The organism is Enterobacter sp. 120016 (assembly GCF_018383635.1).
In the GTDB taxonomy this organism is placed as follows: Bacteria; Pseudomonadota; Gammaproteobacteria; order Enterobacterales; family Enterobacteriaceae; genus Enterobacter; species Enterobacter asburiae_D.
The window spans coordinates 1-48,835 of the sequence record NZ_JAHAWC010000024.1; the positions used below are offsets into that span (position 1 = coordinate 1).

Consider the following 48,835-nt stretch of genomic DNA (forward strand, 5'->3'; position numbering starts at 1 on the left):
ACTCCATAAACGGGTTCTTATGCCTTAGTTGTAAGTGTCTACCATGTCCCCGAACAAGTGTTCACTATGTCCCCGGACCGTACAGTGGGAGAGGGGTGGGGTGAGGGCATCAGGCCGCACTATAGTAAGCAAGACTCTCCGCCAGCAAATCCACAAACGCCTCCCGGTCGATGTCCACCATCACCGTGGTATTCGGTTTATTGCCCGTCAGCGAGTAATAATCCACCACCGTCATTCCCTGGGTGTATTTTCCCTGCGTCTCGACGCCAACCCATCTGTCCACCGTGGTAAACATCTCAGGCTTCAGTAGCCAGGCGATGGTGCACGGATCGTGCAGGGGCGCGCCGTGGAAGCCCCACTTCTCGGCTTTGTGATACTCCATAAAGAAGTCGAGCAGTTCGGCCACGGTTGTCGCAACAGGGTTGCCCACCGAGCGAAAACGCTCAATATCGTCCGCCATAATCTGCGCGCGGTGGGTAACGTCCAGTCCCGCCATCACAATCGGTAAGCCGGACTGGAAGACAATCTCAGCGGCTTCCGGGTCGACAAAGATGTTGAACTCCGCCGCTGGCGTCCAGTTACCGAGCCCCATGGCGCCACCCATAATCACAATACGGGCAATTTTATTATGCAGCTCAGGATGGCTGTTCAGCAGCAGCGCAACGTTGGTTTGCGGTCCGGTTGCCACCAGCGTTACCGGTTCTTCGCTTTCGCGCAGCACCTTCGCCATCAGCTCGACGGCGGTACAGTTTTGCGGCGCGAAGCCCGGCTCCGGCAGTGCCGGACCGTCCAGCCCGCTTTCGCCATGAACGTTGTCGGCAATAATCAGCTCGCGCATCAGCGGCTTCACGGCCCCGCCGGCGACAGGAATATCGGTGCGTTTGAGCAGCGTGAGCATGCGCAGCACGTTGCGCAGGGTTTTTTCAGGGGTCTGGTTTCCGGCGGACGAGGTGACGGCTTTCACGTCGAGTTCAGGGGAGGCAAGTGCAAGGACGAGTGCGATCGCGTCATCATGACCCGGATCGCAATCGAGAATAATAGGCTGTGCCATAGCGTTCTCCATACGTAGCGTTATTTTGTGACAAGGTTAACGCTGCAATGTGACGCCGACGAGAGGAAGTGAGTGAAAGCGTGAAGCAGTGCGCAATCCGCAGATTGCGCACCGAGAAGATTAGTGCAGGATTTTCGCAAGGAAGTCTTTGGCGCGGTCGGATTTCGGGTTAGCGAAGAACTCTTCTTTCGGTGAGTCTTCAACAATTTTCCCTTCGTCCATAAAGATCACGCGGTTCGCCACTTTACGGGCGAAGCCCATTTCGTGGGTCACCACCATCATGGTCATCCCTTCGTGCGCCAGCTCGACCATCACGTCCAGCACTTCGTTGATCATTTCTGGATCGAGCGCCGACGTTGGTTCATCAAACAGCATCGCCACCGGATCCATACACAGCGCGCGGGCGATCGCCACGCGCTGCTGTTGGCCGCCAGAAAGCTGTGCCGGGAACTTATCGGCATGTGCCGAGAGCCCAACGCGTTCCAGGAGTTTCAGACCTTTCTCGCGCGACGCTTTTTTATCACGCTTAAGCACTTTTACCTGTGCCAGCGTCAGGTTCTCAATAATGGAGAGGTGAGGGAACAGCTCAAAATGCTGGAACACCATGCCAACGTGAGAGCGAAGCTGGGCGAGGTTAGTTTTCTTGTCGTTGACTTTGGTACCGTTGACGACGATCTCACCCTGCTGCACCGGCTCCAGTCCGTTGACGGTTTTGATCAGCGTTGATTTACCGGAGCCGGACGGCCCGCACACCACCACCACGTCGCCTTTTTTGACTTCAGTGGAGCAGTCGGTCAGCACCTGAAAGTGCCCATACCATTTAGAAACATTTTTCAGGGAAATCATTATACCGTCCTTTTCTTCAGCCAGCTGACCAACAGCGACGCGCTTAAACTAATCACAAAATAGACCGCACCCGCAAAGAGCACCATCTCGACCTGCGTACCATCACGTTCACCGATGGTTGACGCGGTACGGAAGAAGTCTGCCAGACTCAGCACATAGACCAGTGAGGTATCCTGGAACAGCACAATACCCTGGGTCAGCAGGAGCGGAACCATGGCGCGAAACGCCTGCGGCAGAATAATGAGCTGCATGGACTGCCAGTGCGTCATTCCCAGCGCCAGCGCGGCGCTGGATTGCCCGCGGGAGATACTCTGAATGCCCGCGCGGATAATCTCCGAGTAGTAAGCGGCCTCAAACATCGAGAACGCCACCATGGCGGAGATCAGACGGATATCGGTTTTCGGCGATAGCCCCAGCACGTTCTGCAGGAAGCCGGGCACAATCAGGTAAAACCACAGCAGCACCATCACCAGCGGGATGGAGCGGAACACGTTAACGTAGGCGGTTGCAAACCAGGCGAACGGCTTAAAGCTCGACAGGCGCATGACGGCCAGCAGGGTACCCCAGACGATACCAATGATGATGGCGATAACGGTGATTTTTAAGGTAATCACCAGGCCATCAAGCAGGTAAGGCATGGATGGAACGATAGAACTCCAGTCAAATTCGTACATTATTTGCCCCCCAGATTACCCGGCAGGCGGATTTTGCGTTCAACCAGGTTCATCACAAGCATGATGAAAGCGTTAATCAGAACATATGCGAGCGTGATCGCGGTGAAGGATTCCCACGCGTGTGCGGAGTAATCCAGCAGCTTGCCCGCCTGCGCGGCCATGTCGACCAGGCCGATAGTCGAGGCGATGGCCGAGTTTTTCACCAGGTTCATCATCTCAGAGGTCATCGGTGGAACGATAACGCGGTAGGCGTTAGGCAGCAGCACATAGCGGTAGGTTTGTGGCAGGGTCAACCCCATCGCCAGGCCCGCATTTTTTTGTCCACGGGGTAATGACTGAATGGCGGCACGCACCTGCTCGCAAACGCGCGCAGCGGTAAACAGCCCCAGACACATCATGGAGGAGACAAAGAACTGTACGTTCGGATCCAGTTCCGACTTGAACCACATGCCAATATTTTCCGGCAGCAGTTCCGGGATGACCAGATACCAGGTAAAGAATTGCACGATCAGCGGAACGTTACGGAACAGTTCCACATACAGGGTGCCAAGTGTTGAAAGAAAGCGGTTTGGGACGGTGCGCAGAATACCGAACAAAGAACCGACAAGAAACGCGATGATCCACGCCGTTATCGATAATGCCACGGTGACCTGAAAGCCGCTCCACAGCCAGCCAAGATAGGTTGTGTTGCCGAACGGGGCTTGTTGCAGGAATATGCCCCAGTTCCAGTCTATTGACATAATAAACTCCAGAAAAAAAAGGGTAGCAGCGCTACCCTCGAAGATTGGTGAGAAGCTCATTTTTCGCGCTGAGTGGGGAACGACCACTCAACGTATAGTCTGTCCATGCTTCCCGACAATCGAGAGGGCAGGAGATCCCGCCCCTGTTGTTCTAATTAGTTAAGAGCCTTGTCATTTGGAGATTTGAACAGCGCTTTCATGTCTTCAGACAGTTCAAAATTCATGTTCAGGTTTTTTGGTGGAATCGGGTTCTTGAACCACTTGTCGAACCATTTTTCGGCTTCGCCGGAGGTCTGCACCTGAGCGATGGTGTCATCGATCAGCTTTTTGAACTGCGGATCGTCTTTACGCAGCATACAGCCGTAGGCTTCTTTAGACTGCGCGGTACCGACGATATCCCAGTTGTCTGGTTTTTTCGCTTTCGCACGTTCGCCCGCCAGCAGGGCGTCATCCATCATAAACGCGACGGCACGACCGCTTTCCAGGGTACGGAAGGAGTCGCCATGGTCTTTCGCGCTGATGATGCGCATATCCATTTTCTTCTCGTCGTTCAGCTTGTGCAGCAGCACTTCTGAAGTGGTACCGGAGGTCACAACAACCGCTTTGCCTTTCAGGTCAGCGAAGTCTTTGATCTCACCGCCTTTCTTCGTCAGCAGACGGGTGCCCACGACAAAGATGGTGTCAGAGAAGGCAGCCTGTTTTTGACGCTCGAGGTTGTTGGTGGTGGAGCCACACTCGAAGTCAAAGGTACCGTTTTGCAGCAGTGGAATACGGTTCTGTGAAGTGATTGGGATCAGCTTCACCTGCAGGTCAGGTTTGTTCAACTTTTTCTTCACGGCTTCAACGATGGCGTTGGAGTAATCCTGTGAATAGCCCACGACTTTTTGCGTGTTGTCGTAGTAAGAGAACGGGACAGAAGATTCACGGTGGCCGACCACGATGACGCCGTTTTTGGCAATCTTGTCGAGAGTGCTGCCTGCTGCCGGCGCATCTTCAGCGTGAACCACGCCAGCAGACATTCCCATAACCAGCATTGCTGTGGCCAGTTTACGTAATTGCATACCCAACTCCTTTTTTATCAGCGCCAGAGACGCTTTGATACCCATTGTGATGTTGTTATATCTCGCGCAATGCGAGTGCAGTGTTATGCAAGCTTGTTAACATTTAGTCTGGCTTAATGTAAAGATTTTGCTGCGTTATTGTTTATTTTTGCGAAGCGCGCCGCACCATTCAGAGGCAAATATCTCCCGTTGCACCATTTCGGTGCTACCGATGATCTACGCTGGTGCGACAAAGTTGCACGTTAAGCCAAACTGCGTTTACCTGAATAAACAAAGCAATAGGCGTGCCAGAATGGGCATTTAGAGGGAATTGTCGGGTGGCGGCTACGCCTTACCCGACCTACGGGAACGGAAATGTAAAATGTAGGCCGGGTAAGGCGTAGCCGCCACCCGGCAGGAAGAGGTGAGATTATCGACGACGCTGACGCAGGCTCATCAGCACCGCGCCAAAGCCGAACAGCACGGTCAAAATCCACAGCGGCCAGTTGCCGGTACGAGCGTATGGCGTCAGCCCCGTGGTTGGCGTGACTTTAGTGGTCAGTACCTCACGGGTAAACTGCGGGATCATCGCCTGAATTTCACCCTGTGGACCAATCACAGCGGTGATGCCGTTGTTGGTGCTGCGCAGCAGCGGACGCGCCAGCTCCAGGGAGCGCATACGTGCCATCTGGAAGTGCTGCCACGGGCCGATTGACTTACCAAACCAGGCGTCGTTGGAGATGGTCAGCAGATAGTCAGTATCCGGGCGGAAGTTATCACGCACCTGCTCCCCGAGAATGATTTCGTAGCAGATGGCCGCCGTCAGGGCAAAGCCGTGCGCGTGCAGCTGAGGCTGAACGTACGGTCCGCGGCTGAAAGAGGACATCGGCAGGTCAAAGAACGGGGCCAGCGGGCGCAGAATTGACTCCAGTGGGACAAATTCACCAAACGGCACCAGGTGGTTCTTATTGTACCGGTCAGTGGAGTGGTAGCTGTACTCGCTGTCTTTCCCGAGCGTAATGATGCTGTTGTAGGTGTCGTAGCGGTTCTGCTGATTCAGACGCGCATCGACAATCCCGGTGATCAGCGTGCTGCCGCGCGCCAGCAGCAGGTCGTTCATCATGTTGAGGAACGGCTGTTGGTTAATTTCCAGATCGGGGATTGCAGACTCCGGCCAGATAATCAGCTGGGATTTACCCATCACCTCTTCGGTGGCGTTGGCGTAGATCTTCAGCGTATTCAGCAGCTCTTTCTCATCCCACTTCATGGACTGCGGGATATTCCCCTGCACCATGGAAACCTGCATGGCGCGATCGGGCTCAGGCGTGAACCACTGGATATAGCGCAGCGGGAAGGGCAGGGCGAACAGCACCAGCGCCACGGCCAGCGGTTTCCAGCAGCGCTGGACCAGCGCCAGGACCAGCAGGCCGCTCACCACCATCAACAGGAAGTTGATGGCTTCAACACCCATTACCGGCGCCAGGCCTTTCAGCGGGCCGTCAATCTGGCTGTAGCCGAACTGCAGCCACGGGAAGCCCGTCAGCACCCAGCCGCGCAGGAACTCGGTTATCTGCCAGACCACCGGCGCGGCAATAGCGACGCGCAGCCAGGTGGTTTTTGGCCACAGGCGAGAAAGGATGCCGGCGAACAGACCGGTATAGAGCGAGAGATACGCGGCGAGCAATACCACCAGGAAGACGTTTACCGGGCCAGGCATACCGCCAAACTGGGCTATGCTGACATAAACCCAGTTGATGCCTGAGCCAAACAGACCCAGCCCCCAGAAGTAACCGATGGCAGCAGCCTGTACCGGACGACGATTCAGGGTCAGGCCCTGAAGCCCCATCAGGGAGAGAATGGCCGCAGGCCAGATATCGTAAGGAGAGAAAGCCAGCGTACCGCTGGCTCCAAGTAACAGCGCCAGCAGCAAACGGACGCGCTGGCGTTCAAGCAGTGGGGCAAATGCCATTTACATTAATCTTCCAGTTTTGGCACCGGTGAGTCGTCCGGCGTTCTGACGTGAACCTGTATAATACGTCGGCTGTCGGCCATTGCCACTTTGAACTGGTAACCGTCGATGTCAACGGTCTCACCGCGCGCCGGGAGGTGGCCAAAGGCCTGCATCACCAGCCCACCAATGGTATCGACCTCTTCATCGCTGAAGTGGGTACCGAAGGCGTCGTTGAAGTCCTCAATCGAGGCCAGCGCCCGCACGGTCCAGGTGTGGCGGCTAAGCTGACGGAAGTCGATATCTTCTTCTTCGTCGTACTCGTCTTCTATTTCGCCCACGATCAGCTCAAGAATATCCTCGATCGTGACCAGACCGGAAACGCCACCAAATTCATCAATAACAATCGCCATGTGGTAACGCTGAGAGCGAAACTCTTTCAGCATCCGATCCACACGTTTACTTTCCGGCACAACCACGGCCTGGCGTAACACTTTTTCCATGCTGAAGGCTTCGGCATCGCTGCGCATAAACGGCAGCAGATCTTTCGCCATCAAAATCCCTTCGATGTGATCTTTGTCTTCGCTGATGACCGGGAAACGCGAGTGGGCGGATTCGATGATCACATCGAGGCACTCGTCCAGCGTCTGGTTACGTTTCAGGGTGATCATCTGCGAGCGGGGGATCATGATATCGCGAACGCGCTGGTCGGCGATGTCCATAACCCCTTCGAGCATTTCGCGCGTATCTTCGTCGATAAGGTCGTTTTGCCCGGAATCACGAATCAGCTCCAGCAGTTCATCACGGTTTTTGGGTTCGCCGTGGAAAAGCTGGTTCAGAATGAGGGAGAAAAATCCCTTTTTACTGGTTGTCGTGTCGCTACTGTGTGAATTGTCGTCGCTCATGGCGTTTGTTAAGGGTTCTCTTGTTAGTTCAACGTTTACCGCCACGCGATGTCCTTTCGTGGCGGCATGTGAGTCAGTCAGGTGACGGACTATTCTTTCTCGGCAATGTACGGATCCTCATAGCCCAGAGCAAGCATTATCTCTGTCTCGAGGGACTCCATCTCTTCCGCTTCGTCATCTTCAATGTGATCGTAGCCGAGCAGATGCAGGCTGCCGTGTACCACCATATGCGCCCAGTGGGCCTCAAGCGGCTTTTGCTGCTCTTTGGCTTCCTGCTCAACCACCTGACGGCAGATGATCAGATCGCCCAGCAGCGGCATCTCAATGCCCGGGGGGGCTTCGAACGGGAAAGAGAGCACGTTGGTCGGCTTATCTTTCCCGCGATAGGTCAGGTTAAGCTCATGGCTTTCCGCTTCATCCACCAGGCGAATCGTCACTTCTGATTCTTCCTGAAACTGAGGAATAACGGCATCCAGCCATTTCTGAAACTGTGCCTCATCTGGCATGCCGGAATTGTCTTCACAGGCCAGCTGTAAATCGAGGATCACCTGACTCATTTCTGTTCTTGCTCCTGCGCTTCGCGCTTACGTTCTGCGGCCAGTTCGGCCTTACGCTTCTGATCCGCCTCTTCCCAGGCTTCATAGGCGTTAACGATACGCGCGACCACCGGGTGGCGTACCACGTCTTCACTGTGGAAGAAGTTAAAGCTGATTTCGTCGACTTCGGCCAGCACTTCGATGGCGTGGCGCAGGCCGGATTTGGTGCTGCGCGGCAGGTCGATCTGGGTGACGTCACCGGTAATGACCGCTTTCGAGTTAAAGCCGATACGCGTCAGGAACATCTTCATCTGTTCGATGGTGGTGTTCTGGCTCTCATCAAGAATGATAAACGCATCGTTCAGCGTACGACCGCGCATGTAGGCGAGCGGGGCAACTTCGATAACGTTACGCTCAATGAGCTTCTCGACCTTCTCAAAGCCCAGCATTTCGAACAGCGCATCGTATAAAGGACGCAGATACGGGTCGACCTTCTGGCTCAGATCGCCTGGCAGGAAGCCCAGCTTTTCGCCCGCTTCAACGGCCGGACGGGTCAGCAGAATTCGACGGATATCCTGGCGTTCCAGCGCATCTACCGCAGCGGCAACGGCCAGATAGGTTTTACCCGTACCCGCAGGGCCCACGCCGAAGGTGATGTCGTGGTCGAGAATATTGGCGATGTACTGCGCCTGGTTTGGCGTACGCGGCTTAATGACGCCACGTTTGGTCTTGATGTTAATGGCCTTGCCGTAGTCCGGCACGCTTTCCGCGCTCTGCTCAAGCACGCGCGCCTCTTTAATGGCGAGGTGGATCTGTTCCGGCTCGATATCCTGCGTTTCGCCGCGCATTGGGGCGGTATCAACATACAGGCTACGCAGAATATCCGCAGCGGCGTTGACGCAGATAGGGCGTCCGGTAAGTTTGAAATGATTATCGCGACGATTGATTTCGATACCCAGACGTCGCTCCAGTTGTTTGATGTTGTCATCAAACGGCCCGCACAGGCTCAGCAGGCGAGCGTTGTCTGCTGGCTCAAGGCTAATTTCACGCGTATCTATATTCAAACTGTTCCTCTTTAATTGGTTAACTGACCCATTGCGATAGGGCGTAATAAAACGGTCATTACCGAAATTATTCACGCCACAGAATAAAGGCGCAAGCGTTGCGGAAGATATTGGGGACAATGAGAGGAAATACAAGGCCTGCCGGAAAGGTAGGCCAGGAGGATTAAGGCTGGTAAATCCCAACGCCAGAATCGTTTTGTTTACGGGTGCGAGAGATCACGGATTCCGGTGACTCGGCAATACGCAGGCCCATTTCATCCTCGGTGCGTACCAGCTTCGCGCGCAGCGAGTTGGTCAGCACGTCGACGATCTCGACGTCCACGAATTTACCGATCATGTCCGGGGTGCCTTCAAAGTTCACCACGCGGTTGTTTTCGGTACGGCCGGAGAGTTCCATAATGCTCTTGCGCGAGGTACCTTCCACCAGAATACGCTGGACGGTGCCGAGCATACGGCGGCTCCACGCGTTGGCCTGCTGGTTAATACGCTCCTGCAGAATATACAGACGCTGCTTTTTCTCTTCTTCCGGCACATCGTCAACCATATCGGCCGCAGGTGTCCCAGGACGCGCAGAGAAGATGAAGCTGTAGCTGACGTCAAAATTCACTTCACCGATGAGCTTCATGGTGCGCTCGAAGTCATCAGCGGTTTCGCCAGGGAAGCCGACGATAAAATCGGAGCTGATCTGGATATCCGGACGCGCTTCACGCAGCTTACGAATGGTGGATTTGTACTCCAGCACCGTATGCGGGCGGCCCATCAGGTTCAGCACGCGGTCAGAGCCACACTGAATCGGCAGGTGCAGGAAGCTCACCAGCTCTGGCGTATCGCGATACACGTCAATGATGTCGTCGGTAAACTCCATCGGATGGCTGGTGGTAAAGCGAATGCGGTCGATGCCGTCAATCGCGGCCACCAGACGCAGCAGCTCGGCAAAGCTGCCGGTGGTGCCGTCGTAGTTCTCCCCGCGCCAGGCGTTAACGTTCTGGCCCAGCAGGTTCACTTCGCGAACGCCCTGCGCGGCAAGCTGGGCGATTTCAAACAGAATATCGTCTGCAGGACGGCTGACTTCTTCCCCGCGGGTGTAGGGCACTACGCAGTAAGTGCAGTATTTGTTGCAGCCTTCCATGATGGAGACGAAGGCGGTTGGGCCATCGGCGCGCGGCTCCGGCAGACGGTCAAACTTTTCGATCTCCGGGAAGCTGACGTCAACGACCGGGCTGCGGTTGCCGCGAACCTGATTGATCATCTCTGGCAGGCGGTGCAGGGTCTGAGGACCAAAGACAATATCCACATACGGGGCTCTCTGGCGGATCAGCTTGCCTTCCTGCGACGCAACGCAGCCACCCACGCCGATGATCAGGTCCGGATTTTTTCGCTTGAGAAGCTTCCAGCGGCCTAACACGTGAAAGACTTTTTCCTGCGCTTTTTCACGAATCGAACAGGTGTTCAGCAGCAGCACGTCCGCTTCTTTCACATTTTCTGTCAGCTGGTATCCGTGGGTTGAATCCAGCAGATCGGCCATCTTGGATGAATCGTATTCGTTCATCTGACAGCCCCAGGTTTTTATATGGAGTTTTTTAGTCATCGACTTGCTCAGCTCAGGATTGCAAGCCGCGTATTGTAATGCTTTGGTGGGGTTGTGACCAGTATGAAGGTTATGTGTCTCAGGACCGCAAAAATCCGGTAAACTTAAGGGATTCTCCAATAAGGAAAATTGACCATGACACTCCTACACACCGAAGTTGCCGTTGTCGGCGGCGGTATGGTCGGCGGCGCGCTGGCGCTGGGGCTGGCGCAGCAGGGATTTGAGGTAACGGTAATTGAACAGGCTGCTCCGCCGGCCTTCGATCCCGCCAGCAAACCGGATGTGCGCATTTCCGCGATCAGCGCGGCGTCCGTCGATCTGCTGCGCGGGCTGGGCGTCTGGGAGGCGGTGCTGGCGATGCGCGCCCATCCTTACAGTCGTCTTGAAACCTGGGAGTGGGAAAATGCCCACGTCGCGTTTGATGCCGCTGAGCTGAAGCTGCCGCGCCTGGGTTATATGGTGGAAAACAACGTGCTCCAGCTGGCGCTCTGGCAGGCGCTGGAGACGCATCCAAAGGTGACGCTGCGTGTTCCGGCGTCGCTTAAGGCACTGCATCCTCACGAGAGCGGCTATTTACTGACGCTCGACAGCGGCGATGAACTGGCCGTGAAGCTGGTCGTTGGGGCGGACGGCGCTAACTCGCAGGTCAGACAGATGGCGGGTATCGGGGTTCATGCCTGGCAGTATGAGCAGTCCTGCATGCTGATTACCGTCAAGTGCGAGAATGCGCCGGGAGAAAGCACCTGGCAGCACTTTACGCCGAACGGTCCGCACGCATTTTTACCGCTGTTTGATAACTGGGCGTCGCTGGTGTGGTATGACAAACCGGCGCGCATTCGCCAGCTGCAGGGGCTTTCAATGGAACAATTGCAGCGGGAAATCCGCCTGCACTTCCCGAGCCGTCTGGGCAACGTTACGCCGGTCGCTGCCGGGGCGTTTCCGCTCACGCGCCGTCACGCTTTGCAGTATGCCCGTGAAGGGCTGGCGCTGGTGGGCGATGCGGCACACACCATTCATCCGCTGGCCGGGCAGGGTGTTAACCTGGGGTATCGTGATGTCGATGCGTTACTGGATGTGCTGGGCAGCGCCCGCGGGCACGCGGAAAACTGGGCCAGTCATCAGGTCCTGAAGCGTTACCAGACGCGGCGCATGGCGGACAATTTCATCATGCAGTCGGGGATGGATCTGTTCTATGCAGGGTTCAGCAATGACTTAGCCCCGGTGCGCATTCTGCGTAATATTGGATTGATGGCAGCGGAGCGTGCCGGTGGTCTGAAGCGCCAGGCGCTTAAATACGCTCTCGGACTCTAATCCTTTTTCCCTCTCCCCGTGGGAGAGGGTCAGGGCATCAGGCCGCACAATTCTGAGCAACAAAAACAAAAAAGCCCGCAGAGCAGGCTTTTTTGTTACTTAAGTGGCTGGGGTGCAGGGATTCGAACCCCGGAATGCTGGTATCAGAAACCAGAGCCTTACCGCTTGGCGACACCCCAATTGCGTTAAACAAACTGCTTAACGACTTTTTAAATTGGCTGGGGTACGAGGATTCGAACCTCGGAATGCTGGTATCAGAAACCAGAGCCTTACCGCTTGGCGATACCCCAACAATTTTTTCTAGTCTATCGAATAATTCGACAGATTACTAATTTGGTGGCTACGACGGGATTCGAACCTGTGACCCCATCATTATGAGTGATGTGCTCTAACCAACTGAGCTACGTAGCCAGTACTGCAATCTTCGATGGCTGGGGTACCTGGATTCGAACCAGGGAATGCCGGTATCAAAAACCGGTGCCTTACCGCTTGGCGATACCCCAATACCGCGGAGAACCGCAAAATCGAAGAAATATGGCTGGGGTACCTGGATTCGAACCAGGGAATGCCGGTATCAAAAACCGGTGCCTTACCGCTTGGCGATACCCCATCCGTGCAACGCTTACCTGGGAATGGTGCGGGAGGCGAGACTTGAACTCGCACACCTTGCGGCGCCAGAACCTAAATCTGGTGCGTCTACCAATTTCGCCACTCCCGCAAAAAAGATGGTGGCTACGACGGGATTCGAACCTGTGACCCCATCATTATGAGTGATGTGCTCTAACCAACTGAGCTACGTAGCCATCTTTTTTCGCGTTACCTTATCGGCGTTGCGGGGCGCATTATGCGTATAGACCCTTGCAGCGTCAACACCTTTTTCAACGAAAATAGCCGGAATGTGACTGTTTGGTTAGGTTGCGAACAGCGTGACCGAATATTCGGCAATTATTGGTTATTTATCAGATTTAGACGGTGAAATACGAGGCAAAAAAATCAGGCCCCTGAGGGGCCCGATTGCGATCTGAGTGATTATTTGTAGGCTGACTGGTGAACGCCTACCGCGCGTCCTGATGGATCGTTCATGGATTTGAAAGATTCATCCCATTCAATCGCTTTGGCAGAAGAGCAGGCGACGGACGGGCCACCCGGTACGCACTCCGCAGCACTCGGTACCGGGAACAGCTCTTCAAAAATTTCACGGTACAGATAGGCCTCTTTCGAACCTGGCGTGTTGTACGGGAAGCGGAAGCTTGCGGTTTCCAGCTGTTGGTCAGAAACCTGTTTCGCCGCGACCTCTTTCAGGGTGTCGATCCAGCTATAACCTACGCCATCAGAGAACTGCTCTTTCTGACGCCATGCCACGCTCGCCGGCAGGTAGGATTCAAAACATTCGCGCAGGATATGTTTTTCCATTTTGCCGTTGCCGCACATCTTATCCTGCGGGTTGATGCGCATCGCAACGTCGAGGAATTTTTTATCCAGGAACGGCACGCGCGCTTCCACGCCCCATGCGGACATCGCTTTGTTGGCACGCGCACAGTCAAACATATGCAGCGCCTGCAGTTTACGCACGGTCTCTTCGTGCAGCTCTTTGGCGTTCGGCGCCTTGTGGAAGTACAGGTAGCCGCCAAACACTTCGTCAGAACCTTCGCCGGAGAGCACCATCTTGATGCCCATCGCTTTGATCTTACGCGACATCAGGTACATCGGGGTCGAGGCGCGGATAGTGGTCACGTCATAGGTTTCAATGTGATAGATCACATCGCGGATCGCATCCAGACCTTCCTGCACGGTGAAATGAATCTCATGGTGCACGGTGCCGAGGTGATTTGCCACTTCCTGCGCGGCTTTCAGATCCGGTGCGCCTTCCAGGCCAACGGCAAAAGAGTGCAGCTGTGGCCACCAGGCTTCTGAGCGCTCCTGATCTTCCACGCGACGGGCCGCGAATTTCTTGGTGATCGCGGAGATCACGGAGGAGTCCAGACCGCCGGAGAGCAGCACGCCGTACGGCACGTCGGACATCAGGTGGCTTTTCACGGAATCTTCCAGCGCCTGACGCAGCTCGGCTTTATCCGTGACGTTGTCTTTTACCGCGTCGAAATCGAACCAGTCACGCTGATAATACTGACGGATCTCGCCGTCTTTGCTCCACAGGTAGCTGCCCGCCGGGAATTCTTTGATGGTGCGGCAGACCGGTACCAGGGCTTTCATTTCAGAGGCCACATAGAAGTTGCCGTGCTCATCGTGGCCCATGTACAGCGGGATAATGCCGATATGGTCACGGCCAATCAGGTAAGCGTCTTTTTCGCTGTCGTACAGGGCGAAGGCGAACATGCCCTGCAGGTCGTCCAGGAACTCGGGCCCTTTCTCCTGATACAGCGCCAGGATCACTTCACAGTCAGAACCGGTCTGGAACGCGTAGCGGTCGCCGTATTCGGCGCGCAGCGCCTGGTGGTTGTAGATCTCACCGTTGACAGCCAGCGCGTGCGTTTTTTTCTCGTTATACAGCGGCTGAGCACCGGCGTTGACGTCAACAATAGACAGACGTTCGTGAGCCAGAATCGCTTTATCACTGGCGTAAACACCTGACCAGTCTGGTCCGCGATGGCGCATCAGGCGGGACAGTTCGAGGGCCTTTTTACGCAGTTCGCCCGCGTCAGTTTTAATATCCAGTACGCCAAAAATTGAACACATAACCTTCTCCGTTAACCCTGTTGCTTTGTAATGTTGCTTGCTTATGAAAATGCCGCAAAGGGGCAGGGCGCGCAAGCGTTTTACGGGTGAAAACGGAAATAGTGCAATGGTGATTGTGGAATAGTGAAAAAAGAGTACGTCATGAAGTCTTTTATTGATGGTTATTCAATAAAACGTGCTTTTTGTTAGATGGGGTTTTGTTTGTATAGGCCTTAAATGAAAAACCACGCCCTGAGGCGTGGTTCGGTATCAGATAATGTCAATTTCATCGACGGAGGGGTAAATCCAGCTTGGCCGGAACGGCATCGAATCAATGTCATCAAGTTGAGAGACGCCGGAGAGGACCAGTATCGTCTCCAGACCCGCCTGGAAACCGGCCAGAATATCGGTGCGCAGGTTGTCGCCGACAATAACGGTTTCTTCAGAGTGGGCCTGCATTTTGTTCAGCGCGGCACGAATGATCCATGGGCTAGGTTTCCCGACTACAAACGGCTTACGACCGGAGATTTTCTCGATACCGGCGCAGAGCGCGCCGCAGGCCGGATAAAAACCACGGCCGTGCGTATCCGGGTTGGTGGCGATAAAGCGCGCGCCGCTGGCGACAAAGTATGCAGCTTTATGCATCATCTCCCAGTTAAAGGAGCGCGTTTCGCCGACAATCACAAAGTCCGGATTAACATCGGTGATGGTAAAACCCGCTTTGTACAGCTCGTGGATCAGCGCGCCTTCACCCACCACGTAGGCTTTTTTCCCTTCCTGACGCTTCAGAAAATCCGCCGTGGCCATCGCCGAGGTATAAAACACGCTGTCCGGGACGTCGACACCCGCCGTGGCAAAGCGGTTTGCCAGATCCTGACCTGTTTGGGAAGGGTAGTTCGTGAGCAGAACCAGTGGCATTCCTTTGTCGATGATGCGGTGAAGAAACTCCGCAGCACCCGGCACGGCAACGTTGTCGTGCATCAGCACGCCGTCAATATCACAAATTACATTCTTAATGGTCATGGACAGTCCGACATCAAAAAAAGAAGGCGTTACTATAAGGTCCGATCAGCTTTCCAGCAAATGCTGCAGCAGAATTCCGTTGAGCATGGCGCGTTTGACCAGCGCGAACGCGCCAATCGCCGAGCGATGGTCAAGCTTTGAACGAACCACCGGGAGATTCTGGCGGAATGCTTTCAGCGCCTGGGTGTTAATACAGCCTTCAATGGCGGGGAGCAGCACCTTTTCCGCTTCCACAATTTCACCGGCGATCACCACTTTTTGTGGGTTAAACAGGTTGATGGCGATGGCGATGGTTTTCCCCAGGTGGCGTCCTACCTGCTCGATTACTTCGCAGGCCAGCGCGTCGCCCTTATTGGCGGCTTTGCAGATGGTGCCTATCTTGCAATCGTCCAGCGTGACGCGGCTTTGGTAACCCTGTTCAAGGAGATGGCGAACGCGCTGCTCGATGGCTGTGTTGGCGGCAATGGTTTCAAGACAACCGAAGTTGCCGCAGTGGCAGCGCTCCCCGAGGGGCTCAACCTGAATATGGCCAATCTCGCCGACGTTACCGTTGCGACCAATAAAAATTCGGCCGTTAGAGATAATACCCGCGCCCGTTCCGCGGTGAACGCGCACCAGAATAGAGTCTTCACAGTCCTGGCTCGCACCAAAGTAGTGCTCTGCCAGCGCCAGCGAGCGAATGTCGTGACCCACAAAGCAGGTCACTTTAAAACGCTTTTCCAGCGCGTCGACCAGCCCCCAGTTTTCAACCTGAATGTGCGGCATATAGCGGATCACGCCGCTTTCCGGGTCGACCAGACCGGGCAGAATTACGGAGATGGCGATGAGTTCGCGGATCTTGCGCTGACAGCTTTCAATAAACTGCGCGATGGTATTGAGCAGCGCATGCTCCAGCGTCTCCTGGGTGCGCTCCGGAAGAGGGTAGTGTTCTTCCGCAATGGCTTTACTGCTCAGATCGTACAGGGTGAGCGTGGTGTCATGGCGGCCCAGACGGACGCCAATGGCCTGAAAATTGCGGGTTTCGGTGATAATGGAGATCGCGCGGCGGCCCCCGGTGGAGGCCTGCTGATCGACTTCTTTGATCAGACCGCGCTCAATGAGCTGACGGGTAATTTTTGTCACGCTGGCGGGAGCAAGCTGGCTTTGTTCGGCTATCTGAATTCGCGAGATTGGTCCGTGCTGGTCAATCAGGCGGTACACCGCCGCACTGTTAAGTTGTTTAACGAGATCGACATTACCGATTTGAGCTTGTCCGCCAGGTGTCATACTTTTACTTACTCAGTGACGACCTCGTTACCATTAACGATGGTCTTAATAATTTTATAATCGTGTGTGAATGCCGTCAGGTTTGCAACCATACCTGGTGCAATTCCGCCGAGCTGTTTATCCACGCCCATTGCGCGAGCCGGATAAAGGGTTGCCATACGCAGGACCTCATCAAGCGCAATCCCGCAATGTTCAACCAGGTTACGCACCCCTTCAATCATGGTCAAAGAGGAACCGCTCAGCGTACCGTTTTCATCCACACACAGTCCATTGCGGTAGTATATTGTTTTACCGGCAAAAATGAACTGCTCAATATTTGCACCTGCCGGTGCGGTGGCATCCGTCACCAGACAAAGCTTGTCACCTTTCAGCCGCTTAGCGTTGCGGATGTTGGTGTAATCGACATGCATGCCGTCAGCAATAATGCCGCAGTAGACGTCTGGCTCATCCAGAATCGCCCCGACCAGACCCGGTTCACGGCCTGTGATATACGGCATGGCGTTGTAAAGGTGCGTTGCGAAGGTAATGCCCGCGCGGAAACCGGCTTTCGCTTCTTTCAGCGTCGCGTTTGAGTGGCCTGCTGAAACGATAATCCCGGCACCAGCCAGTTTGCTGATGACATCCGTACCCGTCATTTCAGGCGCCAGCGTCACTTTGGTGATCACATCGGCGTTCGCACACATGTAGTCAACCAGCTCCGCATCAGGTTTACGCACGTAATCCGGGTTATGCGTTCCTTTCTTGACCATATTCAGCCATGGCCCTTCAAGGTGCAGACCCAGCGCCTGATTAGGGTGTTTGGCCAGGTATTCGCGCATCACGCGGATACCCTGCTTCATGAGATCATCACTGCTGGTGATGAGCGTTGGCAAATAGCTGGTGCAGCCCGATTTCTCGTTGGCTTTCTGCATGATCTCCAGCGTTTCGACCGTCACCGCATCCGCGGTGTCATTGAACTGCACACCGCCGCAGCCGTTGAGCTGAACGTCGATGAAACCGGGGGAGATTACTGCTCCATTGAGTGAGCGCTGTTCAATCTCCGGCGGCAGTTCTGCCAGCGGGCAAACACGTTCAATCAGGCCATCAGCGATAACAATCGCATGGTCATCCAGAATTTCATGGCCGGTATAAATCCGACCGTGGGTTAAAGCGTACATAACGACCCCCGGTTAAAAAAAGCGGCCGCCTCTTGATGAAGAGGCGGTTATTCAATTACAGACCTTTGATGTTCTCAGCTTCTAACTCGTTGAAGTATTTCAGCGTTTTTACCTTCAGCTCCATCGTGGACGGTTCGTCGCAGACGATGACTGATTTAGGATGCAGCTGCAGGCAGCTGATGGTCCACATATGGTTAACGTTGCCTTCAACGGCAGCCTGGAGCGCTTGCGCTTTCACGCCGCCCAGCACCAGAATCATCACTTCTTCGGCATCCAGCAGGGTGCCTACGCCAACGGTCAGGGCGTATTTTGGAACCTGGTTAACATCGCCGTCAAAGAAGCGGGAGTTTGCCACGCGGGTGTCATGGGTCAGCGTTTTAATACGGGTGCGAGAAGCCAGAGATGACGCCGGTTCGTTGAACGCGATATGACCATCATTACCTACACCACCCATGAACAGGTGGATCTTACCGTAAGAACGGATTTTTTCTTCATACTGACGGCATTCTGCGTCAATATCAGGCGCGTTTCCATTCAGCAGGTTAATATTTTCAGATGGAATATCAACGTGATCAAAGAAATTGCGGTGCATAAAGCTGTGGTAGCTTTCCGGGTGGTCTTTCGGTAAGCCAACATATTCATCCATATTGAAGGTCACAACATGTTTGAAGCTAACCTGGCCTGCTTTATGCATCTCAACCAGCGCCTTATAGGCGGTCAGCGGCGTGCCGCCTGTCGGAAGTCCAAGAACGAAAGGACGATCGGCGGTCGGTTTGAACGCGTTAATACGATTAACGATATGGCGAGCGGCCCATTTACCAACTTGTTCAGCAGTTGCCAGGGGAATCAGTCTCATTGTTCACCTCAAGAGTTAAAGTAGAAGAGTGGGCGGATGGCTATCGGAACCTGATACTTAAGCGTAACCTGGAAACTTTCAGGCCGGATCAATCCGTCTTGATTTTTTGAATGATAAAATAAGTTTTCGCTGTTAGCCAGTATGAGGGAGGGTAAATAACGATATTTGGTGACAAAAATCACAAAAAGTACGCGTTTAATTTGCGATACGAATTAATTTTTCACACACTCACAATGCCAGTGAAGCATCAACGGTATCTATCGTTCGTGACACAATAAAAAACAGAGCTGAGAACATGCCTTAAACGGGGTCTCATAGGGGGAAGAAAGTGAGTATTCTAGGTTATTTACAAAAGGTTGGTCGCGCACTGATGGTGCCGGTCGCCACGCTGCCTGCCGCAGCCATCCTGATGGGTGTCGGCTACTGGATCGACCCCAACGGCTGGGGTAATACCAGCGCGCTGGCGGCGTTCTTTATCAAGTCAGGTTCCGCCATTATCGACAACATGTCCGTGTTGTTCGCGATTGGTGTGGCTTACGGTATGTCCAAAGACAAAGACGGCGCCGCTGCGCTGACCGGTTTTGTCGGTTTCCTCGTGTTAACCACCCTCTGCTCGCCTGCAGCGGTGGCCATGATCCAAAAAATTCCGGCGGACCAGGTTCCGGCGGCATTCGGTAAGATCAGCAACCAGTTTGTCGGTATCCTTGTGGGTATCATCTCCGCTGAACTGTATAACCGCTTCAGCAGCGTGGAGCTGCCAAAAGCGCTCTCCTTCTTTAGCGGTCGCCGCCTGGTCCCCATCCTGACCTCGTTTGTGATGATCGTTGTCGCGTTCATCATGATGTACGTCTGGCCGATGATCTTCGACGGTCTGGTGAACTTCGGTGAGCACATCCAGAAGCTGGGTTCTGTCGGTGCGGGCGTGTACGCGTTCTTCAACCGTCTGCTGATCCCGGTCGGTCTGCACCATGCGCTGAACTCCGTATTCTGGTTCGACGTGGCCGGTATTAACGATATCCCTAACTTCCTGGGTGGCGCACAGTCCATCGAAGCAGGAAAAGCGGTTGTCGGTATCACCGGTCGTTACCAGGCTGGCTTCTTCCCGATCATGATGTTTGGTCTGCCGGGTGCTGCGCTGGCTATCTACCACTGCGCGCGTCCAGAGAATAAAGCGAAAGTGCTGGGTATCATGATGGCGGGGGCGTTCGCGGCCTTCTTCACCGGTATCACCGAGCCGCTGGAGTTCTCCTTCATGTTCGTGGCGCCGGTTCTGTATGTGATCCACGCCGTGCTGACCGGTATCTCCGTGTTCATCGCTGCCAGCATGCACTGGATTGCCGGTTTCGGCTTCAGCGCCGGTCTGGTGGATATGGTGCTGTCGTCCCGTAACCCGCTGGCGACCCACTGGTGGATGCTGATCCCGCAAGGTCTGGTGTTCTTCGCGATTTACTACATGGTGTTCCGTTTCACTATCACCAAATTCAACCTGATGACGCCGGGTCGCGAACTGGCTGTGGCCGGTAGCGAAGCGGATGGTCAGGATATGAACGTGAGCGGTGCTCAGGATCAGGACGTATCAGGTCTGGCGCGTCAGTACATCGCCGCTGTCGGCGGTTCTGACAACCTGACCGGTATCGACGCCTGTATCACTCGCCTGCGTCTGAACGTTAAAGACTCTTCCCTGGTGAACGAAGCGCTGGCCAAACGTCTGGGTGCTTCCGGCGTTATCCGCCTGAACAAAACCAGCGTGCAGATTATCGTTGGCTTCGTGGCAGAGAAAATTGCTAACGCCATGAAAACCACCGGTCCGGTAGCCGCAGCAGAAGCTTCTGCCGCACCTGCCGCCGCGCCAGCGGCTACAAAACCGCAGGCGGTACCCAACGCCAAAACGGTAGCCGCGCTGGTTTCACCGGTAACCGGTGAAGTCGTTGCAATTGAGCAGGTGCCTGACGAAGCGTTCGCCAGCAAAGCGGTCGGTGACGGTGTGGCGGTGAAACCAACGGAAAAAACCGTTGTGTCTCCGGCGGCCGGTACCATCGTGAAAATCTTCAACACCAACCACGCGTTCTGCCTCGAAACCGAAAATGGCGCGGAGATCGTTGTCCATATGGGTATCGATACCGTTGCGCTGAACGGTCAGGGCTTTACTCGCCTGGTGGAAGAGGGCGCTGAAGTGGTAGCCGGGCAGCCGATTCTGGAAATGGATCTGGACTTCCTGAACGCCAACGCGCGCTCCATGATAAGCCCGGTCGTTTGCAGCAACATCGATGACTTCAGTGGCCTGGTCATTCAGGCTAAAGGTCAGGTTGTTGCGGGTCAAACGCCGCTGTATGAGATTAAAGGCAAGTAATCGCTCCTGAGTAGAGTCATGCCTTAAGCGGCGGGGGATATCCTCCGCCGCTTTTTTTTGCAGCAAACGCCCCCATTATTTTCATCAGATACGTATTTTCCGTAACTAAGGGTTGTCACTACGTCCGGCTTATAAGATCATACGCCGTTATACGTTGTTTACGCTTTGAGGAATCCACGATGAGTGAGGCAGAAGCCCGCCCGAGTAACTTTATTCGTCAGATCATCGATGAAGATCTGGCCAGTGGTAAGCACACCACAGTTCATACCCGCTTTCCGCCGGAGCCGAACGGCTACCTGCATATCGGGCATGCGAAGTCCATTTGCCTGAACTTTGGCATTGCGCAAGACTACCAGGGACAGTGCAACCTGCGTTTCGATGACACCAACCCAGTAAAAGAAGACATCGAATACGTTGAGTCCATCAAGAATGACGTGCAATGGCTGGGCTTCAACTGGTCTGGCGATATCTGCTACTCCTCTGACTATTTCGATCAGCTGTACGCCTACGCGGTTGAGCTGATCAATAAAGGTCTGGCGTATGTTGACGAACTGTCTGCTGATGAAATCCGTGAATATCGCGGTACGCTGACCGCGCCGGGCAAAAACAGCCCGTTCCGCGATCGCAGCGTGGAAGAGAACCTGGCGCTGTTTGAAAAAATGCGTGCCGGCGGCTTCGAAGAAGGCAAAGCGTGCCTGCGTGCCAAAATCGACATGGCGTCTCCGTTCATCGTGATGCGCGATCCGGTGCTGTACCGCATCAAGTTCGCAGAACACCACCAGACCGGTAACAAGTGGTGCATCTACCCGATGTACGACTTCACCCACTGCATCAGCGATGCGCTGGAAGGCATTACGCACTCCCTGTGTACGCTGGAGTTCCAGGACAACCGTCGTCTGTACGACTGGGTGCTGGATAACATCACCATTCCTGTGCATCCGCGCCAGTACGAGTTCTCTCGTCTGAATCTGGAATACACCGTGATGTCCAAGCGTAAGCTGAACCTGCTGGTGACCGACAAGCACGTTGAAGGTTGGGATGACCCGCGTATGCCGACCATCTCCGGTCTGCGCCGTCGTGGTTATACCTCCGCGTCTATCCGCGAGTTCTGTAAACGTATTGGTGTCACCAAGCAGGACAATACCATTGAGATCGCTTCTCTGGAGTCCTGCATCCGTGAAGACCTGAACGAAAACGCCCCGCGCGCGATGGCGGTGATCGACCCGGTTAAGCTGGTTATCGAAAACTACCCGCAGGGCGAGAGCGAACTGGTTGCAATGCCTAACCATCCGAGCAAGCCGGAGATGGGAACTCGCGACGTGCCGTTCAGCGGCGAAATCTGGATCGATCGTGCTGACTTCCGCGAAGAAGCCAACAAGCAGTACAAGCGTCTGGTGCTGGGTAAAGAAGTGCGTCTGCGTAATGCCTACGTCATCAAAGCCGAGCGCGTAGAGAAAGATGCGGAAGGGAATATCACCACCATCTTCTGTTCTTATGATGCTGACACCCTGAGCAAAGATCCTGCTGACGGCCGTAAAGTGAAGGGCGTTATTCACTGGGTGAGCGCTTCCCACGCGCTGCCGGTAGAAATTCGTCTGTACGATCGTCTGTTCAGCGTGCCTAACCCGGGTGCGGCGGAAGACTTCCTGGCGACCATCAACCCGGAATCTCTGGTGATCAAGCAGGGTTATGCGGAGCCTTCTCTGAAAGCCGCTGAAGCGGGCAAAGCGTTCCAGTTTGAACGTGAAGGTTACTTCTGCCTGGACAGCCGTTACAGTACGGCGGAAAAACCGGTATTTAACCGTACCGTCGGCCTGCGTGATACCTGGACGAAGATCGGCGAATAATATTGCTGCTCTGGTCAATGAGAGACAAACGCCGCACTATGCGGCGTTTTTTTATTTAACGATCAGGGTATTAAGCCAGGGCTTAAAGAGGTGCCATGAAAATATCAGGTCAATGAGGTGCTACTTATTTTTTTTAAAAAAGTTTGTGTCATTACGAAAATCAAAAAGGTGATAAAAAAAGAAAGAGAACCCACGTCTAGCCACTGAAATACCTGATAATTCCCCGCCATTGCTCGCCTCTCTGCAAATGTTACAAATCACTACCAATTATGTGCACTTCGTCATAATCCTGACTTTTGTCCGCTAAAAAGCATTGATAATTCGCGTCGCGAAAAATAACCTAAAGACGGTAGTTAATTCGAGGGTATTTAAAACTACCCCTGACCATTTGGTCTTTTTTATTTACGCCGTTTCAGGCGTTTTAATTCGTCAAAGAGGAATAATCTATGCGTACGTTCAGTGGCAAACGTAGTGCGCTGGCGCTGGCTATTGCCGGTGTGACAGCAATGTCGGGCCTGGTGGTGACACCAGAGGCGAAAGCGGCAGGCTTCATCGACGATTCTACCCTCACGGGCGGTATTTATTACTGGCAGCGTGAACGTGACCGTAAAGACGTCACTGAAGACAAATACAAAACCAACCTTTCGCACTCCACCTGGAACGCCAACCTGGACTTCCAGTCAGGCTATGCCGCGGATATGTTCGGTCTGGATATTGCTGCGTTCACCGCGATTGAAATGGCGGAAAACGGCGACAGCGGCCACCCGAATGAAATCGCCTTCTCCTCCAGTAACAAAGCGTATAAAGAAGACTGGTCCGGCGATAAGAGCGGTATCAGCCTTTACAAAGCCGCTGCGAAATTTAAATACGGCCCGGTATGGGCGCGCGGTGGTTATATTCAGCCAACTGGCCAGACCCTGTTAGCGCCGCACTGGAGCTTTATGCCGGGTACCTATCAGGGTGCGGAAGCCGGGGCTAACTTTGACTACGGTGATGCGGGTGCGTTGAGCTTCTCCTATATGTGGACCAACGAGTACAAAGCGCCGTGGCACATCGAGATGGACAAGTTCTACCAGAACGATAAAAAAACCAAAGTCGATTACCTGCACTCGCTGGGCGCGAAGTACGATTTCAAAAACGATCTGGTGCTTGAAGCGGCATTTGGTCAGGCACAGGGCTATATCGATCAGTATTTTGCCAAGGCCAGCTATAAATTCGATGTCGCGGGTAGCCCGCTGAGCACCAGCTATCAGTTCTACGGTACGCGCGATAAAGTCAGTAACGGCGGCGTCAATGACATTTATGACGGCACCGCGTGGCTGCAGGCGTTAACCTTCGGCTACAAGGTCGGTCAGGTTGATTTGCGTCTGGAAGGCACATGGGTGAAGGCGGAAGGGCAGCAGGGCTACTTCCTGCAGCGTATGACCCCGACCTACGCCTCCTCCAACGGTCGTCTTGATATCTGGTGGGATAACCGTTCCGACTTCAACGCCGACGGCGAGAAAGCGGTCTTCTTCGGCGCAATGTATGATCTGAAAAACTGGAACCTGCCTGGCTGGGCAGTGGGCGCTTCTTACGCTTATGCCTGGGACGCAAAACCTGCCGATATGGCAACCCCGGACGCATACTACGATCCCAACTATCGCCTGAAAGAGTCTTCCTACAGCCTCGATGCTATCTATACCCTGCAGGATGGCCGCGCGAAAGGCACGATGTTCAAACTGCACTTCACCCAGTATGACAACCACTCCGATATCCCGAGCTATGCGGGCGGTTACGGCAACATCTTCCAGGATGAACGTGACGTGAAATTCATGGTTATCGCCCCATTCACCATCTTCTGATGAACGCACCGGCGGGCTGAGTCCCGCCGGTATGGAGACTGCACATGATGAAAAAAATCGTAATCGTCGCGTTGCTGGCATCAGGGCTGGTGGCGTGTGCTCAGACACAGGCGCCGAAAGAGGACACTCGTCTGAAGGAGGCGTATAGCGCCTGCATTAATACTGCGGAAGGATCGCCGGAGAAGATTGAAGCCTGTCAGAGCGTGCTGAACGTGCTGAAGAAAGAGAAAGCGCACGAGCAGTTCGCGACGCAGGAGAACGTCCGCGTGATGGATTACCAGGCCTGCATTCAGGCGCGTAAAACCGGTAACGATCAGGAAGTGGCGAAGCGTTGCGATAAGATCTGGAACGAGATACGCAATAACAATAAATAAGTTGCTTTACGCCCGGTGGCGCTGCGCTTACCGGGCCTACAAAGGTGTCATAGCCCGTAGGCCCGGTAAGCGCAGCGCCACCGGGCTTTTTTCAGGCAAAAAAAAGCCAACCTTGCGGCTGGCTCAGAGTATAAACGCTCGCTTATTTCGCGTCGTGCGCGTGGTCGTCTTCGCGGCAGTCGCCTTCAGCGCAGTGACCGTAAAGGTACAGGCTGTGGTTCGTCAGGCGGATGCCATGACGCGCCGCGATTTCACGCTGGCGTGATTCAATGGAATCATCGCTGAATTCAATGACCTTGCCGCAATCGAGGCAGATCAGATGATCGTGGTGCTGCTGCTGGGTCAGTTCGAAAACAGATTTACCGCCTTCGAAATTATGACGGGTAACAATGCCCGCGTCATCAAACTGGTTCAGCACGCGATAGACGGTAGCCAGCCCAATCTCTTCACCCATGTCGATAAGACGTTTATAGAGGTCTTCCGCACTGACATGGTGATTGTCTGGACCCTGAAGCACTTCAAGGATTTTTAACCGAGGAAGCGTAACTTTCAGGCCAGCCTTCTTTAATGCGGTATTGTTGTCAGTCATGCGGAATCTGTCCTGTTGCTAAACGATTCACTTCTGTAGGAAGTGACAGAAAATGCACCTGGGATAATGCGTCTCATTATAGAACTGCCATGGCTAAATGAAAACTGCAAGTCTCAGGCAAAATATGCTTATAAAAATGGGGTATCACCAACAAACTTGCTCAATGGAAAACCACATTTTATCAGGGAGACATTGTACAGGTCTGGGCGAAAAAGTTAAAAGATTGTAGCGATTAATTTAATCGGTTTGACCTGGAGCACGGGCGCAGCCGCCGCTGCGCCGCGATAAAAATCAGGCGTTCAGAATATCGTCCAGGTGCAGTTCCTCACGGATCTGCTTCACCCATTTCTCAACGCGCTCTGCCGTCAGCTCTGGCTGACGGTCTTCGTCAATAGCCAGACCCACGAAGTGATCGTCATCGGCCAGGCCTTTAGACGCTTCGAAGTGGTAACCGGCGGTCGGCCAGTGGCCTACGATAACCGCGCCATTCGGCTCAATGATATCGCGGATGGTACCCAGCGCGTCACAGAAGTATTCGGCGTAGTCTTCCTGATCGCCACAGCCAAACAGGGCCACCAGCTTACCGTTGAAGTCCACTTCTTCCAGCGTCGGGAAGAAATCATCCCAGTCGCACTGGGCTTCACCGTAGTACCAGGTTGGGATACCCAGCAGCAGAATGTCATAGCCTTCCAGATCTTCTTTGCTGCTCTTAGCGATGTCATGCACATCAGCAACGTCTTTACCGAGCTGTTTTTGAATGTTTTTTGCGATATTTTCGGTATTGCCGGTATCACTGCCAAAGAAAATGCCGATGATTGCCATGAGTAAAATAACCTCTTGAAACTTAATAGTATGGTGGCGCAATTCGGCCACGGATAAGGGCAATAATAGCAGAACTGGCAACCCTGCGGAAACAGCTATCGCGCAGGACTGCACTCTGTGCTACATGAAAAAGGCGATAAAGGGGATTTTCAGACTTATGCCTGGCTGCGTAACGTCTCAAGCTGGACGAGCAACATCTCTTCAATGAGCTCGCTGCGGCTGATATTTCGCGCGTCAGCCAGCTCGTTCAGCGCATCGACGGCGTCGGCGTTAAGCTTCAGTTCGACACGCTTAAGCCCACGATTTTTATCGCGTTTAAGCTGGTTGCGTTTATTGATACGCAGCTGTTCATCGCGCGAAAGCGGATTCGTCTTGGGTCGTCCCGGGCGACGCTCATTCGCGAACAGATCTAGTGTCGTACGGTCCGTTTGTTCTTTGGCCATGATTCTGAGACTTCGGGGGAAACACGCCGCCCTGCTAATGCCCGGGCGATAAGCGCGCCATCATACATCACCAAAAACGGCACGCCAACGACTGGAAGCCCACAGCCTTCCAGTCGCTTTCTTTTTAATCAATTTGCAGTATCAGCGAGATAGCGGCGAATGGCGCGCAGCACAGCATCCGGTTTTTCCGCATGCACCCAGTGCCCGGCACCGGCAATCACGTGGGCGCGAGCCTGCGGGAATTGGGCCAGCAGCGTGTCGCGGAACGCGTCGGTAACGTAAGGCGAGTTTCCGCCGCGAATAAAGAGGGTAGGGTGTGGCCAGGCCGGGACGGTTTCCCAGCCCACGATGTTGTTGTACTGGTCCCAGAGCACCGGCACGTTAAAACGCCATTGCCCGTCAACAAACGACTTCAGCAGGAACTGCACGACGCCTTCTTCATCAAGATGTTCACGCATGACGGCAGCCGCCTGTTGGCGTGTCGCAACACCTGCTTCTGTGACCGCATTAATGGCGGCAAAAATCTCGTCATGACGGCGGACATCGTAATCCACGGGCGCGACGTCAATCACCACCAGGCCGCTAATACGCTCCGGGGCCAGCGCCGTCAGGGCCATCACTGCTTTGCCACCCATTGAATGCCCGATCAGCGTTACCTTTTGCAGGCTATGTGCATCCAGCGTATCCAGCAGATCCCGCGCCATCGCCGCGTAGGTCATCTCGTCGGAACGCCCGGAAAGACCGTGATTGCGCATATCGACCTGTAAAATATCGTGGTCGGTAACCAGATCGCGCGCCAGCACGCCCAGGTTATCCAGGCTGCCAAAAAGCCCGTGAACCAGTACGATGGGAGAATTATTGTTCTGCGATTGTGCAGTTTGCGCTCGGGTATTCAATTTCATGGCAAAGTTCTTTTTTTACGTATGTCAGGTTAGGGTATCATGTTGACCATTCTGCCGCCCGGCTGCAAGGTTCCAGTTTAATCTGACTTTTGCCGCCAACCTGGTTTGACGCTATCCGCTGTTGGGATTTGACCTTATAATCCCAATGACTTGTATTCAGATAAGATATCGCACTGGATTAAGATGAAAACAATCGAAGTTGATGACGAACTCTATCAGTATATTGCCAGCCAGACGCGGCATATCGGGGAGAGCGCGTCCGACATTTTACGGCGCATGCTTAAAATTTCCGCCGCTTCACAGCCTGCTACCCCAGTCACCAAAGATGTCGTGTCTCAGCCGAGCGTAGTTGCGCAAGCAAAACCTGCCGTGACGCCGGCAAAAGATAAAGTGCGCGCGATGCGCGAGCTGCTGCTCTCCGATGAATACGCGGAGCAGAAAAAGGCGGTTAACCGCTTTATGCTGGTGCTGTCTACACTTTATTCACTGGATAACAAAGCGTTTGCTGAAGCGACCGAGTCGCTTCACGGCCGTACTCGCGTCTATTTCGCGGGCGACGAGCAGACGCTGCTGCAAAATGGCAATCAAACCAAACCCAAACATGTTCCTGGCACCCCGTACTGGGTGATCACCAATACCAATACGGGCCGCAAGTGCAGCATGATTGAACACATCATGCAGTCCATGCAGTTCCCGGCGGAATTGATTGAAAAGGTTTGCGGTACAATTTAACCCTTGCATCAGAAGGACCCGGTAATGGCAAATCACAGCCGTGCAGGCCAACCTGCACAACAAAGCGATTTGATTAACGTCGCTCAGCTGACCGCGCAGTATTACGTGCTGAAACCGGTCGTGGGCAACGCAGAACACGCAGTGAAGTTTGGTACATCCGGTCACCGCGGCAGCGCGGCGCGCCACAGCTTTAACGAACCGCACATTCTGGCCATTGCTCAGGCCATCGCGGAAGAGCGCGCTAAAAACGGCGTTACCGGTCCGTGCTACGTGGGGAAAGATACCCATGCCCTGTCTGAACCGGCGTTCATCTCAGTGGTGGAAGTGCTGGCGGCAAACGGCGTCGACGTGATTGTTCAGGAGAACAACGGCTTCACCCCAACGCCTGCGGTCTCTAACGCCATCCTGGTGCACAACAAAAAAGGTGGCGCGCTGGCTGACGGTATCGTTATCACGCCATCCCACAACCCGCCGGAAGACGGTGGTATCAAATACAACCCGCCTAACGGTGGCCCGGCAGACACTAACGTCACCAAAGTGGTGGAAGATCGTGCGAACGCCCTGCTGGCTGACGGTCTGAAAGGCGTGAAGCGCATCTCTCTGGATGCTGCCATGGCGTCCGGTCACGTGAAAGAGCAGGATCTGGTTCAGCCGTTCGTAGAAGGGCTGGCGGATATCGTTGATATGGCGGCCATCCAGAAAGCTGGCCTGAAGCTGGGCGTGGATCCGCTGGGCGGCTCCGGTATCGAATACTGGAAACGTATCGCCGAGCATTACAAGCTGGATCTGACCATCGTGAACGATCACGTCGATCAGACCTTCCGCTTTATGCACCTGGACAAAGACGGCGCGATCCGTATGGACTGCTCCTCCGAGTGCGCGATGGCGGGCCTGCTGGCGCTGCGTGATAAATTCGACCTGGCGTTTGCTAACGACCCGGATTATGACCGTCACGGTATCGTCACCCCTGCCGGTCTGATGAACCCGAACCACTATCTGGCCGTCGCGATTAACTACCTGTTCCAGCACCGTCCGCAGTGGGGCAAAGAGGTGGCTGTCGGTAAAACGCTGGTGTCCTCCGCGATGATCGATCGCGTGGTCGAGGCGCTGGGCCGCAAGCTGGTGGAAGTGCCGGTGGGCTTCAAATGGTTCGTTGACGGTCTGCACGACGGCAGCTTCGGTTTTGGTGGTGAAGAGAGCGCGGGGGCATCTTTCCTGCGTTTCGACGGTACGCCATGGTCAACCGATAAAGACGGCATCATCATGTGCCTGCTGGCGGCGGAAATCACCGCGGTCACCGGTAAAAACCCGCAGGAACATTACAATGACCTGGCGGCACGCTTTGGTGCACCAAGCTATAACCGTATTCAGGCTAGCGCGACGTCAGCTCAGAAAGCAGCCCTGTCCAAACTCTCTCCGGAGATGGTCAGCGCAAGCACCCTGGCGGGCGATCCGATCACTGCCCGTCTGACGGCAGCACCGGGCAACGGCGCATCCATTGGTGGTCTGAAAGTGATGACCGAGAACGGCTGGTTCGCCGCGCGTCCATCCGGTACGGAAGATGCGTACAAAATCTATTGCGAAAGCTTCCTCGGCGCTGAGCACCGTCAGCAGATTGAGAAAGAAGCGGTAGAGATTGTCAGCGAAGTGCTGAAAAACGCGTAAGTGCGGTTTGGTGCGGGCTGGTGCCCTCACCCCGACCCTCTCCCACAGGGAGAGGGAGAAAACATTAAAAACGGCAACCTCAGGGTTGCCGTTTTGCTTTTACCTAACTGTGTTTGTTCTTCAATTCAAACCGTGGTGACACCAGACCGTACAGCGTCCAGCCCATAAAGGTCACCATCGCGCCATACAGCATCGCTTCCTGGCCGGATGAGTAGAGCGCATAGAAGCTGTAGATTGCTCCAATCAGCGCCACGATATTGGCCGCACGCGCTTTGCGTGGATCCACCTTCGCCACCTTCTGAATAATCACCAGCGCCGCCATCGACAGAATATACGGAATGATATTCGTCACCACCGCCAGGTTGACCAGGACGTTGAACTGGCTGTTCAGCGACGGGCTAATGGTCATCAGCGACAAACCGCTCTGGAAGATGACAATCGCCAGCATCCCCTGCACCGGCGCGTCGGCTTTGCTCACGCGGGAGAAGATTTTTGGGAAGTAACCTTCATCAGCCGAGGATTTAAACACCTGTGCGATGGTGAACTGCCAGCCGAGCAGCGAGCCGCAGCAGGACATGACCATCAGACCCATGATCACTTTCCCGACCTCAGGCGTGAACATCTGCGCGAAGGCCAGCCCGAACGGCGCCGTAGACTTAGCCAGATCCATATTCGGTACGATGCCCGCAATCACGTTAGTCGAGACGATATAGATCACCGCCGCGCCCAGCGTGCCGCCGAGGACCGCAATCGGCACGTTCTTTTCCGGATTCTCTACCACTTCCGCGTTCGCGCAGGCGGATTCCAGACCCAGGAAGGCCCACAGCGTCATGGCGATGGATGACCCAACAGCGGTAAAGAACGGCACATGGTGCGGGTTCCAGGAGTTGGCGTAGAGCGTCGGGCTGAACCAGAACCAGCCGATGATGCACAGGCCGACAACCGGGATAATCACGCCCCAGACGGTGATGCTGGAGAGCTGCCCGGTGATACGCGCGCCGCCAAAGTTAGCCACGGTGCAGATCCACAGAACCCCGATGGTCGCCAGCCCAATTTGTACCGGGCTGAGCGTCGCGCCAAACAGCTCCGTACCGTAACCCACCGCGGAGATGGCAATCGCCACGTTGGCAATCAGCAGCGACACGCCGTAGGTATAGTTGGCCATAAAGTTGCCCGACTTGCCAAAGGCGTACTCGGCATAGCCACCCATGCCGCCTGACTTACGGCTGAACATCCCGCACTTGGCGAATGCCCACGCCAGCGCCATGGAGCCGACTGCCGTCACCAGCCAGGAGATGATAGAGATGGTACCCACCTCTGCCAGTTTGGTGGGCAGCATGATAATCCCGGAGCCCATCATGTTTACCATGGTGAGGATGGTCAGCTGCACCACGCCCATCTTATTGGACTTACTCATAATTTCTCTCCTTTCAGCAGCGCGGGCTGAGCGGCGGGTTGTTTGATGACGTTGCAGCGAACCTGTTTGCGACCCTCACACTCTTCGACGTACACACCCTGCAGCTCCGGCGCGAAGCCCGGCAGAAGGTTGATACCTTCTTCCAGCGCGGCAAAGTAGCGCAGCACGGAACCGCCCCAGACTTCCCCTGGGACAACGCACAGCACCCCTGGCGGATAAGGGAGCGCGCCTTCGGCGGCGATGCGGCCTTCCGCGTCGCGCAGGGAGACCAGTTCAACTTCACCGCGCAGATAGGCGTAGTTCGCGTCCTGCGGGTTCATCATCACGCGTGGGAAGTGAGACTTGCGGAACATCTCTTTCTGCAGCTGCTTCACGTTGTGGCGGGCGTACAGGTCATGCATTTCCTGGCAGATCTGGCGCAGGGTGTAATCCGCGTAACGTTCCGGATGCTGTTTGTAGAGTGAAGGCAGGACGTCTTTTAGCGGAACATCGCTCTCGAGCAGTTTTTCGAAGCGCACCAGCTGCGCCACCAGCTGCTGCAGTTTGCCCATATCTTCCGCAGGCGTGAGCAGGAACAGGATCGAGTTGAGATCGCATTTTTCCGGCACGATGCCGTTTTCGCGCAGGAAGTTGGCAAGGATAGTGGCGGGCACGCCGAAGTCCTCATACTCCCCGGTGCGGGCGTTGATGCCCGGCGTGGTCAGCAGGAGCTTGCACGGGTCGATAAAATACTGATGCTCAGCGTAGCCTTCAAAAGCGTGCCAGTTTTCACCCGGTACGAAGTGGAAGAAGCGCAGATCGGTCGCAATCTCCGCCGTGTCCCAGCTTTCCCACGGGCGGCCATCTACCGTTTCCGGCACGAAGGGGCGCAGATAGCGGCAGTTCTCCAGAATCAGCTTGCGCGCTTCGATACCGTTCACCACGCAGTCCATCCACATGTTGCGGCCGCTCTGGCCCTCATGCATACGGGCGTTAATGTCCAGCGCAGCGAACAGCGGATAAAACGGGCTGGTGGAGGCGTGCATCATAAAGGCATTATTCAGCCGCTTATGCGGGACATAGCGCGGTTGCCCTTTGATATGGCTGTCTTTCTTATGGATTTGCGAGGTCTGCGAGAAGCCGGCCTGCTGTTTATGCACGGACTGGGTGACCAGGATCCCCGGATCGTTTTCGTTCAGCTCCAGCAGCAGCGGAGAGCAGTCGGCCATCATCGGAATAAACTGCTCGTAACCCACCCAGGCCGAGTCAAACAGGATGTAATCACACAGGTGCCCAATCTTATCCACCACCTGACGGGCGTTATAGATGGTGCCATCGTAGGTACCGAGCTGGATCACCGCCAGACGGAACGGACGCGCATCGCGTGCACGGCCCGGCGCCACCTCTGTCACCAGCTCGCGCAGGTAGCTCTCTTCAAAGCAGTGGGCGTCAATGCCGCCAATAAAGCCGTACGGGTTGCGCGCGGTCTCCAGATAGACCGGCGTTGCGCCAGCCTGGAGGAGGGCACCGTGATGGTTAGATTTGTGGTTGTTACGGTCAAACAGTACCAGGTCGCCCGGGGTGAGCAGGGCGTTAAGCACCACTTTGTTGGATGACGAGGTGCCATTCAGCACGAAGTAGGTCTTATCGGCATTAAAGACTTTTGCCGCATGCTGCTGGGCGATGCATGGCGCGCCTTCGTGGATCAGCAGATCCCCCATCGCCACGTCGGCGTTGCACAGATCGGAGCGGAAAAGCGTCTCACCAAAGAAATCGACAAACTGATTACCGGCAGGATGGCGGCGGAAGAACTGGCCACCCTGATGCCCCGGGCAGTCAAACGCGCTGTTGCCCTGCTTAACATAGTCGACAAGCGCGCGGAAAAACGGCGGGCGCAGCTGGGTTTCATACTTCTGGGCTGCCGCTTCCAGCTGGCGTCCATAAAAGTCGTTGCTGGTGTCTGAATACTCAAATACGCCATGAATGCGCGATAAATAGTCTGCCGGGATGAACTCTTCTTTGTGCGTCGCGACAAATACAGGAATGCCAAAACCGGTGGCTTCTATTTCATCCAGGATACCGCTGGCAATATCCGTGACCGCCAGAACAATGGCGGCAACATCAATATAATCAGAAGCGCGGACATCCACCAGTTCACGCTGGGTAGTAAAGCAATCCGGACATGCACGGCTGGCTGCGATTTTTAAACTTTTCATCTTTCTCTCTTTATTTTAGGTAATAAGCGTCCCTCGATTTCTTGCAAGTAAGAAATCGATAATTTTCCGGAAAAAAAGCAAAGGGTGGCCGCTGATTAAAATCAGTGAATTGCTTTTTTGATGATTGAAATTCAGTCCGCCCGGTGCGGATGAGTCTGAATCAAGATGAATGAGCGCACGAGTTCACAGGCAATAGCCTGTAAAATAAGGTGTTTCAGGATGACCTGTAAGCGAGTGCGCCAGAAGTCGAAGGACTACCGGGCATTAAAGAGATGAAAGTCAAAGCAGTTTCGGTGGGCAAACATCATGATATGTGTTGTCCGCCTTATATGGGGCATTAAGCGATTGTTGTTTTCCATGTTTCATTTTCCTTTCAGTAATTGAAAGCATGGTCATTTTATCCAGGAAAAGGCGATTAACCGTGAGATAGATCACCGTTAACCGATCAAATCAGAAATAAATATTCGTTTCAAATGAATATGGCAGATCAAAATTCTGATTTGTTGATGATGCGTTAACGGGTTGTTCCGTTAATGTTTTAAATGAGCGGGAATAACCCGAAAAAATAACGCGCGGGTTATTTGTGAAATATTTTCTGAAGAATTTATTTTTTATTTAATAATAAAATGAATAGTTATTCAAAGCATAAACCGATAACCGATACCGGTTTCAGTTAATAAATGGCGAGGGCGAGCGGGGTCGACTTCGAGTTTCTGACGAAGATGTCCCATATATATGCGTAAATAATGACTATGTTCCACAGCGTTGGGTCCCCACACCTGACTTAACAGCTGGCGTTGGGTGAGTACCTTGCCGTGGTTGTTGAGCAGCACGGCGAGCAGGCGAAATTCTATTGGCGTGAGGTGAATTTCCTCATCGCCGCGGACAATGCGCCGCGCGGCCAGGTCAACCCGGATATCCCCAAACGTGTAGGTTGGGTCAGCAGGCGTGGTTGCGCTGTGGCGACGCAGCGCCACGCGAAGGCGAGCCTGCAGTTCGCCGATACCAAAAGGTTTAATCAGATAGTCATCCGCACCGGCATCCAGCGCCGCGATTTTATCCGTCTCTTCGGTACGGGCGGAGAGCACGAGGATCGGCATCTGGCTCCACTGACGCACTTCCCGGATAAAGTCGATGCCGTCACCGTCCGGTAGACCAAGATCGAGGATCACCAGGTCCGGCTTGCGGGTGGCGGCTTCAATTAAACCCCGCTGAAGCGTACCCGCATCATGAACGCGCAGACCGTCTCCTTCCAGCGCAGCGCGCAGAAAACGGCTAATGGCGATCTCATCTTCAACAATCAGAACGTTGATCACAAATCCTCTGGTAATTCATTAAGTTCTGGCGGGGTTTCCAGAGGAAGTGTAACACAAAACCGCGCGCCGCCTTCCGGACGATTCTCTGCGGAGATGGACCCACCGTGGACGTCAATGATCGCCTGACAAATGGCCAGCCCCAGCCCGACGCCCGGAATGGCCGACTCCTTATTGCCGCGCGCGAATTTTTCGAAAATAGCCAGCTCCTGCCCGGCAGGAATACCCGGCCCGGTATCCCAGACGTCAAGGCGAAGCGTGCCATCGTCCACCGTCGCGTCCACCCCAATTTGAGCACTGGCGCCCGCATATTTGCCGGCATTTTCCAGCAGGTTAATCAGCACCCGCTCAAACAGCGGACCATCGACATGAATTAACGTCAGGGGCTCGGGCATGTTCAGCGCGATATGTCGCCCACCCAGACCGGGTTCGAGCATTTTCAGGGCGCTGCCCACCACCTCTTCAAGCGTGAGCCACTCTTTTTTGAGGTTAAAACCGCCTGACTGGATACGCGCCATATCGAGCAGGTTATTCACCAGGCGCGTGGTATTCAGCACATGCTGGCGGATCTCGCTGGCCTGAAGGGCGTGTTTAGAGCCTTCCGCCGCCAGGTCCAGCGTCAGGATTTCTGACTGACCAAACAGGACGGTGAGCGGGGTCCGCAGATCGTGAGAGAGCGCCGCCAGCAGCGAGTTACGAATGCTTTCACGCTCGCTCGCCAGCCGGGCCTGCTCTTCGCTGGCGGTGAGGGCCAGCCGCTCCAGCGCGCTGGCAACCAGCAGCGTAAAGGTCTCCAGCAGTCGCTGCTGTTCGGGGATCATCAGCTGGCGCAGGTTGGAGGGCTCAACAATCACCAGCCCCTGATTTTTATCGGCACTGCGCAGCGGCAGAATTTGATAGGGCACGCCGGGCAGGGTGTCGGTCCCTGCGCCCGCAGGCAGCCCTTTATCAAAGCTCCAGCGCGCGATGGCTTCGTCCCAGGGCGTCATGCCTGAGGCGGACGTCAGCGGACGCAGCTTGCCATGTTCGTCCGGGAGTAAAATCAGGTTGCTGGCATGAAACGTCGAGCGAATAAACTGCTCGCTGGTCTGCACAATATCCAGCGGAGTGCGGCCCACCGCCAGCGATTTCGACATCTCATAGAGATGGCGCGTGCGCTGTTCGCGATAGCGGGCGATACGCGCCTGATAGCGAACGCCCGCCGTCAGGTTCCCAATCACCAGCCCGACGGTGAGCATCACGCCAAAGGTGAGAATGTACTGCACGTCGGACACGGCAAGGGTTCCGCGCGGGGCAATAAAGAACAGATCGAAGCTGATGACGTTGATGACCGTCGCCAGCACGGACGGCCAGCGTCCGTAGAAGAGCGCCACCACCACCACACCGAGCAGGTAGATCATCACCAGGTTGGCGGCGTCGAAGGCGAACAGCCACTGGCTGGCAATCATGGTAATCAGGGCGCAGAGCACGACGGCGACAAGGCAGCCGCGGAGCTGAATGCGCCATTTATCGCTGAAGGTGCGGCTGTCCGGCGCGCGATTGGGTAAGGGCGTGGGTTTGTCGTCCAGCGCCACGATCACCAGATCCAGATCCGGCGCGCGGCGGGCCAGTTTGTCAGCAAACGATTCGCGGCTAAACCAGCGGCGATGCTGGCGACGGCCAATCACGATTTTCCCCAGATTGTGCTCACGGGCGTAGCGCAGAATGGCTTTATCTTCCTGAGGATCGGATAGGGTGGAGGTTTCGGCACCCAGCTCCTGCGCCAGGCGAAGCGAGCTCAGGATAGCGCGACGCTGGTTTTCGGGCAGAGCGTGCAGCTGCGGCGTTTCGACATATACCGCATGCCAGACGCTGCCAAATTTGGCCGCCAGGCGAGCGGCGGTGCGGACAAGCTTTTCATTGCCGCTGCCGTGGCCGACGCACAGCAGGATGGCATCCCGCGTATGCCAGACGCGTTCCTGGCCCTGCAGGTCACGCCAGGCGCGCATCTGATCGTCGACGCGATCGGCAGTACGACGCAGGGCCAGCTCGCGCAGGGCAATCAGGTTACCTTTTCGGAAGAAATGTTCGATGGCGCGCTCGGCCTGGCCGGCAATATAAACCTTGCCTTCGTGCAGGCGCTGGCGCAAATCGTCAGGGGGCAGGTCAACCAGCACCACTTCATCGGCGGAATCAAAGAAGGGATCGGGCACCGTCTCGCGCACCTGAATGCCGGTGACGCCGCTCACCACGTCGTTCAGGCTTTCAAGATGCTGAACGTTAACCGTCGTGAAAACGTCGATGCCGGCTTCAAGCAGCTCTTCAACATCCTGCCAGCGCTTTGGGTGGCGTGAGCCTGGCGCATTGCTGTGCGCCAGCTCGTCCATCAGGATAAGGGCGGGACGGCGGGCGAGGGCGGCATCAAGATCGAATTCGGTAACTAACCGACCGCGGTGGCTGATGCGGCGGGGCGGCTGGGTAGCCAGACCCTTCAGCAGCGATGCCGTCTCTTTACGTCCGTGGGTTTCAACCACGCCAATCAAAATATCGAGCCCCTGCGCCCGAAGCCGCTGGGCTTCCGTCAGCATGGCGAAGGTTTTCCCGACGCCTGCGCAGGCGCCAAAGAAAATTTTCAGTTTGCCGCGATGGGCTTCAGCCGTCTGTTCAAGCAGCCTGTCCGGATCCGGGCGCATGGGCTCGTCGGTCATTTAGTTTTTCCTTAGCGCGTCCAGCGCCAGATTCAGCTCAACAATATTCACCACGGGCATGCCGATAAAGCTGACCAGCGGCTTTTGCGTGTGCTCTGCAACCAGCTGGCTAATCTGTTCGACGGTCAGCTGACGGGCCGCGGCGACGCGCGGGATTTGCCATGCCGCTGCTGCCGGCGTCAGGCTGTAGTCCAGCCCGCTGGCAGAGGCGGTGACCAGCTCTACGGGAACGTCACGGCTGGCCTGCGGATTGGCGGCGCGCAGGGCTGCCACGCGCTCAGCAACGGCTTTGTCTAGCTCAGGGTTGCTGCCCGCCAGGTTGCTGCCGCCGGATGCCATCGGATTATACGGGCTTTCGGCCGTGGCGGAAGGGCGTCCCTGGAAGTAACGGGCATCCGTAAAGTTCTGACCAATCAGGCGAGAACCGCGGTTTTCACCGCTTTGCATAATCAGCGAGCCGTTGGCCCGATCCTTAAACCACCACTGGCCCAGCGCGGTGGTCACCAGCGGATACAGTCCGCCGGTAATAAGAGACAGCAGAATAAACAGAAGTATAGCGGGGCGTAACATCGTCATTTGAATCACCTTTTAAACCAGGCCGAACAGCGTCAACAGCAGGTCGATAACCTTGATACCGATGAAGGGCACCACCAGCCCGCCCAGGCCGTAAATCCACAGGTTGCGGCGCAGCATGGCGGCGGCCGTGAGCGGCTTATAGCTCACGCCTTTCAGCGCCAGCGGGATCAGGAAGACAATAATCAGGGCGTTAAAGATCACCGCACTCAGAATAGCCGAGGACGGGGAGTGCAGGTGCATCACGTTCAGGGCGTTTAATTGCGGATAGGTCGCAGCAAACGCGGCCGGAATGATGGCGAAATATTTCGCCACGTCGTTGGCGATACTGAACGTGGTCAACGACCCGCGCGTCATCAGCATCTGCTTACCAATGTGCACCACTTCAATCAGCTTGGTCGGGTTAGAGTCGAGGTCGACCATGTTGCCCGCCTCTTTTGCCGCCTGGGTACCGGAGTTCATTGCCACCGCCACGTCGGCCTGCGCCAGGGCAGGGGCATCGTTGGTACCGTCACCCGTCATCGCCACCAGGCGGCCTTCCGCCTGATACTGACGAATCAGCGCCAGTTTCGCTTCCGGTGTGGCTTCAGAAAGAAAATCATCCACGCCAGCTTCGGCGGCAATCGCCGCGGCGGTAAGACGGTTATCCCCGGTGATCATCACCGTTTTGATCCCCATTTTACGCAGCTGGGCAAAGCGCTCCTTGATGCCGCCTTTGACGATATCCTTCAGGGCAATCACCCCGAGCACGCGCGCGCCCTCGGCTACGACCAGCGGCGTCGCCCCCTGACGGGCCACGCTTTCGACCAGGCTGTCCACTTCCGGTGGGAAGTGGCCGTTGTTAGCCTCAATGTGGCGACGGATGGCGTCAACAGAGCCTTTACGGATCATGCGATCCTGAATGTTAATGCCGCTCATGCGGGTTTGCGCCGTGAAGGGCACGAAAGTGGCGTGCAGGCTCTGAACGTCGCGCTGGCGCAGGTTAAAGCGCTGCTTGGCGAGGATCACGATACTGCGGCCTTCCGGGGTTTCATCGGCAAGCGAAGAGAGCTGCGCGGCATCTGCCAGCGTTTTTTCATCCACGCCCGGCGCGGGTAAGAAATCTGACGCCTGGCGGTTACCGAGGGTAATAGTCCCGGTTTTATCCAGCAGTAAGACATCCACGTCACCGGCGGCTTCCACCGCACGTCCGCTGGTGGCGATGACGTTGGCACCGAGCATACGGCTCATGCCGGCCACGCCGATGGCAGACAGCAGTCCACCAATGGTGGTTGGGATCAGGCAGACCAGCAGCGCCACCAGCACCGTGATGGTGACCGCGGTGCCGCCGTAGGCGGAGAACGGCCACAGCGTCGCGGTCGCCAGCAGGAAGACGATGGTCAGGGCCACCAGCAGGATGGTCAGGGCAATCTCGTTCGGCGTTTTACGACGCTGCGCGCCTTCCACCATGGCGATCATCCGATCGAGGAACGTTTCCCCTGGGTTAACGCTACACTGGATCACCAGCCAGTCGGAGAGAATGCGCGTCCCGCCCGTCACGGAGGCGAAATCGCCGCCGGATTCACGGATAACCGGCGCGGATTCCCCGGTAATGGCGCTTTCATCCACCGATGCGCCCCCTTCGATAACTTCTCCATCGCAAGGGATAATGTCACCGGCCTCTACCAGCACCACATCGCCTTTACGCAGTTCATCCGCCGGAACGTGGTCCATCTGCGCGCCGTATTTCGGCTCACGTAGCTTGCGCGCGAAGGCGGTTTTTTTCACCCCTTTCAGGCTGTTGGCCTGGGCTTTACTCCGGCCTTCCGCCAGCGCTTCCGCAAAGTTGGCGAACAGCACGGTAAACCACAGCCACAGGCTGATGGCGCCGGTAAACATCGCATTCCCCGGCATGTGGCCCGTTCCCATGGCAATCGCCAGGGCGGTGGTCAGAACGCTTCCCGCCCAGACAATAAACATCACCGGGTTGTGCCACTGCACGCGCGGGCTCAGCTTTTTCACCGCATCCATGAGCGCCTGGCGAACTAATGACGGTTCGAACAGGGCCAGTTGTTTACGACTCATGACAATTTCTCCGCAAAATCAGCGTAAAGAGAGGTATTCCGCGACCGGGCCTAACGCGAGGGCGGGGATAAAGGTCAGGGCGCCGACCAGTAACACGGTGCCCGTCAGCAGGCCGATAAACAGCGCGCCGTGGGTCGGTAATGTCCCGGTGGTGGTCGGTTGAATTTTTTTATTCACCAGCGATCCTGCAATCGCCATAACCGGCACAATGATCCCGAAGCGACCCACAAACATGCAGAACGCCAGCAGGCAGTTCCAGAACGGTGAGTTGGCGCTTAAGCCTGCAAAGGCGCTGCCGTTGTTGTTGGCGGCAGAGGAGACGGCATACAGCACTTCACTAAAACCGTGAATGCCGGGGTTAAAGATGCCGCTGCGTCCGGCCTCGGTCATCAGGGCCAGCGCGGTGCCGAGCAGCACAAGCGCCGGGGTGACCAGAATCGCCAGCGCGGTTAATTTCATCTCGCGCACGTCGATTTTTTTACCGAGGTATTCCGGGGTGCGGCCAATCATCAAACCGGCAATAAATACCGCCAGCAGTACGAACAGCAGCATGCCGTACAGACCCGAGCCCACGCCGCCAAACACCACTTCGCCAATCTGCATCAGCCACATCGGGATCATGCCACCCAGCGCCGTAAAGGAATCGTGCATGGCGTTGACCGCCCCGCACGAGGCTGCCGTGGTGACCACCGCATAGAGGCTGCTGGCGAGAATGCCAAAGCGGCTCTCTTTACCTTCCATGTTGATTGCGCTATCGGCACCCAGCGAGAGGAAGTGCGGATTACCCTGCCACTCGGCCCACATCACCAGCGCAGCGCAGACCACGAAGATAAGCGACATCGTCCAGAGCAGGGTGCGGCCCTGACGGCGATCGTTGACCACGTCGCCAAAGGCAAAGCAGAGCGCGGCGGGGATCAGGAAAATCGCCAGCATCTGCACAAAATTGGTCAGTGCGGTAGGGTTTTCAAACGGGTGCGACGAGTTGGCGTTGAAGAAGCCACCCCCGTTCGTCCCGAGCATTTTGATGGCTTCCTGTGACGCTACTGGCCCCATCGGCAGGAGCTGTTTTGCGCCTTCCAGCGAGGTATAAGGCGCGTAAGGCATCAGGTTTTGCAGGGTGCCCTGCTGAATAAAGAACAGCGCGATCAGCAGCGCAATCGGCAGCAGGATCCACAGCGTAATGCGCGTCAGATCTACCCACGCGTTACCCAGCGTGCTCACTTTCTGGCGCGCAAACGCACGCGTCAGCGCGAAGATCACCGCTATACCGCTCGCGGCAGAGAGGAAGTTCTGCACGGTTAACCCAACCATCTGGCTGAAGTAGCTGAGCGTGGTTTCGCCGGAATAGGACTGCCAGTTAGTGTTGGAGACAAAACTGACCGCCGTGTTCAGCGCAAGATGCCAGGACAGGCCCGGTAACTGTTGCGGATTCAGCGGCAGGATGCCCTGCAGCATCAGCATGGCAAAAAGCGCAACGAGCCCAACGATATTCAGCAGCAGAATGGCGATCAGATATTCACGCCAGTTCATCTCCCGATCGTCTATTCCCAGTACGCGCCAGATCCCTTTTTCAACGCTTCCCGTGCCGGGCAGGGGAACGTTGTTGATCAATCGTGCCAGTCCTGTTCCCAGTGGTCTTGCCAGAACGAACAGTACCACTAAGAAGCTGGCAATAAGCAGAAACGCCTGAGCAGCCATCAGAAGGCCTCCGCATTAATCAGGGCATAGACCAGATAACCCAATAACAGGAACACCAGCACGATGCCGGCAATAAGACCTGCACTCACAATCCACCTCCGGGTGACTTTCGTTGTTGTACTAACGGTAGGATTTCCGGCGCAAAGATTTCGCAAAAATGGGGAGGGCGGGTGTAAAAAAAGTATAAAAATGGCAAAGCCCACAATTTAACTATTGATAAGTAAATCGTTAACTTTTTTGTAACTTAATTACGGCGTGAATGTAAATATTCACTAAATGGATAAAAATAAGTGGTCGGATGAGTAGTAAAGTTACAAACAAAGCGATATTATTTTAGCCAGGTCACAGATTTTGAATTTTCCGGATGACGTTTCCGGCCAACTATAGGGGAGAAAATATGGATCTTTATAAAGAGTATCCGGCTCATATCGTGTTCATGCGTCGCACTTTCGCCGTAGTGGCTGGTGTGCTGGCGTTGCCGGTGATGCTGTTCTGGAAAGATCGTGCACGTTTTTACAGCTATCTGCACCGCGTCTGGGCGAAAACCAGCGAGAAGCCGGTGTGGATGGACCAGGCCGAGAAAGCGACCTGCGATTTCTACTGATACGAAGACTACACATAGCAATAAAAAAACCGCCACATTGCTGTTGGCGGTTTTTTTGTCCCTCAGGATTCGCGGTCCGTTGGGTGGTCTTCAAGCCCTCGTCAGAGGCTTACAAGAATATCTCGGGTCCTTAAGTAATCAAACGGCAAATCCCTAAATAGATTCTTAAAAATCATTTCAGTGGATTACCTTTTATGCGAGGGCCAACTACTATGCAGCGTCCCTTTCCGCCATCTCGCACATGGGCACCGGTCCCGGGAAAGGCGTCACCACAACCGTAAGTCAGGCTCTCGTCAGGGCTTGTGTCCACCGACTTATCACCGGTGGTGAACGGTGGAGCGGTTAGCTGCAGGGACCGCATAATGAAACGCTATTTTTGCATCGCGTTCATTGTCGCCAGCGTGCTCGTTGTAAAGAGCGATGAACCGAATGTGTTTGTCGCTTTAACCACGATAGCGCAGGACAAGTAGCGTTAAGGCCGCCTCGGGCGGCCTTTTTTATTTCATCCCGTCTACACTTCATGGCAAAGTAGTTCAATGCATGCTTTTTCCTTTTACGGCATGCCCTTATGGACATAATGGACAATAGCCTGGAGTTTTATGCCCACCCATCTGGTTTGGTTTCGCGCGGATCTGCGCGTACATGACAACATCGCACTCGCGGCGGCCTGTCGCGACAAAGACGCTAACGTACTGGCTCTGTTTATGGCCACGCCCGAGCAGTGGCGGCAGCACGATATGGCTCCCCGCCAGGCGGCCTTGCTGCGTGCGTATCTGAACGATCTGCAGCACTCGCTTGCCGGAAAAGGCATACCGCTTCTCTATAAAGAGGTGAGTGATTTTGCCGCACAGCTGCAGACGGTGCAGGAGATCTGTAAGCAGCACAACGTCACGCATCTTTTTTACAACTATCAGTACGAATTCAACGAGCAGCAGCGCGATCGTCAGCTGGAGAAGATGCTGGAAGGGGTGGTCTGCGAAGGTTTTGATGACAGCGTGATGCTGGCACCGGGCAGCGTGATGACCGGCAGCCACGAGATGTATAAAGTTTTTACGCCGTTCAAAAATGCCTTTATCAAACGTCTCAAAGAGGCGCTGCCGGAGTGCGTTGCCGCGCCTGCCGTGAGAGGTGAAGCCATAAAGGACCTGTCTGAACTGACGTTTGATTACCCTCAGCAGCCGTTTGATGAAACGCTGTTCCCCGCCGACGAGAAAGCGGCTATTGCCCAACTGCGCCAGTTCTGCAAACAGGACGCGGCCTGTTACGACGCGCGTCGGGATTTTCCCGCCATCGAGGGCACCAGCCGCCTGTCGGCCTGTCTGGCGCTGGGCGCGATCTCTCCTCGCCAGTGTTTACATCGCCTGCTGGCGGAGCAGCCGCAGGCGCTGGAGGGGGGCGCAGGGTCCGTCTGGTTGAATGAACTGATCTGGCGCGAGTTCTACCGCCATCTGATGACGTATCACCCTGATTTATGTAAACATCGCCCCTTCATCAACTGGACGGAGAAGGTGGAGTGGCAAACGAACGATCGGCTGCTGAAAGCCTGGCAAACAGGGCAGACGGGTTATCCGATAGTCGATGCCGCCATGCGTCAGCTTAACGAGACGGGGTGGATGCACAACCGCTTGCGGATGATTACCGCCAGCTTTCTGGTGAAGGATCTGCTTATCGACTGGCGTATCGGAGAGCGCTATTTTATCTCTCAGCTGATCGATGGCGATCTCGCGGCGAATAACGGCGGCTGGCAGTGGGCGGCCTCCACCGGCACCGATGCGGCGCCCTATTTCCGGATTTTTAATCCGACCACTCAGGGACAAAAATTTGATGCGGACGGCGAGTTTATCCGCCGCTGGGTGCCTGAGCTTAACGGTATACCTGCTAAAGCGATCCACGAACCGTGGGCATGGGCGGATAAACAGCGTGTAAAGCTGGATTACCCTCGTCCGGTTGTCGACCATAAACAGGCGCGTGTCGCCACGCTGGCGGCGTACGAAGCTGCTCGCAAAGCATAAGAGAGTGATGATGAAAAACAGCGAACTGGAAAGCCTGATTAACGAAAAACTGAACAGCACGTCCTTCAGCGATTACGGCCCGAACGGGCTCCAGGTTGAGGGGCGCGAGACGGTGCAAAAAATTATTACCGGCGTGACGGCAAGCCAGGCGCTGCTGGACGAGGCTGTTCGTCAGGACGCTGACGCGGTGATTGTCCATCACGGTTACTTCTGGAAAAACGAATCGCCGATTATTCGCGGGATGAAGCGCAACCGCCTGAAAACGCTGCTGGCAAATGACATCAACCTGTACGGTTATCACCTGCCGCTGGATGCGCACCCGGAGCTCGGCAACAACGTCCAGCTGGCGCAGCTCCTGGGGATTACCGTGATGGGCGAAATTGAGCCGCTGGTGCCGTGGGGCGAACTGGCGATGCCGGTTCCAGGACTGGAGCTGGCATCCTGGATTGAAGCGCGCCTGGGGCGTCGCCCGCTGTGGAGCGGCGATACCGGTCCGGATACGGTGAAGCGTGTTGCCTGGTGTACCGGGGGCGGTCAGGGCTTTATCGACAGCGCCGCGCGTTTTGGCGTCGATGCTTTTATCACCGGCGAAGTTTCCGAGCAGACCATCCATTCGGCGCGTGAACAGGGACTGCATTTTTACGCGGCAGGCCATCATGCCACCGAGCGCGGCGGCATTCGCGCCCTCAGCGAGTGGCTGACGGAAAATACCGATCTGGATGTGACCTTTATTGATATCCCTAACCCTGCCTGATGAGAGGTGCCTGAGTGCAGCGAGCGCGTTGTTATCTTCTGGGAGAAACGGCAGTGGTTCTGGAGCTCGAGCCGCCGGTGACCCTTGCCACGCAAAAGCGAATCTGGCGGCTAACGCAGCGTCTGGTCGAACTACCGGAGGTGGTTGAAGCCATTCCGGGGATGAATAACATTACCGTGGTGCTGCGTAGCCCGCATACGCTGGCGCTGGATGCCATCGAACGTTTGCAGCGCTGGTGGGAAGAGAGTGAGGCGCTGGAGCCGGAATCGCGTGCCATCGAGATCCCGGTCGTTTATGGCGGTACGGGTGGGCCGGATCTTAGCGTGGTGGCAGACCACTGCGGATTAACTGAAAAGCAGGTTGTTGAGCTGCACAGCTCGGTGGACTACGTGGTCTGGTTCCTGGGGTTTCAGCCCGGATTTCCGTATCTGGGGGGATTATCCCCTCAGCTGCATACGCCACGCCGTGCCGAACCGCGCCTGAGCGTACCGGCGGGGACGGTGGCTATCGGCGGCGAGCAGACCGGCGTTTATCCGCTGACATCGCCTGGCGGCTGGCAGCTTATTGGGCATACCGCCACACCGCTATTTGACCCGGGGCTGGAGATGCCAATACTCCTGCGTCCCGGCGATACCCTTCGCTTTATCCCGCAGAAGGAGGGGGTATGTTAACGCTTATTCGCGCCGGGCTTTATACCTCCGTACAGGATGCGGGCCGCTTTGGCATGCGCCAGTCTGGCGTGAGCTATTGTGGCGCGCTGGACAGGCCTGCGCTGGAGATTGCTAACGTGCTGGTGGGCAACCCCGGCAATACGGCCGCACTCGAAATTACGCTCGGCCAGTGCGTCATTGAGTTTAGTCAGGAGACCTGGTTTGCCTTAACCGGCGCAGGGTGTGACGCGACGCTGGACGGCAAAGCGGTGTGGACCGGCTGGCGGCTGCGGGCGAAAGCCGGACAGCGTCTGACCTTAAAGCGTCCTTTGCACGGGGTACGTAGCTATCTCGCGGTGGCGGGGGGCATCGACGTGCCGGAAGTGCTGGGCTCGTCCAGTACCGATCAGAAAGCCGGGATCGGCGGGCACGAAGGACGCCTGCTGCGCGACGGCGATCGGCTGGCAATCAAGCCCTCCGCGCGCCATTTCTCCACCACGCAGGGCGTAAAACAGCTGCTGTGGGGAAACCAGATCCGCGCCTTACCGGGGCCGGAATATCATGAGTTTGACGAGGCGTCTAAAGAGTCCTTCTGGCGCTCACCGTGGAAGCTCAGCCCGCAGAGTAACCGTATGGGCTACCGTCTGCAGGGGCAGCCGCTGACCCGCACGACGGACCGGGAGCTGCTCTCCCACGGGTTATTGCCGGGGGTCATTCAGGTGCCGGGCAACGGTCAGCCCATCGTGTTAATGAACGACGCGCAAACTACCGGCGGTTACCCGCGCATTGCCTGCATCATTGAAGCCGATCGCTACCATCTGGCGCAAATTCCCCTCGGCCAGCCGATTCACTTCGTGCAGTGTTCGCTGGAGGAGGCGCTGAAGGCGCGGCAGGATCAGCAGCGTTATCTGGAGCAGCTGGCGTGGAGGCTTGATGGTAAAGATTGATTTGAATGCCGATCTGGGGGAGGGCAGCAGCGCCGATGCGGCGCTGATGACGCTGGTCACCTCGGTCAATATTGCCTGTGGCTTTCACGCGGGCGATGCGCAAACCATGCTGGAGAGCGTGCGTAATGCCATCAAAAACGGCGTCGCGATAGGCGTTCATCCGAGCTTCCCCGATCGGGAAAACTTTGGCCGCACGGCGATGGATCTGCCGCCTGAGACGGTCTACGCTCAGGTGCTCTACCAGATCGGCGCGCTGGAGGCGATGGTGCGCGCCGAGAACGGTGTGATGCGCCACGTGAAGCCGCACGGCATGCTCTATAACCAGGCGGCGAAAGATCCGGCGCTGGCGGAGGCAATTGCCCGCGCGGTGCGGGACTGTAATCCGCAGCTGATTCTGGTAGGCCTTGCGGGCAGCGAGCTAATTCGTGCCGGAGAGCGGCTGGGCCTGACCACCCGTCAGGAAGTGTTTGCCGATCGGGGATACCTGCCGGACGGCAGCCTGGTTCCACGTACGCAGGCCGGGGCGCTGATTACCGACGAAGCTAAAGCGCTGGCGCAGACGCTGGAGATGGTGCGCGCCGGGCGGGTGACCGCCGTGGACGGAACACCGGCAAACGTGCAGGCCGATACGGTGTGTTTACACGGCGACGGCGAGCATGCGCTCCAGTTCGCGCGCCGCTTGCGGGCGGCGTTCTCTGAAGAGGGCATTCTGGTCAGCGCAGAATAATCATGAAAGGACAATAACATGCCTGAAGGTCCGGAAATCCGCCGCGCGGCGGATAGCCTGGAGGCGGCGATAAAGGGCAAACCGTTGACGGATGTCTGGTTTGCTTTTCCTCAGCTAAAACCGTTTGAATCACAGCTGGTGGGGCAGACGGTGACTAGTATTGAAACGCGCGGGAAAGCCTTGCTTACGCACTTTTCCCATAACCTGACGTTATATAGCCATAACCAGCTTTACGGCGTCTGGCGGGTTGTGGAGGCGGACGAGCAGCCGCAAACCACCCGCGTGCTGCGCGTCAGGCTGCAAACGGCGGATAAGGCGATCCTGCTCTATAGCGCGTCGGATATCGAAATGTTAACGCCGGAGCAGCTGCTGACGCACCCGTTTCTGCAGCGGGTCGGGCCGGACGTGCTGGACATGCGCCTGACGGCGAGCGACGTAAAGGCCCGGCTGTTATCACCTAAATTCCGTAACCGACAGTTTTCCGGTCTGTTCCTCGACCAGGCCTTTCTGGCCGGGCTGGGTAACTACCTGCGGGTAGAGATCCTCTGGGAAGTCGGGATGGCGGCGCAGCATAAAGCGTCTCAGCTGAATGATGAACAGCTGGAGGCGCTATCCCACGCGCTGCTGGATATTCCGCGGCTGTCGTACAACACGCGCGGCGTGGTGGATGAGAACAAGCATCACGGGGCGCTGTTCCGGTTCAAGGTGTTTCATCGGGCGGGGAAAAAGTGCGAGCGATGCGGCGGGATTATCGACAGGATTATGCTCTCTTCCAGACCTTTTTACTGGTGCCCGCACTGCCAGAAATAAAAGTAAAACGGTAACCCAAGGGTTACCGTTTTTAAGGTTTTCCCCCTCTCCCTGTGGGTGTACGGTCCGGGGACATAGTGAACACTTGTTCGGGGACATGGTAGACACTTACAACTAAGGCATAAGAACCCGTTTATG

The 48,835-nt window shown here is 55.7% G+C and carries 42 protein-coding genes and 7 tRNA genes; 14 read left to right on the forward strand and 35 right to left on the reverse strand.

The window, feature by feature from the left end:
• Positions 1–109: 109 nt before the first annotated feature.
• The 10 genes from rihA to miaB form a co-directional block, all read right to left on the reverse strand.
• Positions 110–1,051 carry a pyrimidine-specific ribonucleoside hydrolase RihA gene (gene rihA, locus KIF87_RS21480; RefSeq protein WP_213330630.1) on the reverse strand — a complete coding sequence of 314 codons (942 nt, stop codon included), beginning with the start codon at positions 1,049–1,051 and terminating at the stop codon, positions 110–112.
• Positions 1,052–1,171: 120 nt separating this feature from the next.
• On the reverse strand, positions 1,172–1,897 hold the full coding sequence (locus KIF87_RS21485; protein WP_010428605.1) for an amino acid ABC transporter ATP-binding protein: 726 nt from the start codon (positions 1,895–1,897) through the stop codon (positions 1,172–1,174).
• Positions 1,897–2,571: a glutamate/aspartate ABC transporter permease GltK gene (gene gltK / locus KIF87_RS21490; RefSeq protein WP_023334900.1), complete on the reverse strand. Its 675-nt coding sequence runs from the start codon at positions 2,569–2,571 to the stop codon at positions 1,897–1,899. Before gltK ends, KIF87_RS21485 begins: the two co-directional genes overlap by 1 nt.
• Positions 2,571–3,311 carry an amino acid ABC transporter permease gene (locus tag KIF87_RS21495; RefSeq protein ID WP_023310756.1) on the reverse strand — a complete coding sequence of 247 codons (741 nt, stop codon included), beginning with the start codon at positions 3,309–3,311 and terminating at the stop codon, positions 2,571–2,573. The genes gltK and KIF87_RS21495 overlap by 1 nt, the downstream gene beginning before the upstream one ends.
• A 155-nt stretch (positions 3,312–3,466) precedes the next feature.
• Positions 3,467–4,372, reverse strand: a complete 906-nt coding sequence (locus tag KIF87_RS21500) for an amino acid ABC transporter substrate-binding protein (RefSeq protein WP_023334902.1) — start codon at positions 4,370–4,372, stop codon at positions 3,467–3,469.
• A 409-nt stretch (positions 4,373–4,781) separates the two neighbouring features.
• A complete protein-coding gene (gene lnt, locus KIF87_RS21505; protein WP_213330632.1) occupies positions 4,782–6,320 on the reverse strand; it encodes an apolipoprotein N-acyltransferase in 1,539 nt (512 codons plus the stop codon).
• Positions 6,321–6,325: 5 nt separating this feature from the next.
• Positions 6,326–7,204, reverse strand: coding sequence for a CNNM family magnesium/cobalt transport protein CorC (gene corC, locus KIF87_RS21510; RefSeq protein WP_021242574.1), 879 nt, complete (start codon positions 7,202–7,204; stop codon positions 6,326–6,328).
• An 89-nt stretch (positions 7,205–7,293) separates the two neighbouring features.
• A complete protein-coding gene (gene ybeY, locus KIF87_RS21515; RefSeq protein WP_008501052.1) occupies positions 7,294–7,761 on the reverse strand; it encodes an rRNA maturation RNase YbeY in 468 nt (155 codons plus the stop codon).
• Positions 7,758–8,804: a PhoH family protein gene (locus KIF87_RS21520; RefSeq protein WP_029740142.1), complete on the reverse strand. Its 1,047-nt coding sequence runs from the start codon at positions 8,802–8,804 to the stop codon at positions 7,758–7,760. Before KIF87_RS21520 ends, ybeY begins: the two co-directional genes overlap by 4 nt.
• Before the next feature lie 163 nt (positions 8,805–8,967).
• Positions 8,968–10,392, reverse strand: coding sequence for a tRNA (N6-isopentenyl adenosine(37)-C2)-methylthiotransferase MiaB (miaB, locus tag KIF87_RS21525; protein ID WP_213330634.1), 1,425 nt, complete (start codon positions 10,390–10,392; stop codon positions 8,968–8,970).
• A gap of 135 nt (positions 10,393–10,527) precedes the next feature.
• Here miaB and ubiF point away from each other — a divergent pair, with 135 nt between their 5' ends.
• Positions 10,528–11,703 carry a 3-demethoxyubiquinol 3-hydroxylase gene (ubiF, locus tag KIF87_RS21530; protein ID WP_213330636.1) on the forward strand — a complete coding sequence of 392 codons (1,176 nt, stop codon included), beginning with the start codon at positions 10,528–10,530 and terminating at the stop codon, positions 11,701–11,703.
• Between the two features lie 104 nt (positions 11,704–11,807).
• Here the strand turns inward: ubiF and KIF87_RS21535 are convergent.
• The 12 genes from KIF87_RS21535 to nagB all read right to left on the reverse strand — a co-directional run bounded on the left by KIF87_RS21535 (position 11,808) and on the right by nagB (position 18,678).
• Positions 11,808–11,882: transfer RNA gene (locus KIF87_RS21535), tRNA-Gln, on the reverse strand.
• 36 nt (positions 11,883–11,918) lie between these two features.
• Positions 11,919–11,993: transfer RNA gene (locus tag KIF87_RS21540), tRNA-Gln, on the reverse strand.
• A 44-nt stretch (positions 11,994–12,037) separates the two neighbouring features.
• Positions 12,038–12,114, reverse strand: a tRNA-Met gene (locus KIF87_RS21545).
• Between the two features lie 17 nt (positions 12,115–12,131).
• Positions 12,132–12,206 (reverse strand) — tRNA-Gln (locus tag KIF87_RS21550).
• A 32-nt stretch (positions 12,207–12,238) separates the two neighbouring features.
• Positions 12,239–12,313 (reverse strand) — tRNA-Gln (locus KIF87_RS21555).
• A 23-nt stretch (positions 12,314–12,336) separates the two neighbouring features.
• Positions 12,337–12,421 (reverse strand) — tRNA-Leu (locus tag KIF87_RS21560).
• Positions 12,422–12,429: 8 nt separating this feature from the next.
• Positions 12,430–12,506: transfer RNA gene (locus KIF87_RS21565), tRNA-Met, on the reverse strand.
• Between the two features lie 226 nt (positions 12,507–12,732).
• Complete coding sequence (gene asnB, locus KIF87_RS21570; RefSeq protein WP_014069343.1) at positions 12,733–14,397, reverse strand: asparagine synthase B; 1,665 nt, start codon at positions 14,395–14,397, stop codon at positions 12,733–12,735.
• A gap of 249 nt (positions 14,398–14,646) precedes the next feature.
• On the reverse strand, positions 14,647–15,399 hold the full coding sequence (nagD, locus tag KIF87_RS21575; protein WP_063143173.1) for a ribonucleotide monophosphatase NagD: 753 nt from the start codon (positions 15,397–15,399) through the stop codon (positions 14,647–14,649).
• 45 nt (positions 15,400–15,444) lie between these two features.
• On the reverse strand, positions 15,445–16,665 hold the full coding sequence (nagC, locus tag KIF87_RS21580) for a DNA-binding transcriptional regulator NagC (RefSeq protein ID WP_021242995.1): 1,221 nt from the start codon (positions 16,663–16,665) through the stop codon (positions 15,445–15,447).
• Positions 16,666–16,673: 8 nt separating this feature from the next.
• Positions 16,674–17,822 (reverse strand): N-acetylglucosamine-6-phosphate deacetylase, encoded by a 1,149-nt coding sequence (nagA, locus tag KIF87_RS21585; protein WP_213330638.1) that lies wholly within the window; start codon positions 17,820–17,822, stop codon positions 16,674–16,676.
• 55 nt (positions 17,823–17,877) lie between these two features.
• On the reverse strand, positions 17,878–18,678 hold the full coding sequence (nagB, locus tag KIF87_RS21590) for a glucosamine-6-phosphate deaminase (RefSeq protein ID WP_023310765.1): 801 nt from the start codon (positions 18,676–18,678) through the stop codon (positions 17,878–17,880).
• A 328-nt stretch (positions 18,679–19,006) separates the two neighbouring features.
• On the opposite strand from nagB, the gene nagE reads away from it, so the two are divergent.
• The 4 genes from nagE to chiQ all read left to right on the forward strand — a co-directional run bounded on the left by nagE (position 19,007) and on the right by chiQ (position 25,093).
• Positions 19,007–21,028: an N-acetylglucosamine-specific PTS transporter subunit IIBC gene (nagE, locus tag KIF87_RS21595; RefSeq protein WP_213330640.1), complete on the forward strand. Its 2,022-nt coding sequence runs from the start codon at positions 19,007–19,009 to the stop codon at positions 21,026–21,028.
• 179 nt (positions 21,029–21,207) lie between these two features.
• A complete protein-coding gene (gene glnS / locus KIF87_RS21600) occupies positions 21,208–22,875 on the forward strand; it encodes a glutamine--tRNA ligase (RefSeq protein WP_213330642.1) in 1,668 nt (555 codons plus the stop codon).
• Positions 22,876–23,321: 446 nt separating this feature from the next.
• Positions 23,322–24,719: a chitoporin ChiP gene (gene chiP / locus KIF87_RS21605; protein WP_023334910.1), complete on the forward strand. Its 1,398-nt coding sequence runs from the start codon at positions 23,322–23,324 to the stop codon at positions 24,717–24,719.
• Positions 24,720–24,766: 47 nt separating this feature from the next.
• Positions 24,767–25,093, forward strand: coding sequence for a ChiQ/YbfN family lipoprotein (chiQ, locus tag KIF87_RS21610; protein WP_032661388.1), 327 nt, complete (start codon positions 24,767–24,769; stop codon positions 25,091–25,093).
• Between the two features lie 142 nt (positions 25,094–25,235).
• On the opposite strand, the gene fur is transcribed toward chiQ, so the two are convergent.
• The 4 genes from fur to ybfF form a co-directional block, all read right to left on the reverse strand.
• On the reverse strand, positions 25,236–25,682 hold the full coding sequence (gene fur, locus KIF87_RS21615; RefSeq protein ID WP_023310771.1) for a ferric iron uptake transcriptional regulator: 447 nt from the start codon (positions 25,680–25,682) through the stop codon (positions 25,236–25,238).
• 291 nt (positions 25,683–25,973) lie between these two features.
• Positions 25,974–26,504: a flavodoxin FldA gene (fldA, locus tag KIF87_RS21620; protein WP_008501067.1), complete on the reverse strand. Its 531-nt coding sequence runs from the start codon at positions 26,502–26,504 to the stop codon at positions 25,974–25,976.
• 155 nt (positions 26,505–26,659) lie between these two features.
• Positions 26,660–26,947: a LexA regulated protein gene (gene ybfE / locus KIF87_RS21625; protein ID WP_028019455.1), complete on the reverse strand. Its 288-nt coding sequence runs from the start codon at positions 26,945–26,947 to the stop codon at positions 26,660–26,662.
• 128 nt (positions 26,948–27,075) lie between these two features.
• Positions 27,076–27,849, reverse strand: a complete 774-nt coding sequence (ybfF, locus tag KIF87_RS21630) for an esterase (protein WP_213330644.1) — start codon at positions 27,847–27,849, stop codon at positions 27,076–27,078.
• 183 nt (positions 27,850–28,032) lie between these two features.
• Here ybfF and seqA point away from each other — a divergent pair, with 183 nt between their 5' ends.
• Together seqA and pgm are read left to right on the forward strand one after the other, a co-directional pair.
• On the forward strand, positions 28,033–28,581 hold the full coding sequence (gene seqA / locus KIF87_RS21635; RefSeq protein WP_008501070.1) for a replication initiation negative regulator SeqA: 549 nt from the start codon (positions 28,033–28,035) through the stop codon (positions 28,579–28,581).
• 24 nt (positions 28,582–28,605) lie between these two features.
• Positions 28,606–30,246 (forward strand): phosphoglucomutase (alpha-D-glucose-1,6-bisphosphate-dependent), encoded by a 1,641-nt coding sequence (gene pgm / locus KIF87_RS21640; RefSeq protein ID WP_032649535.1) that lies wholly within the window; start codon positions 28,606–28,608, stop codon positions 30,244–30,246.
• Between the two features lie 103 nt (positions 30,247–30,349).
• Here the strand turns inward: pgm and potE are convergent, their stop codons facing one another.
• The 9 genes from potE to kdpF all read right to left on the reverse strand — a co-directional run bounded on the left by potE (position 30,350) and on the right by kdpF (position 42,282).
• Positions 30,350–31,663 carry a putrescine-ornithine antiporter gene (potE, locus tag KIF87_RS21645; RefSeq protein WP_119935064.1) on the reverse strand — a complete coding sequence of 438 codons (1,314 nt, stop codon included), beginning with the start codon at positions 31,661–31,663 and terminating at the stop codon, positions 30,350–30,352.
• Complete coding sequence (speF, locus tag KIF87_RS21650) at positions 31,660–33,858, reverse strand: ornithine decarboxylase SpeF (protein WP_213330646.1); 2,199 nt, start codon at positions 33,856–33,858, stop codon at positions 31,660–31,662. The genes potE and speF overlap by 4 nt, the downstream gene beginning before the upstream one ends.
• A 254-nt stretch (positions 33,859–34,112) precedes the next feature.
• Complete coding sequence (speFL, locus tag KIF87_RS21655) at positions 34,113–34,217, reverse strand: leader peptide SpeFL (protein WP_003858645.1); 105 nt, start codon at positions 34,215–34,217, stop codon at positions 34,113–34,115.
• Between the two features lie 279 nt (positions 34,218–34,496).
• Positions 34,497–35,174 (reverse strand): two-component system response regulator KdpE, encoded by a 678-nt coding sequence (kdpE, locus tag KIF87_RS21660; RefSeq protein ID WP_024908812.1) that lies wholly within the window; start codon positions 35,172–35,174, stop codon positions 34,497–34,499.
• Positions 35,171–37,858 (reverse strand): two-component system sensor histidine kinase KdpD, encoded by a 2,688-nt coding sequence (gene kdpD / locus KIF87_RS21665; RefSeq protein WP_213330648.1) that lies wholly within the window; start codon positions 37,856–37,858, stop codon positions 35,171–35,173. The genes kdpE and kdpD overlap by 4 nt, the downstream gene beginning before the upstream one ends.
• Complete coding sequence (gene kdpC / locus KIF87_RS21670; RefSeq protein ID WP_213330650.1) at positions 37,859–38,434, reverse strand: potassium-transporting ATPase subunit KdpC; 576 nt, start codon at positions 38,432–38,434, stop codon at positions 37,859–37,861.
• A gap of 12 nt (positions 38,435–38,446) precedes the next feature.
• Positions 38,447–40,495 carry a potassium-transporting ATPase subunit KdpB gene (gene kdpB, locus KIF87_RS21675; protein WP_023334922.1) on the reverse strand — a complete coding sequence of 683 codons (2,049 nt, stop codon included), beginning with the start codon at positions 40,493–40,495 and terminating at the stop codon, positions 38,447–38,449.
• Positions 40,496–40,513: 18 nt separating this feature from the next.
• Entirely contained in the window at positions 40,514–42,193 is a 1,680-nt protein-coding gene (kdpA, locus tag KIF87_RS21680) for a potassium-transporting ATPase subunit KdpA (protein WP_159513662.1), read from the reverse strand.
• Positions 42,193–42,282, reverse strand: coding sequence for a K(+)-transporting ATPase subunit F (gene kdpF, locus KIF87_RS21685; RefSeq protein ID WP_014069365.1), 90 nt, complete (start codon positions 42,280–42,282; stop codon positions 42,193–42,195). Before kdpF ends, kdpA begins: the two co-directional genes overlap by 1 nt.
• A 308-nt stretch (positions 42,283–42,590) precedes the next feature.
• Between kdpF and KIF87_RS21690 the strand changes: the two genes are divergently transcribed.
• The 7 genes from KIF87_RS21690 to nei all read left to right on the forward strand — a co-directional run bounded on the left by KIF87_RS21690 (position 42,591) and on the right by nei (position 48,697).
• The gene (locus KIF87_RS21690) at positions 42,591–42,797 is read left to right on the forward strand and encodes a YbfA family protein (RefSeq protein ID WP_014069366.1); all 207 of its coding nucleotides are present in this window, start codon (positions 42,591–42,593) and stop codon (positions 42,795–42,797) included.
• A gap of 599 nt (positions 42,798–43,396) precedes the next feature.
• Positions 43,397–44,809, forward strand: coding sequence for a deoxyribodipyrimidine photo-lyase (phrB, locus tag KIF87_RS21695; RefSeq protein WP_213330652.1), 1,413 nt, complete (start codon positions 43,397–43,399; stop codon positions 44,807–44,809).
• Between the two features lie 10 nt (positions 44,810–44,819).
• On the forward strand, positions 44,820–45,563 hold the full coding sequence (locus KIF87_RS21700; RefSeq protein WP_063143159.1) for a type 2 GTP cyclohydrolase I: 744 nt from the start codon (positions 44,820–44,822) through the stop codon (positions 45,561–45,563).
• A 14-nt stretch (positions 45,564–45,577) separates the two neighbouring features.
• Positions 45,578–46,234, forward strand: a complete 657-nt coding sequence (gene pxpB / locus KIF87_RS21705) for a 5-oxoprolinase subunit PxpB (protein ID WP_213330654.1) — start codon at positions 45,578–45,580, stop codon at positions 46,232–46,234.
• Positions 46,228–47,160, forward strand: a complete 933-nt coding sequence (gene pxpC, locus KIF87_RS21710) for a 5-oxoprolinase subunit PxpC (protein ID WP_134349100.1) — start codon at positions 46,228–46,230, stop codon at positions 47,158–47,160. Before pxpB ends, pxpC begins: the two co-directional genes overlap by 7 nt.
• Complete coding sequence (gene pxpA, locus KIF87_RS21715; RefSeq protein WP_213330656.1) at positions 47,147–47,887, forward strand: 5-oxoprolinase subunit PxpA; 741 nt, start codon at positions 47,147–47,149, stop codon at positions 47,885–47,887. Before pxpC ends, pxpA begins: the two co-directional genes overlap by 14 nt.
• 18 nt (positions 47,888–47,905) lie before the next feature.
• Entirely contained in the window at positions 47,906–48,697 is a 792-nt protein-coding gene (gene nei, locus KIF87_RS21720; RefSeq protein WP_213330658.1) for an endonuclease VIII, read from the forward strand.
• Positions 48,698–48,835 lie beyond the last annotated feature (138 nt).

Coding starts and splice junctions, on each gene's coding strand:
- fur (WP_023310771.1), bottom strand. CDS start 25,682: ATGACTGACAACAATACCGCATTAAAGAAGGCTGGCCTGAAAGTTACG.
- seqA (WP_008501070.1), top strand. CDS start 28,033: ATGAAAACAATCGAAGTTGATGACGAACTCTATCAGTATATTGCCAGC.
- ybeY (WP_008501052.1), bottom strand. CDS start 7,761: ATGAGTCAGGTGATCCTCGATTTACAGCTGGCCTGTGAAGACAATTCC.
- gltK (WP_023334900.1), bottom strand. CDS start 2,571: ATGTACGAATTTGACTGGAGTTCTATCGTTCCATCCATGCCTTACCTG.
- KIF87_RS21690 (WP_014069366.1), top strand. CDS start 42,591: ATGGATCTTTATAAAGAGTATCCGGCTCATATCGTGTTCATGCGTCGC.
- phrB (WP_213330652.1), top strand. CDS start 43,397: ATGCCCACCCATCTGGTTTGGTTTCGCGCGGATCTGCGCGTACATGAC.
- ybfF (WP_213330644.1), bottom strand. CDS start 27,849: ATGAAATTGAATACCCGAGCGCAAACTGCACAATCGCAGAACAATAAT.
- kdpD (WP_213330648.1), bottom strand. CDS start 37,858: ATGACCGACGAGCCCATGCGCCCGGATCCGGACAGGCTGCTTGAACAG.
- speFL (WP_003858645.1), bottom strand. CDS start 34,217: ATGGAAAACAACAATCGCTTAATGCCCCATATAAGGCGGACAACACAT.
- fldA (WP_008501067.1), bottom strand. CDS start 26,504: ATGGCAATCATCGGCATTTTCTTTGGCAGTGATACCGGCAATACCGAA.
- nagC (WP_021242995.1), bottom strand. CDS start 16,665: ATGACACCTGGCGGACAAGCTCAAATCGGTAATGTCGATCTCGTTAAA.
- glnS (WP_213330642.1), top strand. CDS start 21,208: ATGAGTGAGGCAGAAGCCCGCCCGAGTAACTTTATTCGTCAGATCATC.
- KIF87_RS21495 (WP_023310756.1), bottom strand. CDS start 3,311: ATGTCAATAGACTGGAACTGGGGCATATTCCTGCAACAAGCCCCGTTC.
- pxpA (WP_213330656.1), top strand. CDS start 47,147: ATGGTAAAGATTGATTTGAATGCCGATCTGGGGGAGGGCAGCAGCGCC.
- speF (WP_213330646.1), bottom strand. CDS start 33,858: ATGAAAAGTTTAAAAATCGCAGCCAGCCGTGCATGTCCGGATTGCTTT.
- kdpA (WP_159513662.1), bottom strand. CDS start 42,193: ATGGCTGCTCAGGCGTTTCTGCTTATTGCCAGCTTCTTAGTGGTACTG.
- chiQ (WP_032661388.1), top strand. CDS start 24,767: ATGAAAAAAATCGTAATCGTCGCGTTGCTGGCATCAGGGCTGGTGGCG.
- KIF87_RS21700 (WP_063143159.1), top strand. CDS start 44,820: ATGAAAAACAGCGAACTGGAAAGCCTGATTAACGAAAAACTGAACAGC.
- lnt (WP_213330632.1), bottom strand. CDS start 6,320: ATGGCATTTGCCCCACTGCTTGAACGCCAGCGCGTCCGTTTGCTGCTG.
- KIF87_RS21500 (WP_023334902.1), bottom strand. CDS start 4,372: ATGCAATTACGTAAACTGGCCACAGCAATGCTGGTTATGGGAATGTCT.
- nagB (WP_023310765.1), bottom strand. CDS start 18,678: ATGAGACTGATTCCCCTGGCAACTGCTGAACAAGTTGGTAAATGGGCC.
- nei (WP_213330658.1), top strand. CDS start 47,906: ATGCCTGAAGGTCCGGAAATCCGCCGCGCGGCGGATAGCCTGGAGGCG.
- pxpC (WP_134349100.1), top strand. CDS start 46,228: ATGTTAACGCTTATTCGCGCCGGGCTTTATACCTCCGTACAGGATGCG.
- nagA (WP_213330638.1), bottom strand. CDS start 17,822: ATGTACGCTTTAACCCACGGTCGGATTTATACCGGCCATGAAATTCTG.
- pgm (WP_032649535.1), top strand. CDS start 28,606: ATGGCAAATCACAGCCGTGCAGGCCAACCTGCACAACAAAGCGATTTG.
- kdpB (WP_023334922.1), bottom strand. CDS start 40,495: ATGAGTCGTAAACAACTGGCCCTGTTCGAACCGTCATTAGTTCGCCAG.
- miaB (WP_213330634.1), bottom strand. CDS start 10,392: ATGACTAAAAAACTCCATATAAAAACCTGGGGCTGTCAGATGAACGAA.
- ybfE (WP_028019455.1), bottom strand. CDS start 26,947: ATGGCCAAAGAACAAACGGACCGTACGACACTAGATCTGTTCGCGAAT.
- kdpC (WP_213330650.1), bottom strand. CDS start 38,434: ATGACGATGTTACGCCCCGCTATACTTCTGTTTATTCTGCTGTCTCTT.
- chiP (WP_023334910.1), top strand. CDS start 23,322: ATGCGTACGTTCAGTGGCAAACGTAGTGCGCTGGCGCTGGCTATTGCC.
- KIF87_RS21485 (WP_010428605.1), bottom strand. CDS start 1,897: ATGATTTCCCTGAAAAATGTTTCTAAATGGTATGGGCACTTTCAGGTG.
- rihA (WP_213330630.1), bottom strand. CDS start 1,051: ATGGCACAGCCTATTATTCTCGATTGCGATCCGGGTCATGATGACGCG.
- potE (WP_119935064.1), bottom strand. CDS start 31,663: ATGAGTAAGTCCAATAAGATGGGCGTGGTGCAGCTGACCATCCTCACC.
- corC (WP_021242574.1), bottom strand. CDS start 7,204: ATGAGCGACGACAATTCACACAGTAGCGACACGACAACCAGTAAAAAG.
- asnB (WP_014069343.1), bottom strand. CDS start 14,397: ATGTGTTCAATTTTTGGCGTACTGGATATTAAAACTGACGCGGGCGAA.
- ubiF (WP_213330636.1), top strand. CDS start 10,528: ATGACACTCCTACACACCGAAGTTGCCGTTGTCGGCGGCGGTATGGTC.
- nagD (WP_063143173.1), bottom strand. CDS start 15,399: ATGACCATTAAGAATGTAATTTGTGATATTGACGGCGTGCTGATGCAC.